The organism is Pseudomonas sp. Pseusp21 (assembly GCF_059492145.1).
Genome location: NZ_CP168520.1, coordinates 4450230 through 4507900, shown reverse-complemented (window position 1 = coordinate 4507900; position 57671 = coordinate 4450230). Strand labels below are relative to the sequence as shown.

The window sequence follows — 57671 nt, the reverse complement described above, 5'->3', positions numbered from 1 at the left end:
AGCACCACAGGCATGCCGTTTTTGCGGGCTTGTCGCTTGTACTGATGACGTAGTAGATCCTTGTCGGCAACGATATCGGCCCAGTGATAACGACAGGGGTTATGGACGCACAACAAAACCTGGCTGAAACGGGAAAGCCCGGCCAACGCTTCCAGTACTTGTGCGGGCAACGAGGAAATTCCAAAAACGATTACTCGCTGGGGAAGTCCGCTCGGTGCGCTTTCAAGACTGTTGATGCGTTCCATGAATCGCTGGTGCACGCCTGCCCGACTTTGGGCCATGCCTTGCTCGCCCACGTCGTCCAGCAGGGCGCGCCACAACTCTGCCTGCCAGCAACTGGTCGGAGGAAGCGGCTTCGCTTCACCCCTCACATTGCGTAGCTGATGATGCCCCTCTGCCCAATCCTCAAGCCAATCAGCGCGGTAAACCTGATATTGGTCAAAGAGGTCAGCCAAGCGTTCGGACAACTGGTAACGCTTGCGCAGATCGGTGTCATGGGTGAGGAAGCGTTGCAGCGGTTCGAAATGCGGAAGGTTGATAACCTGTGGCAACAGGCGCATCAGACGCCATGTCAACGGTGCCTTGTCGAGCAGCGACTTTGCCGGAATTTCCTCTCGGCCCAACACCATCCGGTAAAGCTGCCACATGAAACTGCCCGGCAGTTGCACATCAATTGCGGCGGCGATACCACAGCCGCCCAAGTCGTCTGCTTCAGGATCCTCAGCCAGTGCCAGCTTGAGCCATTGAGCGATGCCGTTGCTCTGTACGAGTGCAATTTCGTTCTCCAAGGGAGCCAGTGGATAACGCCGCATGATGCTGATCACAAGGCTGCGTAGTTCATCCAGGCTATTGCTCTGAACGACCATGAATGCAGCGTTGAGGGACTGGGTGTCCGGCATGAAGGCTTCCTTGGAAAAGTACAAAAGCTAGGGCTGAACCTTAGCATTGTCGGCCGGCGAGGACAGCCGCAAGGCGTCCGACAATGCTGTACGAACTTTCCTGCAGGCAAAACAAAACCCCAACTGCTTTCGCAATTGGGGTTTCGGAATTTGATCTTGACGATGACCTACTCTCACATGGGGAAACCCCACACTACCATCGGCGATGCATCGTTTCACTTCTGAGTTCGGGATGGGATCAGGTGGTTCCAACGCTCTATGGTCGTCAAGAAATTCGGGTACTGACTCGTGACCGGATGGCCTCGCTTCAGCAAATTGGGTATGTGACAGCTGTCGGTGTTTTGTGAGCGTCGAACTTTCGGTTCATTGCGTCTTCACACACCGCAATCTGGTCTCTTTCGAGTCTACAGATTGCTTGGGTGTTATATGGTCAAGCCTCACGGGCAATTAGTATTGGTTAGCTCAACGCCTCACAGCGCTTACACACCCAACCTATCAACGTCGTAGTCTTCGACGGCCCTTCAGGGAACTCAAGGTTCCAGTGAGATCTCATCTTGAGGCAAGTTTCCCGCTTAGATGCTTTCAGCGGTTATCTTTCCCGAACATAGCTACCCGGCAATGCCACTGGCGTGACAACCGGAACACCAGAGGTTCGTCCACTCCGGTCCTCTCGTACTAGGAGCAGCCCCTCTCAAATCTCAAACGTCCACGGCAGATAGGGACCGAACTGTCTCACGACGTTCTAAACCCAGCTCGCGTACCACTTTAAATGGCGAACAGCCATACCCTTGGGACCGGCTTCAGCCCCAGGATGTGATGAGCCGACATCGAGGTGCCAAACACCGCCGTCGATATGAACTCTTGGGCGGTATCAGCCTGTTATCCCCGGAGTACCTTTTATCCGTTGAGCGATGGCCCTTCCATACAGAACCACCGGATCACTAAGACCTACTTTCGTACCTGCTCGACGTGTCTGTCTCGCAGTCAAGCGCGCTTTTGCCTTTATACTCTACGACCGATTTCCGACCGGTCTGAGCGCACCTTCGTACTCCTCCGTTACTCTTTAGGAGGAGACCGCCCCAGTCAAACTACCCACCATACACTGTCCTCGATCCGGATAACGGACCTGAGTTAGAACCTCAAAGTTGCCAGGGTGGTATTTCAAGGATGGCTCCACGCGAACTGGCGTCCACGCTTCAAAGCCTCCCACCTATCCTACACAAGCAAATTCAAAGTCCAGTGCAAAGCTATAGTAAAGGTTCACGGGGTCTTTCCGTCTAGCCGCGGATACACTGCATCTTCACAGCGATTTCAATTTCACTGAGTCTCGGGTGGAGACAGCGCCGCCATCGTTACGCCATTCGTGCAGGTCGGAACTTACCCGACAAGGAATTTCGCTACCTTAGGACCGTTATAGTTACGGCCGCCGTTTACCGGGGCTTCGATCAAGAGCTTCGCGTTAGCTAACCCCATCAATTAACCTTCCGGCACCGGGCAGGCGTCACACCCTATACGTCCACTTTCGTGTTTGCAGAGTGCTGTGTTTTTAATAAACAGTCGCAGCGGCCTGGTATCTTCGACCGGCGTGGGCTTACGCAGCAAGTGCTTCACCCTCACCGGCGCACCTTCTCCCGAAGTTACGGTGCCATTTTGCCTAGTTCCTTCACCCGAGTTCTCTCAAGCGCCTTGGTATTCTCTACCCAACCACCTGTGTCGGTTTGGGGTACGGTTCCTGGTTATCTGAAGCTTAGAAGCTTTTCTTGGAAGCATGGCATCAACCACTTCGTCGCCTAAAGGCAACTCGTCATCAGCTCTCGGCCTTGAAACCCCGGATTTACCTAAGATTTCAGCCTACCACCTTAAACTTGGACAACCAACGCCAAGCTGGCCTAGCCTTCTCCGTCCCTCCATCGCAATAACCAGAAGTACAGGAATATTAACCTGTTTTCCATCGACTACGCTTTTCAGCCTCGCCTTAGGGACCGACTAACCCTGCGTCGATTAACGTTGCGCAGGAAACCTTGGTCTTTCGGCGTGGGTGTTTTTCACACCCATTGTCGTTACTCATGTCAGCATTCGCACTTCTGATACCTCCAGCAAGCTTCTCAACTCACCTTCACAGGCTTACAGAACGCTCCTCTACCGCATCACTTGCGTGATACCCGTAGCTTCGGTGTATGGTTTGAGCCCCGTTACATCTTCCGCGCAGGCCGACTCGACTAGTGAGCTATTACGCTTTCTTTAAAGGGTGGCTGCTTCTAAGCCAACCTCCTAGCTGTCTAAGCCTTCCCACATCGTTTCCCACTTAACCATAACTTTGGGACCTTAGCTGACGGTCTGGGTTGTTTCCCTTTTCACGACGGACGTTAGCACCCGCCGTGTGTCTCCCATGCTCGGCACTTGTAGGTATTCGGAGTTTGCATCGGTTTGGTAAGTCGGGATGACCCCCTAGCCGAAACAGTGCTCTACCCCCTACAGTGATACATGAGGCGCTACCTAAATAGCTTTCGAGGAGAACCAGCTATCTCCGAGCTTGATTAGCCTTTCACTCCGATCCACAGGTCATCCGCTAACTTTTCAACGGTAGTCGGTTCGGTCCTCCAGTCAGTGTTACCTAACCTTCAACCTGCCCATGGATAGATCGCCCGGTTTCGGGTCTATTCCCAGCGACTAGACGCCCTATTAAGACTCGCTTTCGCTACGCCTCCCCTATTCGGTTAAGCTCGCCACTGAAAATAAGTCGCTGACCCATTATACAAAAGGTACGCAGTCACAGAACAAAGTCTGCTCCCACTGCTTGTACGCATACGGTTTCAGGATCTATTTCACTCCCCTCTCCGGGGTTCTTTTCGCCTTTCCCTCACGGTACTAGTTCACTATCGGTCAGTCAGTAGTATTTAGCCTTGGAGGATGGTCCCCCCATATTCAGACAAAGTTTCTCGTGCTCCGTCCTACTCGATTTCATGACTAAGAGACTTTCGCGTACAGGGCTATCACCCACTATGGCCGCACTTTCCAGAGCGTTCCGCTAATCTCAAAGCCACTTAAGGGCTAGTCCCCGTTCGCTCGCCACTACTAAGGGAATCTCGGTTGATTTCTTTTCCTCAGGGTACTTAGATGTTTCAGTTCCCCTGGTTCGCCTCTTGCACCTATGTATTCAGTGCAAGATAACCATCTTGTGATGGCTGGGTTCCCCCATTCAGACATCTCCGGATCAAAGTCTGTTTGCCGACTCCCCGAAGCTTTTCGCAGGCTACCACGTCTTTCATCGCCTCTGACTGCCAAGGCATCCACCGTATGCGCTTCTTCACTTGACCATATAACCCCAAGCAATCTGGTTATACTGTGAAGACGACATTCGCCGAAAATTCGAATTTCTCAACTAAGAGAACTCACAAATTTTACCTTAGCCTGATCACCACCAGTGAAAGTGGCCATCAGTCTATCTTTCTATCACATACCCAAATTTTTAAAGAACGATCTAATCAAAAGACTAGAAATCAATATTCAACTCGAATATTCATTTCTAAACTCTCAAACTTTCGAAGCAGTTTATGGTGGAGCCAAGCGGGATCGAACCGCTGACCTCCTGCGTGCAAGGCAGGCGCTCTCCCAGCTGAGCTATGGCCCCATAACAAAATTGGTGGGTCTGGGCAGATTCGAACTGCCGACCTCACCCTTATCAGGGGTGCGCTCTAACCAACTGAGCTACAGACCCAATTTCGAGCTTGTAACTGCTAGCTGTGAGCTATCAGCTTGGAGCTTAAAGCTGCTTCTATCGTCTTCTTCAATGAATCAAGCAATTCGTGTGGGAACTTATGGAGCAGCTGATGTCGTCGATTAAGGAGGTGATCCAGCCGCAGGTTCCCCTACGGCTACCTTGTTACGACTTCACCCCAGTCATGAATCACACCGTGGTAACCGTCCTCCCGAAGGTTAGACTAGCTACTTCTGGTGCAACCCACTCCCATGGTGTGACGGGCGGTGTGTACAAGGCCCGGGAACGTATTCACCGCGACATTCTGATTCGCGATTACTAGCGATTCCGACTTCACGCAGTCGAGTTGCAGACTGCGATCCGGACTACGATCGGTTTTATGGGATTAGCTCCACCTCGCGGCTTGGCAACCCTTTGTACCGACCATTGTAGCACGTGTGTAGCCCAGGCCGTAAGGGCCATGATGACTTGACGTCATCCCCACCTTCCTCCGGTTTGTCACCGGCAGTCTCCTTAGAGTGCCCACCATAACGTGCTGGTAACTAAGGACAAGGGTTGCGCTCGTTACGGGACTTAACCCAACATCTCACGACACGAGCTGACGACAGCCATGCAGCACCTGTCTCAATGTTCCCGAAGGCACCAATCCATCTCTGGAAAGTTCATTGGATGTCAAGGCCTGGTAAGGTTCTTCGCGTTGCTTCGAATTAAACCACATGCTCCACCGCTTGTGCGGGCCCCCGTCAATTCATTTGAGTTTTAACCTTGCGGCCGTACTCCCCAGGCGGTCAACTTAATGCGTTAGCTGCGCCACTAAGAGCTCAAGGCTCCCAACGGCTAGTTGACATCGTTTACGGCGTGGACTACCAGGGTATCTAATCCTGTTTGCTCCCCACGCTTTCGCACCTCAGTGTCAGTATCAGTCCAGGTGGTCGCCTTCGCCACTGGTGTTCCTTCCTATATCTACGCATTTCACCGCTACACAGGAAATTCCACCACCCTCTACCATACTCTAGCTCGCCAGTTTTGGATGCAGTTCCCAGGTTGAGCCCGGGGATTTCACATCCAACTTAACGAACCACCTACGCGCGCTTTACGCCCAGTAATTCCGATTAACGCTTGCACCCTCTGTATTACCGCGGCTGCTGGCACAGAGTTAGCCGGTGCTTATTCTGTCGGTAACGTCAAAATTGCAGAGTATTAATCTACAACCCTTCCTCCCAACTTAAAGTGCTTTACAATCCGAAGACCTTCTTCACACACGCGGCATGGCTGGATCAGGCTTTCGCCCATTGTCCAATATTCCCCACTGCTGCCTCCCGTAGGAGTCTGGACCGTGTCTCAGTTCCAGTGTGACTGATCATCCTCTCAGACCAGTTACGGATCGTCGCCTTGGTGAGCCATTACCTCACCAACTAGCTAATCCGACCTAGGCTCATCTGATAGCGCAAGGCCCGAAGGTCCCCTGCTTTCTCCCGTAGGACGTATGCGGTATTAGCGTTCCTTTCGAAACGTTGTCCCCCACTACCAGGCAGATTCCTAGGCATTACTCACCCGTCCGCCGCTGAATTCAGGAGCAAGCTCCCTTCATCCGCTCGACTTGCATGTGTTAGGCCTGCCGCCAGCGTTCAATCTGAGCCATGATCAAACTCTTCAGTTCAAACATCTTTGGGTTTTTAAGAAACCCTAAACTTGGCTCAGCAATCGTTGGTTACATCTTTGATTTCTCGCGGAGTAACTTGTGATGCTGATAATCTTGTTGACTATCAGTCTGACTCCACAAGCACCCACACGAATTGCTTGATTCAGTTGTTAAAGAGCGGTTGGTTAAGATCTTTCGTCTCAACCGAGGCGCGCATTCTACAGCAGCCTCATTTGCTGTCAAGTGATTATTTTCAGAAGTTTTCGAAGATTTCTTCAACAACTTCAACCACTTGCGCTTCCGATCTCTCGTTAGCGGGAGGCGAATTCTACAGCGTTACACGCTGCTGTCAACACCTCTTTTTCTCCGCTTTCGACCGAGAAGATCGAACCGTTGAAAGCACCAGAAAACCGGTATTTCCAACTCCTTCCAGACTTCGATGAACTGAAGCGACCCACTATCGAAACTTACTTAACTCATTGAATCTCAAGGAGTTTTCCGTTTCGACTGCGCCGGAAGTGGGGCGAATTATAGACCTCTGGAATTCGCCGTCAACCCTTATTTTCATAAATCTGTCATATCGGTCAAAAAAGCCCTGAAACGCGAAGGCCGACCTTAAAAGGTCGGCCTTCTTTGCACTGCCCTACTACTTACAAGCTAGGGAATGCGAACTGCGACGCCTCATGGCTCGCGCGCTGCGGCCAGCGCTGAGTGATCGCCTTGCGACGGGTATAGAAGCGCACACCATCCGGACCGTAAGCATGCAGGTCGCCGAACAGCGAGCGCTTCCAGCCGCCGAAGCTGTGGTAAGCCACCGGCACCGGCAGTGGAACATTGACGCCGACCATGCCGACTTCGATCTCGTCGCAGAACAGACGTGCCGCTTCACCGTCACGAGTGAAGATGCAGGTGCCGTTGCCGTATTCGTGATCGTTGATCAGTTGCATCGCCTCTTCCAGGCTGTTCACCCGGACGACGCACAGCACCGGCCCGAAGATCTCTTCTTTATAGATGCGCATCTCAGGCGTGACGTTGTCGAACAGGCAGCCACCCAGGAAGAAACCTTCTTCATGACCGGCAACGCTCAGACCACGACCGTCGACCACCAGGGTCGCACCCGCCGCAACGCCGTCTTCGACATAACCGCTGACCTTGTCGCGCGCCTGACCGGTGACCAGCGGCCCCATGTCCAGACCACAAGAAGTGCCGGCACCGATTTTCAGCGCCTTGATCTGAGGAACCAGTTTGGCCACCAGTGCGTCGGCAACCTGGTCACCCACACACACGGCCACCGAGATCGCCATGCAGCGTTCGCCGCAGGAACCGTAAGCCGCACCCATCAGTGCGCTGACGGCATTGTCCAGATCCGCATCCGGCATCAGTACCGCGTGGTTCTTCGCGCCGCCCAGTGCCTGAACGCGTTTGCCGCGCTTGGTGCCTTCGGCATAGATGTATTCGGCAATCGGGGTCGAACCCACGAAGCTCAGCGCTTTGACTTCCGGCGCTTCGATCAGCGCGTCCACCGCAGTCTTGTCACCGTGCACTACGCTCAGCACGCCTTTTGGCAGGCCGGCTTCCAGCAACAGTTGCGCGATCAGCAGGGTCGAGCTTGGATCACGCTCGGACGGCTTGAGGATGAAGCAGTTACCGCAGACGATCGCCAGCGGATACATCCACAGCGGCACCATCGCCGGGAAGTTGAACGGCGTAATGCCGGCCACCACGCCCAGCGGCTGGAAGTCCGACCACGCATCGATGTTCGGGCCGACGTTGCGGCTGTACTCGCCCTTGAGGATTTCCGGCGCTGCGCAGGCGAACTCGACGTTCTCGATACCGCGCTTCAGTTCACCGGCAGCATCTTCCAGGGTCTTGCCGTGTTCTTCGCTGATCAACTGCGCGATGCGCGCTTCGTTCTGCTCCAGCAATTGCTTGAAACGGAACATCACCTGGGCACGTTTGGCCGGTGGCGTGTTGCGCCAAGCCGGGAATGCAGCCTTGGCGGCATCGATGGCGTGCTGGATGGTTTCGCGGCTGGCCAGCGGCAGCTTGTGGATAGCCTGACCGGTAGACGGGTTGAACACATCGACCGCGCGACCGTTCTCGGTCACCAGTTCGCCATTGATCAAATGCGGGATAACGCTCATCGGGGAACTCCTGAATTCTTGTGCGCAGACGCCCGCAAGGGGCGCCTGCCATTGGCGTATCTATATAGAAGGAAAAATCAGTCGAGCTTGTTCAGCACTTCGCCGACCGCGTCGAACAGACGATCAAGGTCTTGCGGCTTGCTGTTGAAGGTTGGGCCGAACTGCAGGGTGTCGCCACCGAAGCGCACGTAGAACCCGGCTTTCCACAACGCCATGCCGGCTTCGAACGGACGCACGATGGCGTCGCCGTCACGGCCCGCGATCTGGATCGCACCGGCCAGACCGAAGTTTCGAATGTCGATGACGTTCTTCGCGCCTTTCAGACCATGCAGGGCATTTTCGAAATGCGGCGCGACTTCGGCCACGCTCTGCACCAGATTTTCCTTTTGCAGCAGGTCGAGTGCCGCAAGACCTGCGGCGCAAGCCACCGGGTGCGCCGAGTAGGTGTAGCCGTGCGGGAATTCCACAGCGTATTCCGGGGTCGGCTGGTTCATGAAGGTCTGGTAGATCTCGGAGCTGGCAATCACCGCGCCCATCGGGATCGCGCCGTTGGTAACTTGCTTGGCGATGCACATCAGGTCCGGGGTCACGCCGAAAGTGGTGGCGCCGAACATGGTGCCGGTACGGCCGAAGCCGGTGATCACTTCGTCGAACACCAGCAGGATGTTGTGCTGATCGCAGATTTCACGCAGACGCTTGAGGTAGCCCTGTGGCGGAACCAGCACGCCAGCGGAGCCGGCCATCGGCTCAACGAACACCGCTGCGATGTTCGAAGCATCGTGCAGCTCGATCAGTTTCAGCAGCTCATCGGCCAGGGCGATACCACCCTGCTCCGGCATGCCACGGGAGAAAGCATTGCTCGCCAGCAAAGTGTGCGGCAGGTGATCGACATCCATCATCGCCTGACCGAACAGCTTGCGGTTGCCGTTGACGCCGCCAAGGCTGGTGCCGGCGATGTTCACACCGTGATAGCCACGGGCGCGGCCGATCATCTTGGTCTTGGTCGACTGGCCTTTCAGGCGCCAGTAGGCGCGGACCATTTTCACCGCGGTATCGGCGCATTCGGAACCGGAGTCAGTGAAGAACACGTGGTTCAGGTTACCCGGGGTCAGATCGGTGATTTTCTCCGCCAGCTGGAACGACAGCGGATGGCCGTACTGGAAGCCCGGCGAGTAATCGAGGGTGCCCAACTGCCTGGCCACCGCTTCCTGGATTTCCTTGCGGGTATGCCCGGCACCGCAGGTCCACAGACCGGACAGCGAGTCGTACACCTTGCGGCCCTTGTCGTCGATCAGCCAGCTGCCTTCGGCACCGACGATCAGACGCGGGTCGCGCTGGAAGTTGCGGTTGGCGGTGTACGGCATCCAGTGCGCGTCCAGCTTCAGTTGGCTGGCCAGTGGCGACGGCGCGTTTTCAGGCATGTTCATCGGGCAAAACCTCGCAGGGCAATAAGCTTCAGAGCGATAGAAAGCGTTGTTGCAGCTAAATTGCCACGGGGATAAAGTCGGTGAAATTCAACTCTTCTAACCTTCAGTTAGAACTCTGCTAAACAATGAGAACACCAGCATGAGCAGCCGCCGCCCCGATCCACTGGCCCAGGTCAGTGACTTTGACATTCGCCTGCTGCGGATTTTTCGCAGCGTGGTGGAGTGCGGTGGCTTCTCGGCGGCGGAAACCGTACTCGGCATCGGTCGCTCGGCGATCAGCCAACAGATGAGCGATCTGGAACAACGCCTCGGCCTGCGCCTTTGCCAACGCGGGCGCGCCGGTTTCTCCCTGACCGAAGAGGGTCGTGAGGTTTACCAGTCGGCGCTGCAGCTGTTGAGTGCACTGGAGAGTTTTCGCACCGAGGTCAACGGCCTGCACCAGCACTTGCGCGGCGAATTGATCATCGGCCTGACCGACAACCTCGTCACCCTGCCCCACATGCGCATCACCCACGCTCTCGCGCAGTTGAAGGAACGCGGGCCGGACGTGCAGATCCAGATCCGCATGATCGCCCCCAACGAAGTCGAACAAGGCGTGCTCGACGGACGCCTGCATGTCGGCGTGGTGCCGCAGGCCAGTGCGTTGTCGGGACTGGAATACCAGCCGTTGTACAGCGAGCGCTCGTTGCTCTACTGCGCGGTCGGCCATCCGCTGTTTTACGTCGATGACAAACAACTGGATGACGAACGCTTGAACAGTCAGGACGCCATCGCCCCGACCTTCCGTTTGCCGGCGGAGATCCAGGCGCACTATCAGGCGCTCAATTGCACCGCCAGCGCATCCGACCGTGAAGGCATGGCGTTCCTGATTCTGACCGGGCGTTACATCGGCTATTTGCCGGATCACTATGCCAGTCTCTGGGTTCAACAAGGTCGCTTGCGCGCGCTCAAGGCCAGTACCCGCTTCTATGATTTGAGCCTGGCCTCGGTCACCCGCAAGGGTCGCCGCCCTCATCTGGTACTGGAAAGCTTTCTCGAAAGCCTCGCCGCCACCCGCTGACGACCGGGGTTTTATTCGCCCGGGGCTTGTCCCGCGCCGGTGGTTGCGCTATCAACGCAACTGGTTGCACCCCACAGACAAACCCGGAAGTGCCTATGACCTTTGAAGTCCCAGCCCACGGCGGCAAACCCGCTAGCCGCATTCGTCAGAAGAACGAAGAGACCATCATCAAAGCCGCCGAAGACGAGTTCGCCCGTCACGGGTACAAAGGCACGAGCATGAACACCATCGCCACCAAGGCCGGGCTGCCCAAGGCGAACCTGCATTACTACTTCACCAACAAGCTAGGGTTGTACGTGGCGGTGCTGAGCAACATCCTTCAATTGTGGGACAGCACCTTCAACACCCTGACGGCCGAAGACGATCCGGCCGAAGCGCTGACCCGCTACATCCGCGCGAAAATGGAATTCTCCCGTCGCCAGCCGCAAGCGTCGCGGATCTTCGCGATGGAAGTGATCAGCGGCGGCGAATGCCTGACCGAATATTTCAATCAGGATTACCGCGCCTGGTTCCAGGGCCGCGCCGGCGTGTTCCAGGCCTGGATCGACGCGGGCAAGATGGACCCGGTCGACCCGGTGCACCTGATCTTCCTGTTGTGGGGTAGCACTCAGCATTACGCCGACTTCGCCACCCAGATCTGCCGGGTGACCGGTCGCAGCAAGTTGACCAAACAGGATATGGAAGACGCCGGCAACAACCTGATCCGCATCATCCTCAAAGGCTGCGGCCTCACTTCTTCTATATAAGTCGTTTTATGCCATTCACCCTCAGCGGCTTTTGCGAATTCCGCGAAGAGATTCGCAAAAGCCGCTTCATCACCTTCGCCGCGCCGATCGGCAGCCCCGCGGAGGCGCAAGCCTTCATCGAGCAGCACAGCGACTTGAACGCTTCGCATAATTGCTGGGCGTGGAAACTCGGCGACCAGTACCGCAGCAACGACGACGGCGAACCCGGCGGCACTGCCGGGCGGCCGATTCTCGCGGCCATCGAAGCGCAGGACTGCGATCAGGTCGCGGTGCTGGTGATCCGCTGGTACGGCGGCATTCAGCTGGGCACCGGCGGCCTGGCCCGGGCCTATGGCGGCGGCGCCAACAAGTGCCTGCAAGCCGCGCCGAAGATCGAGTTGATCAGCCGCGTGCCCGTGCATTGCGCCTGCGCCTTTGGCGAACTGGCGCTGGTAAAGCTGCGGGTCGCGGATCTGGGCGGATTGGTGGTCGAGGAAAACTTCACCGCCAATGGTGTCGAGTTGCAACTGGCCGTGGGCGAAGCGCACATTGAGTTGTTGCAAACTCAGTTGGCCGATCTGAGCCGTGGGCGAATCCTGCTACAGCGTTGAAGCCCGCCATGTTTTAGGGCACAAGCCGATGTGCTTAAACCCGCAACTTGCCCACATCCGCTGTGCACCCGGCTGTGGATAACCTGAGCACAGGAGGCTGTAACCCTTCTGTCACGTGGCTTTGCGGGATTTGCTCACTTTTCGTCCAATCGCCCATCGCAATGAACAATTTCACGTAAAAACAATTGCTTAGCGTTGTTTATCGCCTTTAGAAGAAAGCCCGGCAGTGCTTATGCCCGGGATTTTGTCTTGCGCACAAATACTGTGGAGCAACCTGTGGATAAGCCGTTCATGGCTGGCGCAGTCGCAGGTTCTGCATGGCTTCGGCGGGGTTGCTCGTTTTTTGATCAGCCAGTTGCGGGCAAAACTGGAGCCTGATCAAAGGCTTTGCCCTCAAGTGGTGCCGTGCAGGCAACCGAATTCGATTCACAGGCTCTGCGCCACAGGCTGGCAAACAGCAGCCACCTGCGTTCCTGACTCAATGGCCAGGAAATTGCTTTATCCACAGGCACAACTCCAAGCAACCCGAGCCTGTCATGCCAAACCCCACGTCCACACCGCGGCTGCAACTGCGCCATATCAGCAAACGTTATCCCGGATGCCTTGCCAATGACGCCATCGACCTGAGCATCGCCCCCGGTGAAATCCACGCGCTGCTCGGTGAAAACGGTGCAGGCAAAAGCACGTTGATGAAGATCATCTACGGCGTCACCCAGGCCGATTCGGGTGAGATGCTGTGGCAGGGTCAACCGGTGATCATGCGCAGCCCGGCCCAGGCGCGGCAGTTGGGCATCGGCATGGTGTTCCAGCATTTCTCGCTGTTCGAGACCATGAGCGTGGCGCAGAACATTGCATTGGCGATGGGTGCAGCGTCCGGTTCGCCGAAACAGCTTGAGGCGAAAATCCGTGAAGTGTCGCGCCGATATGGCATGGCGCTGGAACCCCAGCGACTTGTCCACAGCCTGTCGATCGGCGAGCGGCAACGGGTCGAGATCGTGCGTTGCCTGATGCAGGACATTCGCCTGCTGATTCTCGATGAGCCGACCTCGGTGCTCACGCCGCAGGAAGCCGACGAGTTGTTCATCACCCTGCGCCGGCTCGCGGCCGAGGGCTGCAGCATTCTGTTCATCAGCCACAAACTTGGTGAGGTGCGCGCCTTGTGTCACAGCGCCACGGTGTTGCGCGGCGGCCGGGTGGCCGGGCATTGCGTGCCGGCCGACTGCACCGACCGGCAACTGGCGCAATTGATGGTGGGCGACGCCGCGACCTTGATCGGCGAGTTCACGAAGGTCACCGGTGGCGCGGCGTTTTTGCAGGTCAGCGGTTTGAACTGGCACAACCCGGATCCGTTCGGTTGCTCCCTGAGCGACATCAATCTGCAGGTGCGCAGCGGTGAAATCGTCGGCATCGCCGGCGTGGCGGGCAACGGGCAGGACGAGCTTCTGGCATTGCTCAGCGGCGAGCAAACACTGCCCCGCGATGCAGCGCAAACCATCCGCTTCCGAGAACTCGCCGTCGCCGATCAGCGCCCGGATGCCCGACGCAAACTCGGCCTGGCGTTCGTCCCCGCCGAACGCCTCGGGCATGGCGCGGTGCCGGACATGAGCCTGGCGGACAACGCCCTGCTCACTGCCTTTCAACAAGGCCTGGTCAGCCATGGCTTGATCGAGCGCGGCAAGGTCGAAGCCCTCGCCCAAACGATCATCCAGCGCTTCGGCGTGAAAACCCCGGACACCCAGACCGCCGCCCGCAGCCTGTCCGGCGGCAACCTGCAGAAATTCATCCTCGGCCGGGAAATCCTCCAGCAACCGAAACTGCTGATCGCCGCGCACCCGACCTGGGGCGTGGATGTCGGCGCGGCGGCCACCATTCATCGGGCGCTGATTGCCCTGCGCGATGCCGGGGCGGCGATTCTGGTGATCTCCGAAGACCTCGACGAACTGTTCCAGATCAGCGACCGCCTCGGCGCGCTGTGCGGCGGGCGCCTGTCGGTGTTGCAGGACACGGCGCAAACCCGCCTCAGCGACGTCGGCGGCTGGATGGCCGGCCAGTTCGACACCCCTCAATCACAACCGGCCACGGTTTAACGGAGTTTTCCCATGTTGCTTTCCCTCGAACCCCGTGGCCGGCAATCGCGCCTGATGCTGTGGTGCTCGCCGGTGCTGGCGGCGGCGCTGACGCTGGTCTGCGGATCGTTGCTGTTCGTCGCCCTTGGCCATGATCCGCTGAAGACTTTGCACACCTTGTTGATCGCCCCGGTCAGCGACCTGTACGGCATCTGCGAACTGCTGGTCAAAACCCTGCCGATCCTGTTGTGTGCGTTGGGCCTTGCAGTGGCTTATCAGGCGCGGATCTGGAACATCGGCGCCGAAGGCCAGTTGCTGCTCGGCGCCCTGGCGGGCAGTGCGCTGGCGGTGAACATCATCGATCTGCAAAGCCGCTGGGCGCTGGTGCTGATCCTGCTCACCGGCACGTTCGCCGGCGCCGCGTGGGCCGGACTCACCGCCTGGTTGCGTACCCGCTTCAACGCCAACGAAATCCTCACCAGCATCATGCTCAATTACATCGCGCTGAACCTGTTGCTGTTTTGCGTGCACGGGCCGCTGAAAGATCCGGCCGGATTCAACTTTCCCGAGTCGGCAATGTTCAGCGACGCCAGCCGCCTGCCGCTGTTGATGGAGGACGGGCGGGCGCACATCGGCGTGTATTTCGCCTTGCTCGCGTTGGTCGCGGTGTGGGTGTTGTTGCAGAAAAGCTTCGTCGGTTTCCAGATCAAGGTGCTGGGCCTGGACAAGCGTGCGGCAGGGTTTGTCGGGTTTCGCGAGAAGCGTCTGATCTGGCTCGCACTGCTGATCAGCGGAGGATTGGCGGGACTGGCCGGTGTCTGCGAAGTCACCGGACCGATCGGCCAACTGGTGCCGCAGGTCTCACCGGGTTACGGCTATGCGGCGATCACCGTGACGTTTCTCGGCAGGCTCAATCCGATCGGCATTCTGTTTTCCAGCCTGTTGATGGCGCTGCTGTACATCGGTGGCGAGAGCGCGCAGATGACGCTGAATCTACCGCAGGCGATCACTCAGTTATTTCAGGGAATGATGCTGTTTTTCCTGCTGGCCTGTGACGTGCTGATCCTCTATCGGCCACGCCTGAACCTGCGCTGGGTGCGGCGCACTTCTACCACCGCCGTAACCGCCGGAGCGCTGTAATGGATATCGATCTGTTGAGCAATATTTTCTACGCCATGGTGCGCTGCGGCACGCCACTGCTGCTGGTGGCGTTGGGTGAATTGATCTGCGAGAAGAGCGGCGTACTCAACCTCGGTCAGGAAGGCATGATGCTGTTTGGCGCGGTGATCGGTTTCATCGTCGCGTTCAACAGCGGCAACCTGTGGCTCGGCGTGGTGTTGGCGATGCTCGCCGGGATGTTGCTGTCGTCGCTGTTTGCTCTGGTGGCGCTGGTGTTCAACGCCAATCAGGTGGCGACCGGGCTGGCGCTGACGATTTTTGGCGTCGGCCTGTCGACCTTTGTCGGCGCGGCGTGGGTCGGCAAACCGCTGGCGGGATTCGAGCCGCTGGCGATTCCTTACTTGAGCGAAATCCCACTGATTGGGCGGATGCTGTTTGCCCAGGATCTGTTGGTGTACCTGTCGTTCGCGCTGTTTGCGCTGGTGGCGTGGGTGATCGTGAAAAGCCGTGTCGGGCTGATCATTCAAGCGGTCGGCGAGAACCCGGATGCGGCCAGTGCCATGGGTTTGCCGGTGCTGACCGTGCGTACATTGGCGGTGCTGTTCGGCGGCGCGATGGCCGGACTGGCCGGCGCTTATCTGTCGCTGGCTTACACGCCGATGTGGGCCGAGAACATGACCGCCGGACGCGGCTGGATCGCGCTGGCGCTGGTGGTGTTCGCCAGTTGGCGGGTGTGGCGCTTGCTGCTCGGTGCGTATCTGTTCGGACTCGCCAGCATCCTGCACCTGGTGGCGCAGGGGTTGGGGCTGGCGATTCCTTCGAGTCTGCTGGCGATGCTGCCGTATGTCGCGACGATTCTGGTGCTGGTGTTGTTGTCGCGGGATGCGCTGCGTACACGGTTGTACGCGCCGGTATCACTGGGGCAGCCGTGGCAGGCCGGGCACTAAGCCGTTACGGCTCGCGACAGCGGCCGGACCGGCAACGCCTGAGCGATGCCCCACGCCACTTCGAGAACCAGGAAACCCACCACCAACGAACTGGCGCCGTGGGCCAGGGCATACGTCATCCACGCGGCGAACAGAAACCGCGTCACCGCGTCATAGCGCCCATAAACCGGCTGCGGATCACGAATCCGCAGCACTGCCCACATGCACACCACCGAACCGAACAAATTGGCGATCAACAGATGCGCAGGTTCGAACGGCGGCAGCTCGCCGGGCAGCTCCAGCGCCTGACTCAGCGCCGTCAGCAACCCGTGCAACACAGCAAAACTCCACGGTGTGACAAACGCCGCCGTCACGATCAAGTCATACCAGGCGCTGCCGCGCACCACCTGCCGATACTGCGTTGAAGTCCACATCATCCTTGCTCCGAAAATTCAGGGAGCAACCACGGTAAAGCCTGGAGTATGCTCCAGGGTCAAACACTTTCGAGACCTGCAAGATGCGCATCGGTGAGTTGGCCCACGCCTGCGATGTCAGCCGTGACACGCTGCGTTTTTACGAGGAGCGCGGATTGATCGCGGCGCAACGCAGCGCCAACGGTTATCGCGACTATCCGCCGGAGATGGTGCAATTGGTGCTCTACATCAAAACGGCGCAGCGTCTGGGCTTTACCCTCGGCGAGATCGGCAGCAGCGTTGGCGCGCTGTGGCAATCGCCAAATCCTGACACCACCGTCACGCAACTGCTGCAAGACAAACTCAAGCTGGTCGAAACCCGCATGGCCGAACTCGGTGAGTTGCGCCAGGAGTTGCAGCATCGGCTCGGTCAACGTTGTCCATTGAACCCGTGATCTTTCAACTTTCAAGGAAAGCCAATCATGTCCGCACTTAATCCTGCCAAGCACGCATTGATCATCGGCGCCTCCCGGGGGCTGGGCCTGGGACTGGTGAAAACCCTGCTGGCCGACGGCTGGCAAGTCACCGCCACGGTTCGCAATCCTTCCAATGCCGAGGCTCTCGAAGCTCTGGGCAACGTGCAGATCGAAAAACTCGACATGGACGACCAGCAAGCGGTGATCGCCCTGAGCCAGAAGCTCAAGGGCCAGACCTTCGACCTGCTGTTCGTCAACGCCGGGGTCAAAGGCCCCGAAGTGCAGACCCCGGGCGGCGCGACGCTGGCGGAAGTCGGTCAGTTGTTCTTCACCAACGCGGTGGCACCGATCAATCTGGCCCAGCGCTTTGTCGGGCAGATCCGCGACGGCAGTGGCGTGCTGGCGTTCATGAGTTCGGTGCTCGGCAGCGTGACCATGCCCGACGCGCCGGAACTGGCGCTGTACAAGGCCAGCAAAGCGGCGCTGAACTCGATGACCAACAGCTTCGTCACGCAGTTGGGCGAGCAGAAACTTACGGTGCTGTCGCTGCATCCGGGCTGGGTGAAAACCGACATGGGCGGTGAAGGTGCCGACATCGACGTGGAGACCAGCACCCGTGGCCTGGTGGATCAGGTGGATGCGTTCGCCGGCAAGGGCGGCCATCACTTCGTGAACTACAAGGGTGAAACCATTCCCTGGTAATCACTGGACCCTGTGGGGGCTCACCCCCACAGGGTTATCCCGGTGTCTGGTCGGGTCGGGCTTGCCCGTCGCAACATTTTGTTCGAAACTCCGCACCTCGCCCCTCGCGGCGACCCTGGATCAGCAGACAGGGCAACACTGAGCTGGCAACCCTGAACCCAACTTTCAGAGGAGCCGGCCACAATGCCTGCGACCCGTATCTGGTTAAAAAATCCCCTCGCTATTTTCACGGCCAACGGTCTCGATGCCCGTGGCGGTCTGGTCCTGCAAGACGGTGTGATCACCGAAGTGCTCGGCGCCGGTCAGCAGCCATCGACCCCATGCAATGAAGTGTTCGACGCCCGTGAACACGTGATCCTGCCGGGCCTGATCAACACCCATCACCACTTCTATCAGACCCTGACCCGCGCCTGGGCGCCGGTGGTCAATCAGCCGTTGTTCCCGTGGCTGAAAACCCTGTACCCGGTCTGGGCGCGCCTGACGCCTGAAAAACTCGCCCTCGCCAGCAAAGTCGCGCTGGCCGAGTTGCTGCTGTCGGGCTGCACCACCGCTGCCGATCACCATTACCTGTTCCCGGATGGCCTGGAAAACGCCATCGACGTGCAAGTCGAAACCGTGCGTGAACTGGGCATGCGCGCCATGCTCACCCGTGGTTCGATGAGCCTCGGCGAGAAGGACGGCGGTCTGCCGCCACAACAGACCGTGCAGGAAGGCCAAGTAATTCTCGACGACAGTCAGCGTCTGATTCACGAGTACCACGAACGTGGCGACGGCGCGCAGATCCAGATCGCTCTGGCGCCGTGCTCGCCGTTCTCGGTGACCCCGGAAATCATGTCCGCCAGCGCCGAACTGGCGAACAAACTCGATGTGCGCCTGCACACTCACCTCGCCGAAACCCTCGACGAAGAAGACTTCTGCCTGCAACGCTTCGGCCTGCGCACGGTGGATTATCTGGACAGCGTCGGCTGGCTCGGCCCGCGCACGTGGCTGGCCCACGGCATCCATTTCAACCCCGACGAAATCGCCCGTCTCGGCGCGGCGGGCACCGGTATCTGCCATTGCCCGAGCTCGAACATGCGTCTGGCGTCCGGCATCTGCCCGAGCATCGAACTGACCGATGCCGGCGCGTTGTTCGGTCTCGGCGTGGATGGCTCGGCGTCCAACGATGCGTCGAACATGATCCTCGAAGCGCGTCAGGCCCTGTACATCCAGCGCTTGCGTTACGGCGCCGAGAAGATCACTCCGGAACGTGTGCTGGGCTGGGCGACCAAGGGTTCGGCGAGCCTGCTGGGTCGCACCGACATCGGTGAACTGGCAGTCGGCAAGCAGGCGGATCTGGCGTTGTTCAAACTCGATGAACTGCGCTTCTCCGGTAGCCATGACCCGATCTCGGCGCTGCTGTTGTGCGGCGCGGACCGGGCGGATCGCGTGATGGTCGGCGGCAAATGGCGAGTGGTTGACGGGCAGGTTGAAGGACTGGATCTCAAAGGCCTGATTGCCGATCACAGCCAGGCGGCTCGGCAGTTGATTTCCGGTACCTGATCCAAGCGTAAGTCTCTGATCGTTCCCACGCTCTGCGTGGGAATGCAGCCATGGACGCTCTGCGTCCGACGTTGGGACGCAGAGCGTCCCGGTATGCATTCCCACGCGGAGCGTGGGAACGATCGGTCAGCGATGGTCGCCTTCAAAGGCCGAGCAGCGACAACATGATGAACGTCGCAAACAGCACAAAGTGGGTCATGCCCTCGATGGCATTGGTCTCCCCGTCATTGAGGTTGATCGCACTGACGATCAGCGTGATGAAGATCATCACCGTCTGCACTGGCGTCATCGCCATCTGAAACGGCTGCCCGGTGTAGAGCGCCATCGCCTCCATCACCGGCACCGTCAGGATCACCGTCGACAACGAAGCCCCCATCGCAATGTTGACCACCGACTGCATACGGTTGGCCAACGCCGCGCGCAACGCGGTCAGAATCTCCGGCGCCGCGGAAATCGCTGCCACCAGAATCGCCGTGATCACCGGTGGTGCGCCCGTCCCTTCCAGGCCCAGATCGAGGGTCTTGGACATCACCTCGGCCAGTGCGCCGATCACCACCACACCGAACACCAGAATGCCGATCGACAGCGCCAGGCTGACCGGTTTCGGCTCTTGTTCCACCGGCTCTTTCTTGCGGCGTTTGTCCGGGTAGCTGTAGCTGAAAAAGTAGCTGTGCGGCCCGACCTGCATGCGCAGGAACAACGCATAAAGCACCACCATCGCGCCGATGGTGAAGGCCGAATAGATTTTCCAGTTGGCCTCGGGAATGAACTCCGGCACCACCATCGACACGCCCATGGCGGTGAGAATCATCACGCTGTAACTGCGGGCCGAATCGTCGTTGTAGGACTGCTCGCCATGCTTGATCCCGCCCATCAGCGCGGCGAGGCCGAGGATGCCGTTGATGTCGAGCATCACCGCCGAATAGATCGTGTCGCGCACCAGTGTGGCCGAAGCTTCGTTGCTCATCATGATCGCCAGGATCACCACTTCCACCAGCACGGCGGCGAGGGTCAGGATCATCGTGCCGTACGGGTCGCCGACTTTTTCAGCGAGCAGTTCAGCCTGATGGGCAACGCGCATCGAGGCGGCGACGATGAAGGCGATCAGCACCAGCCCGGCCGTCAGCGCGACGATCTGGCCGCTATGCAGCAGCCAGTGCTCCAGCGGATACGCGACAAGGGCGGCGATCAGGGCCAGCAGCAGAAAGCTTTCTTGCTTGAGGATGGTGAACATGACGGGCCTTTTTGCCGAAGAGTGCGAATGAGCTACTGACTGCGGGGCGGCGCTAACGTTTCGTTACACCTTAGCGCACCAGTGGATGGCAGCTTTATCTACGCCTGCACTTTTATTGGACTTTACGGCCTCTTCGCGAGCAAGCCGGCTCCCACAGGGATCGCGGTGCTTTTGTGGGAGCGGGCTTGCCCGCGATGGGCGCGCCTCGGTTTCAAGCCAGATTGTTGTCCGCTTGGTCAGCCTTTTGCATTGCCCTCCCCACACACAACAAAAGGGAGTTCGCGTTCATGCAAAACCGTCCACTGCAAACACTGCTGTGCATCGCCATGGGCCTTGGCCTCAGCCTGAGCGCCAGTGCCGCCGATCCACTGAAAGTCGGCTTCGTCTACATCGGCCCCATCGGCGACCACGGCTGGACGTATCAGCATGAACAGGGGCGCAAGGCGCTGGCGGAAAAACTCGGCACGCAGATCACCACCAACTACGTGGAAAACGTCGCCGAAGGCGCCGATGCCGAGCGGGTGATCCGCAACATGGCCAAGGACAATTACGACCTGATCTTCACCACCTCCTTCGGCTACATGAACCCGACGGTGAAAGTCGCCAAACAGTTTCCCAAGGTGACCTTCGAACACGCCACCGGCTACAAGCAGGACAAGAACCTCGGCACCTACCTGGCGCGTACCTACGAGGGTCGTTACGTCGGTGGTTTCCTCGCGGCGAAGATGACCAAGAGCAAAAAAATCGGCTACGTCGCCTCGTTCCCGATCCCCGAAGTAATCCGCGACATCAACGCCATTCAACTGGCCTTGAACAAGTACAACCCCGGCACCGAAATCAAAGTGGTGTGGGTCAACTCGTGGTTCGATCCTGGCAAAGAGGCCGATGCCGCCAACGCGCTGATCGACCAGGGCGTGGACGTGGTGTTCCAGCACACCGACAGCCCGGCGCCGATTCAGGCCGCCGAGCGGCGTGGTGTGTATGCCGTGGGCTACGCTTCGGACATGGCGCACTTCGGCCCGAAAGCGGTGCTGACCTCGATCGTCAACGACTGGGCGCCGCACTACATTCAAGCGACCCAGAGCGTGATCGACCACAACTGGAAATCCCAGGACTACTGGGGCGGATTGAAGGAAGGCACGGTCGAACTGCCGATCAGCGACCTGGTGCCGGCACCGGTGAAGGCCGAAGCCGAGCAGATCATCGCCGACATCAAGAGCGGCGCTTTGCAACCGTTCACCGGGCCGATCAAGGATCAGGCCGGCGTCGAGAAAATCCCGGCGGGGGTCAGCGCCACCAACGCCGAACTGGCGTCGATGAACTACTACGTCGAAGGCATGAAGGCCGAGATGCCGAAGTAAATTCCAACATCTACCCGGTGATCGTTCCCACGCTCCGCGTGGGAATGCAGCCCGGGACGCTCCGCGTCCCTGCCGAACGCGGACGCGGAGCGTCCATTGAGGCATTCCCACGCAGACGGTTCGACGCCTCGACGTGGGAACGATCCCCCTTATACCTTTCAAGGATTGTGTATGGATCAGCTTCCGATCATCGACATCTCGCCGCTCTACTCCAACGACCAGAACGCCTGGCCCGCCGTCGCCGAACAGATCGACCACGCCTGCCGCGAATGGGGCTTCTTCTATATCAAGGGCCACCCGATTTCTGCGCAGCGCATCGAATCCCTGCTCGATCACGCACAGCGCTTCTTTGCGCAACCGGCAGAAGAAAAACTCAAGATCGACATCACCCAGACCGTCCATCATCGCGGCTACGGCGCCATCGCCACCGAACAGCTCGACCCGGACAAACCCAGCGATCTCAAGGAAACCTTCGACATGGGCCTGCACCTGCCGGCCGATCATCCCGAGGTGCTGGCAGGAAAACCCTTGCGTGGCCCCAACCGTCATCCGGCCATCCCTGGTTGGGAAGCGCTGATGGAGCAGCACTACCTCGACATGCAGGCGCTCGCGCAAACCCTGTTGCGGGCCATGGCGCTGGCGCTGGGCATCGAGCGCGACTTCTTCGATACACGCTTCAACGAACCGGTCAGCGTATTGCGAATGATCCATTACCCGCCGCGCCACACTGCCAGTTCCGCCGAACAGCAAGGTGCCGGCGCGCACACCGATTACGGCTGCATCACCCTGCTTTATCAGGACAGCGCCGGCGGCCTGCAGGTGAAGAACGTCAACGGCCAGTGGATCGACGCACCGCCCATCGACGGCACCTTCGTGGTCAACCTCGGCGACATGATGGCGCGCTGGAGCAATGACCGATATCGCTCGACCCCGCACCGGGTCATCAGCCCGCCCGGGGTGGATCGCTACTCGATGCCGTTCTTCGCCGAGCCGCATCCGGATACCCGTATCGAGTGCCTGCCCGGTTGCCAGGACGCACAGCATCCAGCGAAATATCCCACCACCACCTGCGCCGAATTCCTTCTGTCGCGCTTCGCCGATACCTACGCCTATCGACGGGAGCAGGAAGCGGTGTGATGGATCGGTTGGTCAGGTTTTGCCAATTGTTTCGGCGGGCATCTGTAGAATGCCCGCCATTGCACCTGATGAGAAAAGAATATGTACGACTGGCTCAACGCCCTGCCCAAGGCTGAACTGCACCTGCACCTCGAAGGCTCGCTGGAGCCCGAGCTGCTGTTCGCCCTGGCCGAACGCAACAAGATCGCCCTGCCTTGGAGCGACGTCGAAACCCTGCGCAAGGCTTACGCCTTCAACAATTTGCAGGAATTCCTCGACCTGTATTACCAGGGCGCCGACGTGCTGCGCACCTCCCAGGATTTCTACGACCTGACCTGGGCCTACCTGCTGCGCTGCAAAGAACAGAACGTGATTCACACCGAACCGTTCTTCGATCCGCAGACCCACACCGACCGTGGCATCCCGTTCGAAGTGGTGCTCAACGGCATCGCCGCCGCGCTGAAAGACGGCGAGCAGCAACTGGGTATCACCAGCGGTTTGATCCTGAGTTTCCTGCGCCACCTGAGCGAAGACGAAGCGCAGAAAACCCTCGACCAGGCGTTGCCGTTCCGTGATGCGTTCGTCGCGGTGGGTCTGGATAGTTCCGAGATGGGTCACCCGCCAAGCAAGTTCCAGCGCGTGTTCGACCGTGCCCGTCACGAAGGCTTCCTGACCGTCGCCCATGCCGGTGAAGAAGGCCCACCGGAATACATCTGGGAAGCCATCGACCTGCTGAAGATCCAGCGCATCGACCATGGCGTACGCGCCATCGAAGACGAGCGTCTGATGCAGCGGATCATCGACGAGCAGATCCCGCTGACCGTGTGCCCGCTGTCGAATACCAAGCTCTGCGTGTTCGATCACATGTCCCAGCACAACATCCTCGACATGCTCGAGCGTGGCGTGAAAGTCACGGTGAACTCCGATGACCCGGCGTACTTCGGTGGTTACGTGACCGAGAACTTCCATGCGCTGCACACCCACCTGGGCATGACTCAGGATCAGGCCAAGCGTCTGGCGCAGAACAGCCTGGATGCGCGCCTGGTAAAACCATAAGCAACAGCGCATAACCAATGTGGGCGAGCTTGCTCGCGAATAGGGCCTGTCATTCAACGAAGATGTTGATTGATACACCACTTTCGCGAGCAAGCTCGCTCCAACAGTTTGGGTCAGGGTTCAGCCAATCACTTCTGCTTCGGTCAATTCCTCCAAGGTTTTACCCCGCGTCTCCATCCCGAACAGCCACACCACCCCCGCCGCAATCGCAAAGCACAGCGCTCCCAGCGCAAATACCCCGCCCTGCCCGGTGATCGGGAACACCAGCCCGGTGACCAACGGCCCGAGCAGCGAACCCACGCGCCCGATAGCCGAGGCGAACCCCGAGCCCGTCGCCCGCGCCGAGGTCGGATACAGTTCCGGCGTGTAGGTGTAGAGCACCGCCCACATGCCGAACAGGAAAAACTGCATCAACAGCCCCGTGCCGATCAGCAGCGCCACGTTGCCGCCGAACACTGCGCTCTGCCCGTACAGAAACGCCATCACCCCGCCGCCGAGTAGCGTGACGATGCACACCGGCTTGCGTCCCCAGCGCTCCACCAGCCAGGCCGCCATCAGGAAACCGGGAATCCCGCCGAGGGAAATCAGCACCGTGTAATACACCGACTGGGTGACCGCAAACCCCGACTGTTGCAGCAGCGCGCTGAGCCAGGAGGTCAGGCCGTAGAAGCCGAGCAGCGCGAAGAACCAAAGGCTCCAGATCATCGTCGTGCGCTGGCGATACTGCGGAGACCAGATCTGTTTGAGCGCCGAAAGGAAATGGCCCGGCGGGGTCACACTACGTGGCAGACGAACCGGCGCCGGCAATGCAGCACCGCCCAGCGATGCCTGTACCCGCGCCTCGATGCCGCACAAAACCTTGTCCGCTGCGTCATGTTTGCCGGCCTGTTCCAGCCAGCGCGGCGACTCGGGAATGAAAAAGCGGATCGCCAGCACGAACACCGCCGGCACCGCCAACACCAGAAAGATGTCGCGCCAGCCAATCAACGGCAGCAGGAAATACGACAGCACGCCCGCCGCGACAAAACCCAGCGGCCAGAAGCCGTCCATCAAGGCGATATAGCGACCCCGACGCTGGGCAGGGATCAACTCCGACAACATCGACTGAGCAATCGGAAACTCCATGCCCATGCCGATTCCCAGCAGGATGCGAAACAGCGTCAGGCTTTCGACCGTCTGCGCCGTGGAGCACAGGTAACTGGCCAGCCCCCACAGGACGATGCTCCACTGGAACACCGGTTTTCGGCCGAATCGATCAGCCAGCATCCCGGACAGCGACGCCCCCAGCACCATGCCGAAAAAGCTCGAACTGGCCAGCAGACCAGCCTCGGCGCTGCTCAGGCCGAACTCGGCTTTGATCGAGCCGAGCAGGAAGGTCATCATCGCCAGATCCATGGAGTCGAAGAAAAACGCCAGGGCGATGATGATAAAGATGATCCGGTGATAACCGCTGACTGGCAGGCGCTCCAGTCGATCTGCCGCGCTGTAGTTTCCCGTGTCCATGCCACCTCCTCAATCCGAAAAGTCCCCGGATCGAGTGTGCGCGATAGCGGTTGCGCGCCTGTGCCAGATGCGACTTGTTCGCAGCCGTTGACGACGTTCAGGAGTACATCCGTGGAAGAAAGCGCTCTATAACGCCATTTCCAGCTCGGTTTCACAGGCAAATCGATGAATTTCCCGCTGGCCCGCCGCCGTCAGTTGCAAAGCACGGGAGTCCTTGGGCAGCACCAGCCAGCCCGACTGCATGAACAGCTGCAACAACGCCGCTCCCAGCGAGCCTCCCATGTGCGGACGACGCTCGCTCCAGTCCGGACAGGCACAAGCCACCTGGGCATTGCGATGGGCCAGCGCCTGGATGTAGACCCCGCGCCCGGCCAGTTGTGTCGAGCCTTTGTGCGTCACGACCACCCGGTTTTCAAGCTGCTCGATCCAGCCGGCGTCGAGCATCCGCTGGTACAGATCGGCGGCCAGCGTGCCCCCGAGATGGTCGTCGCAAAACCGCGCACGCAGCAGTGACGAAGGAGCGGCCTGGGGCCTGACGACCGGCGAGGCACGCTTGAACACGTCGGGGATTTCTCGCGGGGCGCTGGCCAGGGTGGCACTGGCCAGCGCTTCGATGGCCGCGCCGATTTCGGGAGCCGCCAGACGAAAGAAGCGTTTGCGTCCGCGCGCCTCGACCTTCAACAGCCCCCCAGCGGACAAGCGCCCCAGATGCGCGCTGGCTGACGAAGGCGAAAGCCCGGCCAGCAACGCCAGCTCCTCGGTCTGCCGCGCCGAGCCGTCCATCAACGCCCACATCATCGCGCTGCGTTTGGGATCGGCCAGCAACGTGGCGATCTGGCTGATGCAAGGTGCATGTTCCATGTATTCACTCCCTGTTGAATCGTATCGTCTACTGCTCATAGACATCTTGACCAGTAATCAGTCGTCAGCCAAGGCGCGCAAAACGCCTTGAGCCGAGGCAAGGCAGCGCGCCGCAGCAAGGAAACCGCAGTACTGTCGCGACCCTCGTTCCTGCCTCGCCGGTTCCGGTCTGATCGTTCTCTTGCCGGCCTGTCGGTGCGGGCTTCAGGCGGTCGCTAGTATAAGCGGGTTGCTCGCTGCGTCCTGCGCCTGAGTGGACGTGGTTGGTGATTGTTCCTGAGAGAAATTTCGCTATTTACCTGCGACTAATGGTCAGACTCCTGAAAAACGGGAAATCGGCTACTCAATTCGGCGCAACGGCTGGCGAGCATTTCCCTCAGAAGGTTCACCGGCTTACTCAATTGTGCGCGATGGGCGCACAGCAGATTCAGCGGAGCGCGTTCGCAGAGCAGCTCCGGCAACAACACTTTCAGCCGCCCCGCCAGCACATCACCGGCCACATCCAGCCACGACTTGTAGGCGATCCCGGCTCCCGCCACCGCCCACAGGCGCACCACATCGGCGTCGTCACTGAAGCGGTCGCCACTGACGGTCAGGCTGACCTCACGCTTGCCATCGTGGAAACTCCAGTGGTCATGCACCCGGCCACCGAGCATGTACAGCAGACAGTTGTGCTGCGCGAGCTGCTCCAGATGCAGCGGCTCGCCGTGCCTAGCCAGGTAGGCGGGCGATGCGCACAGCACACGTCGGTTGTGCGGGGCAATCGGCAACGCCACCAGACTGGAGTCTTCCGGCTCGCCGTAGCGCAAGGCGATGTCCACCGGCTGGCGAAACAGGTCGGCGATGCGATCGCCCAACAACAGGCGCACGGTCAGCTTCGGATGCTCGCGCTGAAAGTCATCGAGCCACGGCAACAGCAGGTTACGGCCAAAATCCGAAGGCGCCGACAGTTGCAGAATGCCGCTGACCTGGTCCTGCCCGCTGGCCAGCAGGCGGCGCCCCTCATCCAGGTTGCTCAACGCAGCGCGGGCGTACTCAAGAAACCCTTCACCTTCGGCCGTCAGCCGCAGACTGCGGGTGGAGCGTGCCAACAAACGCGCGCCCAGTTGCTGCTCGATCCGCTTGAGCGCGGCGCTGGCCACCGCGGCGGACAGGTCCATCACCCGCGCCGCAGCCGACAGACTGCCCAGATCCGCCGCCCGGACAAACAACTGCAAGTCATCGAAACGCAGCATCCTCAGCCTCGATTATCAAAAAAAAATTGAAAGAGACTGCTCTTTTAGCCGGTTTTATCTCGGGCAGAAATAGCCAATCATGCCTTCCATCGAATTCATCCCGTCCCGGAGTCGAACATGTCCCAGCCTTTCACCGCCATTGCCACCTTGATCGCCCGACCTGGCCAGCAGGACGCTCTCGAACAGCACCTGCGCGCCCTGATCGAACCGACCCGCGCCGAAGCGGGTTGCGGTCAGTACGAACTGCATCAGGACCTGGCCAATCCACTGGCCTTCTACATGATCGAACAGTGGGCCAGCGACGAAGCCCTGCAAGCCCACGATGCCAGCGCGCATATCCAGCATTTCCGCAGCCAGGCCGAGGCGTTCCTCGAACACTTCGAACTCAAGCGCCTGCGCGTCATCGCCTGAAACCTTCCTTTATTCACTTTCGGAGTTCTCCATGAAAGCCATCGCCTATTACGCCTCGCTCCCGATCAGCGACGAAAAATCCCTGCAAGACATCGAACTGCCAGAACCGGTAGCCGGCCCCCGCGACCTGCTGGTGGAAGTCAAAGCGATTTCGGTCAACCCGGTCGACACCAAGGTTCGCCAGAACGTCGCACCGGAAGGCGGCGCCGCCAAGGTACTGGGCTGGGACGTGGCCGGTGTGGTCAAGGCCGTCGGTAGTGAAGTGACCCTGTTCAAGGCCGGCGACAAGGTGTTCTACGCCGGCTCCATTGCCCGGGCCGGTGGCAACAGCGAATTGCACGTGGTGGATGAGCGGATTGTCGGCCACATGCCGAAAACCCTCGGCTTCGCCGAAGCTGCCGCCTTGCCGCTGACCGCCATTACGGCGTGGGAATTGTTGTTCGAACGCCTGCAGATTCGCGAAGGCAACACTGACGAAGGCCAGAGCCTGCTGATCGTCGGCGCGGCCGGCGGCGTCGGTTCGATCCTCACCCAACTGGCCAGCCAGTTGACCGGACTCAAGGTGATCGGCACCGCCTCCCGCCCTGAGACCCGCGACTGGGTGACTGAGCTGGGCGCTGACCTGGTGATCGATCACAGCCAGCCGTTGAGCGAAGAACTGAAACGCGCCGGTGTGGCCCACGTGACCCACGTCGCCAGCCTGACCCAGACCGAACAGCACCTGGACCAACTGGTCGAGGCTCTGGCGCCGCAAGGCAAACTGGCGCTGATCGACGATCCGAAAGCGCTGGACGTGACCAAACTCAAGCGCAAGAGCCTGTCGCTGCACTGGGAGTTCATGTACACCCGCTCGCTGTTCGAAACGCCGGACATGATCGAGCAGCACAAACTGCTCAATCGAGTGGCCGGGCTGATCGACAGCGGCACCTTGAAAACCACGGTCGGCGAGCACTTCGGCACGATCAACGCGAGCAACCTGCGCCGCGCCCATGAATTGCTGGAAAGCGGCAAGGCCAAGGGGAAAATTGTTTTAGAAGGTTTCTAAAACCCGCAAGACCGCAGCCTTCGCCAGCACCAAAAATGTCTGGCTCGGGGGCTGCGGCGCTTTTTTGCCGTCAGTCAGATGCTTGACCCTTGTCACAATTGCGATCGTATTCAGGACTACAATCGAGTCCTCTGCGATGCAATCTTTTACGTACGGGAGGTCAGCAATGAAGATCCTGATAAAAGAAGTGGCAAAGTCCCAGTGGCAAGTTCGTCTTGACCAGCACGCCGTGACCTTCCGCAGTGAGGCCGAAGCGCTGGCCTTCACACGCACCCTCGAAGCGCGTCTGCACGCGCCCCATCAGATTCCCGACCCCGGCCAGCAACGCGCTGTCGGCTGAGGCTTTCGTTTCAGATTTCAGCCTGCGCCTTTGCCAGCGCCCGGGCATTCTGTATGCGCCGGGTGAGCATCGCTGCGCACACCACCAGCAATCCACACAGGCTGATGACGATGGCCATCGGCACGGCGGTGCCATCGTGCAGGATCCCCACCAGCGCCGAAGCCCCGGCGGCAACGCTGAACTGCAGGCTACCGAGCAACGCTGAAGCACTGCCGGCGCGACCGCCCTGCCCGTTCATCGCACACGCCGCCGCATTGGGGCTGATGCAGCCAAGACTGGCCACGCAGATGAACAATGGAATCAGCAATGGCCACAGCGCCTCGGTGTGCAAGGCGCTGACCGCAAGCAGCGTCAGCCCGGCGCCCAGGTAAACCCAGACCGCCCGCGACAGCAGGAACGCCGGACCACGTTTGGCCAACAGTCGCGCATTGACCTGTGCCACCAGAATGAACCCGGCCGCATTGGTGCCGAACAGCCAGCCGAAATGTTCGGCCGGCACGCCGTACAGTTTGATGAATATGAAAGGGGAGCCGGCGATGTAGGCAAACATCCCGGCGATGGCGATGCCGCCGGTCAGAGCATGGCCCATGTAGACCGGATCCGCCAGCAGCCGGCCGTACTGACGCAAAGCACCGGACAACGGCTGGCGCGGAACATGCGCCGGCAGACTTTCCGGCAGGCCGAGGGCCACCGCCAGCCCGGCCAAGGCACTGAAACCGGTCAGCACCAGGAAGATCGACTGCCACCCCGTGGTGTTGACCAGCAGGCCGCCGAGCATCGGCGCCAGTATCGGTGCCAGCCCCATCACCAGCATCAGCTGCGAAAAGACTTTCGCCGAACCCACCGCATCGCACTTGTCGCTGACCACCGCCCGGGCAATCACCATCCCCGCACAACCGCCCAGCGCCTGCACCAGCCGTGCGCCGATCAGCCAATCCAGATTCGGCGCATAGGCGCAGGCCACTGACGCCAACGTGAACAGCGTCAGACCGATCAGCAACGGAATCCGCCGGCCGAAGCGATCCGCCAACGGCCCGTAAGCCAGTTGGCCAATGGACAGGCCGAAGAAATAGGCCGACAGCGTCAGCTGGACGTGTTTCTCGTCGGTGCCGAACGCCAGCGCCATAGTGGGAAACGCGGGTAGATAGAAGTCGATCGCCAACGGACCGAAGGCGGTCAGGGCACCGAGAATCAGAAGGGTACGGAAGTTCATCAGGCGTCCAGGTCGGGCGGGCAGTTGAGTTGAGTGCAGCCCGACAGTCTAGCCGCGCGAGGACGCCTTGAACATTCCGGTAGCTCGCTAACTATTAAAAAGATCAGGCGAGCTTGATGGCGTAGCCCTCTTCGCTGATCGCCTCGATAACCTGCTCGGCGCTCAGCGCACTTTCGACGCCGACTTCCTTCGCCGCCAGATCGACCCGCACGCTGGCGGCCGGATCCTTGCTCTGCACCGCCAGGGTGACGGCTTTGACACAGTGACCGCAGGACATGCCTTCAACAGTGAACACTTGCATGGAATGACTCCTTTGAGTGAGGTTGCCGGCAGTTTCAGGCTTGCCACGATGGCAAGGTCAAGTTCTGCAAAAAACTGCCGGGCTGGCAATCGGCGCCGCGCTCGGCCAAGCTGCACGCATCAATGACATGAATTCAGGAGATTCAGCCATGCGCTGGTCAGCTTTCAGCCTGTTTGGCTTACTCAGCCTCTTTGCCGCGATCCCTTCGGTGCATGCCGCCGGGGAAGATTACGGGGTGCTGATCATTTCCCGCGAGCGCCTGGAAGTGGCGACCTCCTGCGAAATTGGCGTGTATATCCAGGATCAGCTGTCGGCGCGCCTGTTTCAGGAGCAAAGCACATCGTTCAACCTGCCGCCGGGCAATGTCTCGCTGCGCCTGAAACTGCTGCCGGGACAAATGCCGGGCTGCAACCCAGGCATGCTCGCGCCGGGCTCGCAGGAGATCAAACTGCACGCCGGCGACATCCTGAAATTCCGCATCGCGATGAACCAGGAAGGCATGTACCTCAAGCCCACCGGCCTCGGTTACTAAGGCCTGCCGCTCGTTCCCACGCTCTGCGTGGGAATGCCTCTTGTGACGCTCTGCGTCACGCTTTGGGACGCAGAGCGTCCCCGGCTGCATTCCCACGCGGAGCGTGGGAACGATCAGGCGAACAAGCGAGCAGCCGGTAGCGGAAACTGGCGCTTGACCTTGCCAGCATGGCAAGGTTGATCCTGTAGACATCCACTACAGGGAGTACGACCGATGTCCGATTCCATCACCTTCGATCTGCCCATCAGTGGCATGACCTGCGCCAGTTGCGCCGGCCGTGTCGAGCGGGCGTTGAGCAAAGTCAGCGGTGCCAGTGCCGTCAGCGTCAACCTCGCCACCGAACAGGCCCGGGTGCAGGCACCCGGCGACAGCCTGCCGGCGCTGATGGAAGCGGTTGAGCGCGCCGGTTACAGCGTGCCGCAGCAAACCGTGGAATTGAACATCGACGGCATGACCTGCGCTTCGTGCGTCGGTCGCGTCGAACGCGCACTGAACAAAGTACCGGGGGTGAAGAGCGTCAGCGTCAACCTCGCCAATGAACGCGCCCACCTCGAATTGCTCGGCGCGGTCGACCCGCAAACCCTGATCGCCGCCGTGAGCAAGGCCGGTTATTCGGCCAGCCTCTTCGAACTCGAACATCCACAATCCGACAATCGCCAGCAACGCCTGAACCATGAACGCTGGGCGTTGATCTGTGCGATCGCCCTCGCCTTGCCGCTGGTGTTGCCGATGCTGCTGCAACCGTTCGGCATTCACTGGATGCTCCCAGCCTGGGCGCAGTTCGCCCTCGCCACCCCGGTGCAATTCATTTTCGGCGCGCGGTTTTATGTGGCCGCGTGGAAAGCCGTGCGCGCCGGCGCCGGCAACATGGACTTGCTGGTAGCGCTGGGCACGAGCGCCGGATATGGCCTGAGTCTCTACGAATGGGCCACCGCCGACGGGCGCATGCCGCATCTGTATTTCGAAGCGTCGGCGGTAGTCATCGCTCTGGTGCTGCTCGGCAAATACCTCGAAAGCCGCGCCAAACGCCAGACCGCCAGCGCCATTCGCGCACTGGAAGCCCTGCGGCCGGAGCGGGCGATTCAAGTCATCGATGGTCGCGAACAGGACGTCGCGATCAACACCCTTCGCCTTGGCGATCGGGTATTGGTCAAACCCGGTGAACGCTTCCCGGTGGACGGCGAGGTGCTGGAGGGCCAGAGCCATGCCGACGAAGCGCTGATCAGCGGCGAAAGCCTGCCGGTGCCTAAACAGCCGGGCGACAAGGTCACCGGCGGTGCGATCAATGGCGAAGGCCGCTTGCTGGTGAGCACCACGGCGCTCGGTGCGGAAAGCGTGCTGGCGCGGATCATCCGTCTGGTGGAGGACGCCCAGGCTGCGAAAGCACCGATCCAGAAACTGGTGGATAAGGTCAGTCAGGTGTTCGTACCGACCGTGTTGCTGCTGGCCCTGGCCACGCTGATCGGATGGTGGCTGTACGGCGCGCCGCTGGAAACCGCGTTGATCAACGCCGTCGCGGTGCTGGTGATCGCCTGCCCGTGTGCCCTCGGTCTGGCGACACCTACCGCGATCATGGCCGGTACTGGAGTGGCCGCCCGTCACGGGATTTTGATTAAGGACGCCGAGGCACTGGAACGTGCCCATGAAGTCAGCGCCGTGGTATTCGACAAGACTGGCACCCTGACCTCCGGCACGCCGCGCATCGCGCATTTCAGCGCAATCGACGGTGATGAAAACGCCCTGCTGACAGCGGCCGGCGCACTGCAACGCGGCAGCGAACATCCGCTGGCCAAAGCGGTGCTGGACGCCTGTACCGAACGCGATCTGAGCGTACCGGATGTCAGCGACAGCCAGTCCCTGACCGGGCGCGGCATCGCCGGCAGCCTCGACGGTCGGCGCCTGGCGCTGGGCAACCGGCGCTTGCTGGAAGAAAGCGGTCTGAACGCCGGAAACTTGAGCGAATCCGCCAAGGCCTGGGAAACCGAAGGTCGAACGCTGTCCTGGCTGATCGAGCAAAATCCGGCGCCCCGCGTACTCGGCCTGTTCGCCTTCGGCGACACCCTCAAGCCCGGCGCGCTGCACGCGGTGCAACAACTGGCGGCCCAGCACATCCACAGCCACCTGCTGACCGGCGACAACCGCGGCAGCGCCCGGGTGGTGGCCGAAGCGCTGGGCATCGAAAATGTCCACGCCGAAGTGCTGCCGGCGGAAAAAGCCGCCAGTGTCGCCGAGCTGAAGAAAACCGGGGTCGTGGCCATGGTCGGCGACGGCATCAACGACGCACCGGCGCTGGCGGCGGCCGACATCGGCATCGCCATGGGCGGCGGCACCGACGTGGCCATGCACGCCGCCGGCATCACCCTGATGCGCGGCGACCCAAGGCTGGTGCCGGCCGCGCTGGAGATCAGCCGCAAGACCTACGCGAAGATCCGCCAGAACCTGTTCTGGGCCTTCGTCTACAACCTGATCGGCATTCCGCTGGCGGCGTTCGGCTTTCTCAATCCGGTGCTGGCCGGCGCGGCAATGGCCTTATCGAGCGTCAGCGTGGTGAGCAATGCGCTACTGTTGAAAACCTGGAAACCCGAGGATCTGGAGGACAACCGATGAACATCGGCCAAGCGGCCCGCCACAGTGGCCTGAGCGCAAAGATGATCCGTTATTACGAGTCGATCGGTCTGCTCAAGGCTGCTCATCGCACCGACAGCGGCTATCGCGTCTACGGCGACGATGACCTGCACACGCTGGCATTCATCAAGCGTTCGCGGGACCTGGGCTTTTCGCTGGAGGAAGTCGGCAAACTGCTGACGCTCTGGCAGGATCGCCAGCGCGCCAGCGCCGATGTGAAGGCCCTGGCCCGCCAGCACATCGACGAGCTGAATCAGAAGATCCGCGAACTCGGCGAACTGCGCGACACCCTGCAGGATCTGGTCGAGCACTGCCACGGCGACCATCGCCCGGACTGCCCGATCCTCAAGGAACTGGCGTCGGGCTGCTGCGCGCAACCCGCGCGCGCCTGAGCAGCAGGATTTTCATCGACAGCACTGTGGCGAGGGGAATGCCGTGGAACAACAACACCACGGCGCCCGGCGCCCACCACTCATAAAACGGTGCGGCGATCAGCATGCCGACGCCGAACCCGGTCATCTGCAACAGCGTCAGGAAACTGAAAATCGGCAGGCGCAGGGGCTCCGGTTCCCGTTGCAGCCGTGACATCAGGCCGACTTCCGAGAACCCGTCGCCCAGTCCGGCCGGCAGCGAAAACAGCAACAGACCGACGACGCTGTGCTGCTGGAACATCAGGATGAAGCCGCAGGACATCAGCAGCACGCCGCCGAAGTAGCGGCGCTCCAGATGAATGTTTTCCGAGCCGTTGAGGCGACTGGCGATCCGCGCACCGAGCAGTTTGCCGGCGGCCCACACTGCGAGCATCAGGCCCAGCGTGGTGCTCGCCGAGTCCGGTGTCAGCAGTTTGGAAATGATCGGAAAACCGACGTTGTGCGCAGCGCTGCCAAGGGTGTCGGCCATGGTCACCGCCAGCATCGCCGCAACTACCGGAGCGCTGCGCAAGCCCTGGACCAAGGCTGACCATTCGCTGCGCTCAGCGCTGGATTCGTTGACGGGCTCCGGTGCGCTGAAGCGCAACGGCGCGATCAACAGCGCCGCCAGCAGATAGGTCAGCGCATTCAGCACAAACACCGTTTCAAAACCAAACCCCGCGACCAGCAACCCGGACACCAGACTGCCGCCGACCATCGCCATGGACGAGGCGGACGTAATCCACGCATTGGTCTTGAGCAACTGCGCCGGCTCGATCAATCGCGGCAACTGACTGTTGAGACCGATGGCGAACATCGAATTGCCAAAGCCCAATCCGAACGCAATCAGCGGCAGCAACAGCGCCTGCTGACTGACCGGCAAGATGAGCAACAGCCCGAGCACAGCGGCGCGCAGCAGATCGAAGGCAATCAACGGCAGACGGCCACTGCATCGACGATAAAACGCCGTGCCGATCAGGCTGGCGAAAATTCCGCCGCCCACCCGACTGGCGAGAAAAATCCCCACGCTCATCGCGCTGTTGCTCAGCAGGTAGACATAAGTGGCCAGCGCAACCATGTTGAGGAACGCGCCGAAATCGGAGATCAGCCGCGCCGTGATGATCAGCCGGGCATTGCGGGAAGTGGTGGTCACAATCAATCCTTGAATGTGTAAAACCCGGCCGAAGCCGGGTTTTCCTTTTCAGATGCTCACTGCATCCACGGTGGCGGAGGCGGTTCGTCGGACTTGCCCTTGGGTTCGTCGTCCGCCGCACGGATGGCTTGCTTGCGCTCCTCATCCAGACGCGCCGCTTCGATCTCGCGCAACACCCCGCCGACATCGGCCAGGTCCTCGGGATCGTCGAACTCGCCGGTCAGCACGCTGGCCGGGTGCAACGTACCCGCTTCGTACAACGCCCACATTTCCTTGGCGTATTTGGTCTTCTTCAACTCCGGGGCGAACCGGCCGAAGTACGACGCCATGTTGCCGACGTCACGCTCGAGCATGCTGAACGCGTGGTTGTTGCCGGCGGCGTCCACCGCTTGCGGCAGGTCGATGATGACCGGCCCCGTCGGCGTCAGCAGCACGTTGAACTCCGAGAGGTCACCGTGCACCAGACCGGTACACAACATCAGCACGATCTGCGAAATCAGGAACGCGTGATATTCGCGGGCCTGATCCGGCTCCAGCACCACGTCGTTCAGACGCGGCGCGGCATCGCCGTATTCGTCGGCCACCAGTTCCATCAGCAGCACGCCTTCGAGGAAGTCGTACGGCTTGGGCACGCGCACCCCGGCGTTGGCCAGGCGGAACAGCGCCGCGACTTCGGCGTTCTGCCAGGCGTCTTCGGCTTCCTTGCGCCCGAACTTGGAACCCTTGGCCATCGCCCGGGCCTGTCGGCTGTTACGAACCTTGCGGCCTTCCTGATACTCGGCCGCCTGGCGGAAACTGCGTTTGTTCGCCTCCTTGTAGACCTTTGCGCAACGTAACTGATTGCCGCAGCGCACCACATAAACAGCTGCTTCTTTGCCACTCATGAGTGGACGCAGCACTTCGTCGACCAGACCGTCCTCGATCAGGGGTTCAATGCGTTTTGGAGTCTTCATCAGCTTTTATTGTGGGTCCTTTATTACCAAACACGCGAATGTCATTCGTTATACGGCAATCCTCGCATCACGGGGAGGGGTTGCCGACCTGTGAACCTGTGGATGCACACACTGTGCCGGATAAACCGGGCCGATCCGCCGCTTTATCGACCGCTGCGAATCATAGCCGAGGCTGTCGAAGTTGTTGGCGACAGGACTTGAGGGCATTTGCGACAGAATCTGACATCCCGCCGCATACAGCTCGTAAGAATTTTCTCTTCCGGCCTCAATTTCCCTCTTCATCAGCCGAATTCCTCTGAGACAGAGGAACTTGTCCGACAATCGTTCCAAAAAATCTTCGATGTCGCACCCAGGGAAACGGGTGAGAAATAGGTTTTTCGGCTGCCAATAACCGCGAGTCATCTGCACTGCGTGGGCCTACAAGAAAATCTGGAGCGCGGATGAACATCAAACAGAAGTTGACCTGGGCGTTTGCAATCATCGCCTGCTTGCCCGTGGTGCTGGTCGCCACGCTGGTGGTACTGAACCTGCGCAGCGATGCCCGGGACGATTTTGTCGACAGCAGCGGGCGCGAGATCCGTCAGGTCAGCAATGCCATGCAGCTGTTTTTCGACGGCATCAGCCAGAACGTCGATTACCTGGCGGCGCAGCCGTTGGTGAAGAACGCGGACGGCAGCGTTCGCAGCCGCATGAGCGCCAACGCCGCCGATACCTCCGATGGCGAGATCGACAAGCAACTGTTTGCACTGTTCGAGGGGCTGGCCAAATCCCACCCGGCCTACTCCTACGTCTCCTATGGATTGAACAGCGGCGGCTATGCCTTCTGGCCGGGCGATCCGAAGATGGCCAACTACGACCCGCGCACCCGCCCCTGGTACAAGACGGCCATGGCCAACCCGGGCAAGACCCTGCGCACCGAGGCCTATTACTGGGCTGGCGACGACGCGGTTCTGGTCAGCACCGTGCGCGCGGTCACCAACCAGTTGGGTGCCCAGGGTGGCGTGGTCAACATTGACGTGTCGCTCAAGCAACTGACTGAGATCGTCAAACAGATCAAGCTCGGTGAAAGCGGTTACCTGATGCTGATGGAAAACACCGGCACGGTGCTGGTCGATCCGAAGCAACCGGAGCACAACTTCAAACGACTCGACAGCCTCGGCGACGGCTACGCGCAACTGGCCAAGGCCGGCAAAGGCCTGGTTGACATCGAGATCAACGGCGAGCGCTACATGGCCAATGTCTGGCCCTCGGAGCAACTGGGCTGGACCTTCATCGGCCTGATCAAACAGAACGAAGTGATGAGTTCGGCCACTCAACTGACCTGGCTGATCGCAATCATTGCGGCCGTGCTGGCGGTGTTTTTCGCGGTGGTCGGCGCCAGTTTCGCCAGCCTGATCGTGCGGCCGATCCGCAGTGTGGCCAGTGGCCTGGAAGGCATCGCCCAAGGCGAAGGCGACCTGACCAAGAGCCTCGACATCCGTGGCAGCGACGAAACTGCGCAACTGGCCAACTGGTTCAACCAGTTCCTCACCGCGATCCGCAGCCTGATCCAGCATATCGGCGGCGCGGCCGGGAAAATCCTCGCCACTTCGCAGAGCTCGACCCGGGTCTCCGGCGACATGGCCGAAGCCGCCGGACGCCAGCGCGAAGCGGTGGACATGGTCTCGACCGCGTTCCACGAAATGGTCGCCACCGCTAACGAAGTCGCCCGCTCTTGCAGCCAGGCGGCGGAGTCGGCCGACAGCGGCCAGCGCCAGGCCCGCGAAGGTCAGCAGCAGATCGATGCGGCGGTGCACAGTGTCGATCAACTGAGCCAGGAACTGGAGCAGTCCGCGCAGTCGATGCAGCAACTGGAACGCGACAGCAACGACATCCAGTCGATCCTCGGCACCATCCGCTCCATCGCCGAACAGACCAATCTGCTGGCACTCAACGCGGCTATCGAAGCAGCGCGGGCCGGTGAGCAAGGACGTGGTTTTGCGGTGGTGGCCGATGAGGTTCGCGCACTGGCCAAACGCACGGCGGATTCGACGGCGGAAATCGACGGCCTGTTGGGCAACCTGGCCAAACGCACCAGCGCGGTGACCCAGCAGATGCGCGCCAGTCTCGACGTGTCGCAGCAATCGGTGGCACGCATCGGTGAGGCGCGGGAGAGCTTTGGGCAGATCCGTGAGTCGGTGGATGTGATTCGCGACATGAACACGCAGATCGCGACCGCAGCGGAAGAGCAGCATCAGGTGGCGGAGGACATCAATCGGCATATCAGCCAGATTCATGGTGATGCGCAGTTGGTGGCGGAGCTGGCGAATTCGGCGCGGCTGGATTCGCAGAGTCTGGCGGGGTTGTCGAATGAGCTGGATGGGTTGGTGCGCAGGTTCCGGACTTGAGATTGGGGGGCAACCTTAAAAGCCCCCTCACCCCAGCCCTCCCGAAACGTCGGACCGCCCGGGGGGAGAGGGAGCCGAATCGGGGATGCTTTAGAAATCCGCCGACATGAAAGAACGTTGTTGAATCCATAATCGACACCGATCTTTCAGGTCGATGTATAACGCCAGACACCTCGGTCAGTCCCCTCTCCCTCCGGGCGGTCCGACGTTTCGGGAGGGTTAGGGTGAGGGCAAGCTTTTGCTCCTCTAGCGCTCGATGATCGCCGTCACACCCTGCCCCCCCGCCGCACAAATCGAAATCAACCCCCGCCCCTGCCCCGCCGCATCCAGCAACTTCGCCAGGTTCGCCACAATTCTCCCGCCCGTCGCGGCAAACGGATGCCCCGCCGCCAGCGAGCTGCCCTTGACGTTCAAACGGCTGCGATCAATCGAGCCCAGCGGCGCGTCCAGCCCGAGCCGGGTCTTGCAGTATTCCGGATCCTCCCAGGCCTTCAACGTGCACAACACTTGCGCGGCAAAGGCCTCGTGGATTTCGTAGTAGTCGAAGTCCTGCAAGGTCAAACCATTGCGCGCCAGCAAGCGTGGCACCGCGTACACCGGCGCCATCAAAAGTCCTTCGGCACCGTTGACGAAATCCACCGCCGCCGCTTCGCCGTCGCGCAAGTAAGCGAGGATCGGCAGACCACGTTCCTTCGCCCACTCCTCGCTGCCCAACAGCACCACCGACGCGCCATCGGTCAGCGGCGTCGAGTTGCCGGCGGTCAGGGTGCCCTTGGCGCTTTTCTCGAAGGCCGGTTTCAGGGTCGCGAGTTTTTCCAGGGTCAGGTCCGGGCGCAGGTTGTTGTCGCGGGTCAGGCCGAGGAACGGGGTCATCAGGTCGTTGTGCCAGCCTTCGCTGTAGGACGCCGCCAGTTTGTGGTGACTTTCGAAGGCCAATTGATCCTGTTCCTCGCGGGGGATGTTCCAGGTCTGCGCCATCAACTCGCAGTGCTCGCCCATCGACAGACCGGTGCGCGGTTCGCCGTTGCGCGGGAATTCGGGGATCAGGTGTTTAGGGCGCAATTGCAGAAAGGTCTTGAGCTTGTCGCCGGTGGTCTTGGCGCGGTTGGCTTGCAGAAGGATCTTGCGCAGGCCTTCGCTGACGCTGATCGGCGCGTCCGATGTGGTGTCGACACCGCCGGCAATACCGCAATCGATCTGGCCGAGGGCGATCTTGTTCGCCACCAGCAGCGCCGCTTCCAGGCCAGTGCCGCAGGCCTGCTGAATGTCGTAGGCCGGGGTCGCCGGCGACAACCGCGAACCGAGCACGCATTCGCGGGTCAGGTTCATATCCCGTGACAATTTCAGCACCGCCCCCGCGACCACTTCGCCGATGCGCTGGCCGTGCAGGTTGTAGCGTTCGATCAGGCCTTCGAGAGCGGCGGTGAGCATCACCTGATTGCTGGCGGTGGCGTAGGGCCCGTTGGAGCGGGCGAACGGAATGCGGTTGCCACCAATGATCGCGACGCGGCGCAGCTGACTCATGAAATGCTCCTTGTGAAATATCCGGTCTGAAAATCGAGCGCTGAAAACCCGGTCGGGCCACAAAAGCGCCGAGGGCAAACTACTCTGCTGTTCTAGCGTAGGCCTTATTGCGTGGATCGAACGATTGATTGCCCTTCGCAGTCCACACTTTGAACCCCATCTTCTGGAGAGCGTTCCATGTCTGACCGCTATATCGACTTCGCCAACTCGTCCATCGGCCACCGTCTGGTCGGAGCCCTGGGCCTGCCGTCGCCGGTGCGGCTGGAACGCTGGCAGGCCGGGCGCCTGCGGCCGGTGGACGGTGCGCTGCTGATCGGCGGTGGTCCGCTGGCCGAGCGGGTCAGCACCTTCGCCAATCGCCTGACCGACGCGATCTACCGCTACGGCGACCAGCCGGCGACCGCCACCCAATGGATTCCCGGCCATGGCCCGAAACTCAAGGCCGTGGTGTTCGACGCCAGCGATTTGCAGCACACCGACCAGCTCAAGCAACTGCGCGAGTTCTTCCAGCCGTTGATGAAAAACCTCGACAGCAGCGCGCACCTGGTGATTCTCGGCCGCGCCCCGGAAACCCTGCGTGAACCGTTTGCCGCCAGCGCACAGCGAGCGCTTGAAGGCTTCTCTCGCTCGCTGGCCAAGGAACTGCGCAGCGGTGGCACGCTGCAACTGATCTACGTCGGCGAAGGTGCCGAGGATCAGCTCGAAGGGCCGCTGCGGTTTTTCCTCTCGCCGAAAAGCGCGTTCGTCTCCGGGCAAGTGATCCGTCTGACGGCCTGCGCCACCCAGGTCACCGACTGGACGCGCCCGTTGGCCGGACGTATAGCACTGGTCACCGGCGCGGCGCGCGGCATCGGCGCCTCCATCGCCGAAACCCTGGCCCGTGACGGCGCCGAAGTGATCCTGCTCGACGTGCCGCCGGCCAAGACCGATCTCGAAGCCCTCGCCGCACGTCTCGGCGGACGCGCCATCACCCTCGACATCTGCGCCGAAGATGCTGCCGCGCAACTGATCGAACAGCTGCCGGACGGCCTCGACATTCTGGTGCACAACGCCGGCATCACCCGTGACAAGACCCTGGCCAACATGACGCCGGAATTCTGGGACGCGGTGTTGGCGGTCAACCTCAACGCACCGCAAGTGCTGACCAAAGCCCTGCTCGACAGCGGCACTCTGCGCGATAACGCCCGGGTCATTCTGCTGGCCTCGATCAGCGGCATCGCCGGCAATCGCGGGCAGACCAACTACGCGGCAAGCAAAGCCGGGCTGATCGGACTGGCCCAGGCCTGGGCGCCGACCCTGCTGGAACGCGGTATCAGCATCAACGCCGTGGCGCCGGGGTTCATCGAGACCCAGATGACCGCGCACATCCCGTTCGGCCTGCGTGAAGCCGGGCGGCGCATGAGTTCGCTGGGCCAGGGCGGCCTGCCGCAGGACGTCGCCGAAGCCGTGGCCTGGCTGGCCCAGCCGGGCACCGGCGCGTTCACCGGGCAAGCGCTGCGGGTGTGCGGCCAAAGCGTTCTGGGGGCCTGAACATGAGCATCGAATGGCAAACGCTGCACCAGGAACCGAGCCTGCCGGGGCTGTATGCCCGGGCGGCGACCCGACGCAAAATCACCGGCACCACCCTGCCCGACAGCGGTTTGCGCTGCGCCGTCGAGGTGGATGGCAAACGTCTGGCGGCGTATCGCAAGGTCTGCGGTTTCGCCGATGACGGCCTGCTGCCGCCGACCTATCCGCATATCCTGGCGTTCGCCCTGCAGATGCAATTGCTGACGGCCAAGGAGTTTCCGTTCCCGCTGCTGGGGCTGATTCATCTGAGCAATCGCATCCGCGTATTGCGGCCGATGGGCGGGATCAGTCGTGCGCAAGTCAGCGTCCGGGTGCATAACCTGCAACCCCATCCCAAAGGCGCGACCTTCGATCTGCTGACCACCCTCGACGATCAACTCGGCCCGTTGTGGGAAGCCGAAAGCCGGATGCTCTGTCGTGGCGTGAAGCTTGAAGGCGAACCGGTCGAACAGGCCTGGGAGCCGGCGCTGCCGCTGATGCAAGTGGCGCAATGGAAGGCCCCGGCGGACATCGGCCGGCAGTACGCGAAAGTCTCCGGCGACTACAACCCGATCCACCTGAGTGCCGCCAGTGCCAAGCTGTTCGGTTTCCCCACGGCCATCGCCCACGGGTTATGGAACAAGGCCCGCACACTGGCAGCTCTGGCAGATCATCTGCCCAAGGCCAACCTTGAGGTCACCGTGCACTTTCGCAAACCGGTGCGCCTGCCGAGCGAGGTGAGCCTGTTCGCCAGCGCTGCCGGTTCCAGCGGTGAGTTACGCCTGATCGGCGCCGGGGATCTGGAGCACATGGTGGGCAACTGGCAGCCGGTAGCCTGACATCGAGGCCGGGAAAACCTGCTCAATTGTGTATATATCACTTAAGTTTTCCCGCGCCGCACAAACATCCCTCGCCGAAACCCAGCCTTGATTTTCAAGGCTTTTTTTTGCGCGCCTATATCCTCGGTATTAGTCGTTAGGCCGCACTCGCAGCCCCCTGCATAAAGGCGTTAATACCAACTTGAGAATGGCGTGGATCCGGCCTTGCGACTGATATGAGCACAACGGACGAAGGCACTGCCGGCAACAGAATCGGCGGGCCATCGAAAACAACAAACGTTGTGACAGGTGCAAGGAATAACGCTCATGAAAACTCAGATGAAAGCTCAGGCGGCGTGGTGCAAATCGGCAACGGCACTGGCCCTCATTCTCTCCCTCGGTCTGGCCGGTTGCAGCAGTGGCGGCGGCGGTCATCACAGCAGTTCCGGCAGTTCTTCCCCCGACAGCTCGACTGCAGGTACTGGCGGCACCGGTGGCACGGGTGGAGCCGGAGACACCGCGGGCACTGGCGGCACTGGCGGCACCGGTGGTACTGGTGGAACGGGAGGGACAACGGATCCGACCAATCCGACCAATCCCACCGACCCGACGGATCCGACCAACCCAACCAACCCGAGTACACCGACACCTCTGGTTACCACCACCCTGGTGCAGGACGTCGGCAATACCGTCAGCGGCGTCGGCGATGGTGTCAGCCAGGTCGGTGACTCCCTGAGCGGCGTGCCTGTCGTTGGCGGCGTGGTGCAAAGCGCGGCCCGGACTGCCGGCAACGTAGTGACCACGCTGGGTGACGGCGTAGCCAACGGCATCGGCAAACTGGCGACCACCGACAATGGTCTGGGCGTTACCGCTTCGGCGGTCGGCGGCGTGGTGCAGGATGTGGGTAACGGCGTGTCCGACCTGAGCGGCAAACTGGCCACTGCCACGGGCAGCGTCCCCGTGGTTGGCGGTGTGGTAACCAAGGTCGCCCCAGTGCTCAACGGGGTCGGCGAAAAGGTCACCATGCTCGGCGACACCCTCAGCACCGCCACCACCACCGGCCCGCTCGGCTCGGTTACCAAAGAAGTCGGCAGCAAACTGGTGCCGGTGATTGCCATGGTCGAAAGCACCACGGACAAACTCGGTACGGCTACAGGGCTGGGCGCGCCGTTGAACGGTTTGGTCCAGAAGGTCGGCAGCACGGTTGACGGCGTGGGTGACAAGGTCACTGTCGCCGGCAACGGCAACGCCCTGACCAACACCGTCGGCGGTGCCCTGAGCAATGTCGGCACTGCGGTCGGCAAGGCCGGCGGGCTGGTAGACAACGGCACCGGTTCGGGAACGGGCGTCGGTGGCGGTCTGGGCAGCAATGGCTTGCTGCAAACCGTCGGCGGCGCAGTCGTGAACGTCGGCGCCGGGTTGAGCAGCGGCAATGGCAGCCTCGCCGCACCGGGTGGTGTTCTGGCAGCGGCCGGCAACACCGTGGCCTCGCTCAACACCGTGCTCGGCGGTTCGGGCTCGCCGATCACCAGCCCGACCACTCCCCTGGCAACCCTGGGCAACAACGTGGGTGCCGGACTTGCGCCAGTCACCACCGCGGTCACCAGCCTGACCCAGAACGTCGGCGCCGCCACCGGGCTCGGCACTCCGGTCGCGGGTCTCACCAGCCAGGTTGGCGGCGCCGTCGGCAATCTGGGCAACGCGATCGCCGGCACCAACAGCAACCCGGTCGTGGCGGCGGTCGGCAACACTGTCACCACGGTGGGCAACACCGTCACTGCGGTCGGCGGACTGGTCAACGGTGGCACTGCCACCGGGACTGGCGGCGGACTGGGTGGCGTCCTCGGCGGCCTGACCGGCGCGTTGGGAGGGAACAATCGCTGATTTGCACCTGGCCGATTCGACGGCCGAACCTACAGCGCCTACGCTTGGTTGAGGGCGGAAGATTCCCACGAGTCTTCCGCTTTTTTCTTAGGAGAAAACCCGCCCGGTGCTGGGGTTTGAACATGGAGTGTCCTATGCGCGTTATGGCATCCCTGCTGTTTCTCAGTCTCAGTTGCACAACCCTCGCCGACACCCTGCCCAGCTTTCTCAACAGCAACGAAACCATTCGCAACCTGCCGGTGCCGAACCTGCCCGCCGACGCCTACCGGCCGAACGCGGCGCCGCTGCAAGTGCCGGAGCCCGGTGCCACGGCCGCCCAGCCGTTGCTGATGGGCACGAAGATTAACCTCAGGACTGTGCAGATCGAAGGCGGCACGCTCTACCCGCTGAACGAACTGGCCGAAATCTACAAACCGCTGATCGGCCGCGAGAGCAGCCTCGCCGACCTGATCGAAGCCACCCGCAACATCACCCGTCGCTACCAGCAGGACGGTTATCTGCTGTCATACGCCTTCCTGCCACAACAGACCTTCGACGACGGCGTGGCGCGCGTCGTGCTGGTGGAAGGCTACGTGCGGGACGTGCAGATCGCGGGCGACGTCGGGCGGGTCAAAGCCCTGCTCGACCGATTGGCCGCCAAGCTCCAGGCCGAACGCCCGCTGACGCGCAAGACGTTCGAGCGCTACACCACACTGATGACCCGCATTCCCGGCGTGACGATCCAGGCCCAGGTGCCGCCGCCCGGCACCACCGACGGTGCAACCACGCTGGTGGCCCAAGCCAGCCGCAAACCGTTCACCAGCACCCTGAGCACCACCGAAGACAACCGCAACGGCACTCAGGCCCTGCTCGGTATCAGCAGCAATTCACAAACCTCGATGGGCGAACAGTTGAGCCTCAGCGGCCTGTTTCCACCGGGAGATGATCACGAGCATTACTACCGGCTGGACTACAACCAGTTCATCAACGACGAAGGCGCGCAACTGAGCCTGTCGGCCTCGCGCTACCGGGCCGATCCCGGCACCAATGTGCTGTTGAACAACGGACTGGAACTCAAGCCACACCGCGAAAACGACCGTTATTCGCTCGGTTTCACCTTGCCGCTGATTGCCGCCTCGGATGAACTGCTGACTGCCGGATCACGCCTGTACGCCGTCAATGACAAGACCCGCTACAACGTGATCGGCTACCCGCTGAGCGTCGAAGAACGCACCGACATCCGCGCCCTCGCCTTCGAAAGCGACTGGCGCAAGGCCGATGCCCGGCAACTGCGCATTCTCAGCGGCGGCGTGTACCAGGGCTTCGACAGCCTGGGCGCGCACACCAACAACAGCGCCATCGACCTGGATTTTTTCCGGGTGCGTCTGTCGGGGGTGCAGAGCGACAAGTTCTTTGATAACTGGCAAGGCGTACTGTCAGCCGCGTTGTACTGGAGCGACGACACCCTGCCCGACAGTGAGCGTGCGGTGTTCGGCGGGCAGAATTTCGGCCGTGGTTATCCCGATGATCAGGCGTCCGGCGACAAGGGCTGGGGCGTGGCTTACGAAATCAACTACAGCTTCAACCGCGACGGCAATTGGGTGCGCATCCTGCAACCGTACTTCGTGCTCGATCGCTCGCGCAGCTGGTTCAATGAATTGCCGGTACAGGCCAACAACCTGTCATCGGCGGCGCTCGGCCTGAGATTCGGCGATGCGAAGTACTACAACATCGCCCTGGAAGCCGCCAAGGCGATGTCGGATGAAGCGCTGGATACGTTCAATCGCCGGCCACGTTACAGCATCAGCTTCAGTTATCAGCTGTAGCACGACCGACCACTGAATCAGAAGGCGTAGCGCACTTTCGCCGTGAAACCGTCAGCGTCAAAACCGCTGGCGGTCACGTAGTTGTAAGACCCGCCGACGCTCCACGCGCCCATCCGATAGTTGGCGCCCAGACCCAGTTCATAACTGTCACGAACCGGGGTGGTGCCACGGCTGGTGAACGAATCACCACCCAGCACGAACGACGACGTGGTGCCGGTCTTGTCGCCAATGACGTCGTGCCAGGCCATCAGCTTCGCTTCGGGTTCGAGGCTGCCGGTGCCCACATCGAATGCCGCCGCCAGACGCGCGCCGACACCCATCTCGCCCACCTCATAGCGCTGACTGCCGACATTCAGCGAAGCCGAACTGCCCTTCTCGCGATAGCTGTCCATGCCCACATTGGCGTAACGCGCCCCGACCTGCGGCTCCAGCACCACATCCGGCATCAGGCGCACGGTGTACCCGGCCAGCGCGCTGACGCCGAATACGTTGCTGTCGTAATCACCCTTGGCGCGGGTACCGGCGATGTAGCGGCGCGACTCGTTGTCGTTCCAGCCATACATCAGCGACGAATCAACGAACCAGTTGTCGTGCGTCCAGTTGCCGTACAGGGTCAGCGCATGGCCGGTGACCTGGGTCTTGTTGCCACGATCGGATTTCACATCGGTGTCGAGGTAGCTGTACGCCAGACCGACCGCCAGATCAGCATTCAACTGGCCATCGGCACCCACGGCGATGCCGTGGCTGTCGGCATCGTAACCACTGACACCACGACGCTCATCCTGGTTGGCGTCGCTGCTCAAGGCTTGCAGCCAGACACCTTTGTCCGTGGCAGCGCCACTGGTACGGGCACGGCTGGAGCGATCATTGATGACGCCCGACACCAGCGTCTGACTGTTGGTGGCCCCGTGAAGCACCCCACGGCTGACATCCGGGCTGAGGGTTTCGGACAACCGCGCCAATTGCGCATCGGTGCTGGCGTTGGCGAACGCCTGGAACACCGGATCCTGCTCATCGAGCCGCGACAACAGACTCGACACGCGGCCCACAACCGTTGCGGCATTGCGACTGCCACCCGCCACAAGGGTGTTTTGCGCCAACACCTCTTCGGACTTGTTGGTCACCACTGACGTGATGTCGCTGCCCACAACCCCAAAACTCTTCACATCCAGCAAAGCAGAGGAAGAGGTCACGGTGAGGTTATTGCCGCCGACCAGACTGCCCGAGCTGATCAGGGTGTACTTCGTACCACCCTGTGTCACACGGAAATCACTGGAGCGCGCCAAAAGACGCAACGTCGCACCCGGCGCGATATCGGTAGTGCCCGTGACCTTCAACACCGGCAACGCCGGATTGGTGTCATTGCCCAGGTACATTTCCAGCACCGAGTCGGACTCTTCCATATCGAAGTCACCGATGATCGTGGTGTGTGGTTTCACCAGCGTCAGCGTCCCGTCCTCGATGGTCACGTAACCGGATTTGATGGTCGAACCGTCGAAAACAGCATCGCCGTCGATGATCACGCCGGACAGACCGATCAGATCCCCTTTGACCGTACCGCCAAAAAAGTCGAAATAGCTTTCGCCGTCATCGACCTGGATTGCCGACGTCCCACCCTCGATCGAACCGGTCAGTTGATAAATGGTAAACGGCAACGCATTGAGAGCCTGACCGCTGACATGCACACCAATCGACTCGCCGTAGATCGTCCCGGAGTTGAACAGATTGAAACCACCCGTCCCCGCCGAAGTATTGAAGTTAACGCCTTCGAAAGTGACGGCTTCGGCGTTTGCTCCGGTGGCGCGAATGGTGCCCGTGTTGTTCACGATGCTTTTGAGAGTGGCACCGTCGAGGAACAGACCCAATGCATCAGGGCCGGCAACATTGATTGTGCCGTTGTTGGTGACTCCAGCCAGCTGGGTATGTACCAACATCACGCCGCCGGCAGTCGCCCCACTGACATCGATCAGCCCGTCGTTGGAAAGCGAGCCGTTGAATGTGCTGCCGATGTCGGAAAAACCGGTTGAGCTGCCGGACCCCGCCAGGCCGTGAACAATAATGGAACCCTTGTTGATCACACTGTAGGCGACAGTGGTTGGCGTCGCACCGGCGGCTCCCAGATTGATACCGATGCCATGATTGGCCCCGTCAATCCGGATAGTGCCGTTATTGCGCAACTGGTCAGCCGCCAGCCCCATGAACTGGGCGCCGTAGGTCAAGGTCGACGGCGAGCCGGGAGTAATGATCCCGTTGCCGTTCAGATCGACAAGACCGTAGTTCTGCAGATTGCTGTTCAATGGCCCACCGCTCAGGTCATAACTCAGACTGGCACCGGCAGCGGAAACAACGCAGGCGTGCAGCGAAGCCACAGCGATGGACAACGCCAGAAGCGAGTGGCGCAAACGATCAGTATTCAAACGAGATTCCCTTCCAAAACATGAAAAACAGTTTCAGCAGGGGTATCGAATTCACTCAGGCATCCCTACCGAACCCACCAGGTCGTCCGGTTTGGGCGCGGGGAATGTACATGAGCCATCATTTCGACACCATCAAAATGTCAAACGAATGGCGTCAATTTCAAGATCGGCGTATTCGAAGTAGAAGCTGCATGAGCACTCAGGAGACATTGACCTTTGGCTTGGGAAACAGATTGTCCAGGGTCTCCAGCAGCCGCACGTGATAGATCGGCTTGCGGAACAGGTCGAGCACCTGCAACCGCAGCATGTCGCTCACATCCTCCATGTCCGCGTGCCCCGACGTCACGATCACCGGCAGATGCTGGCGCGAGGTGTGCTCGCGCAGGCGCTTGATCAGCGACATGCCGCTTTCCTCCGGCATGCGCAGATCGGTGATTACCAGAGCGATATCGGGATGGCGGGTCAGGTGATGCAGGGCGAGTTTGACCGAGGTGGCGGTATGACAGACGAAGCCTTCGCCTTCCAGCAACTCCGCCAGCTCCAGCAACGCGTCCTCTTCGTCGTCAACCAGAAGCAACTGTTGGCGTGAGGAAGAAGACACGTTCATGGGCAGTACCTGAAAGCTGAATGGTAGATCGAGTGTAGCCCGACATCAGCAAGGTGCTGGCGCAACCATGCTGTGGCTTATGGCGTTGGCCGGGTTTGCGTCGTGCCGCCCAGTGACACCAGAACGTTGTTGAAGATCGCCAGCATCCGATCACCCAGCGGAGTGACGAAAACGACCACCACCACGGCGACCATGGCCACGACGATGGCGTATTCAATTGCCGACGCACCGTCTTCATGTTTGTAGAGCAGCAAAGCTCTGGCCATTAAATAATCAACGATCATTCGAAACATATGCCCACTCCTTTGCGCTCCTGGCGCCGATGTCACAGCAGCGACAAAGCGTTCGCCGTGCCATTTGAGCATTGTCAACAAACCCCCACCCAACAACTGTAAGAACGGATTAGTCATAAAGGATTAGTCGTTTCGTCAAACTCGGCATTTCGACTGCTGATTGGCCAACACCCATACTTTCGTGGGTTATTTGTCTGTCACTAATGGCGTTTTGGCTTGTTTCAGCTAGCGTGGAAATAGCGAAATAGTTGGATGTTCATAGCTGCCTGATTGCGATGTTCCCTTGGTAGGAAGTGCGGGCTGGTAGTGCAGCAGGAAAGGGAGAGCCGTCATGAACAGTCGTGTGACCATTGGCCTTGCAGCGGCGCTTTTACTGGGGGCCATCATTGTCGGATATTGGGGGCTGGTGCTCAGCCGGCAACCTGCTCCGGTTGCCGAGCCCCCCGCGCCGACGGTGGTCACCGTCGAAAAAACCGTCGCTGCCGCCGAAGACCAGACCCGCCAGCCGGTCGTGGTCCTGGTGCGTGACGTCCCGCCCTTCACCCCCCTCACTGCCGCCGATCTGGCCGTTGAAAAACTGCGCAGCGCCCCCGCCGGCAGCCTCGGCACCATCGAGCAGGCAGTGGGTCGCACTCCGTGGCGTCACCTGAGCGCCGGCACCTGGCTCAACGAAGAAAGCTTCGAGGCCGGCGGCACACTGGCGCGCATGATCCACAAAGATGAGCGCGCGCTGGCCGTGTCAGTTGATGAAGTGATCGGCGCGGCCGGGCAGTTGATCCCCGGGGATTACGTCGACGTGCTGTTGTTCCTGCGCCAGGACGCCAGCAACCCGCAGCAGTCGGCACAGATTGTGGTGCCGGCCATGCGCGTGCTCGGTGTCGGCGAACAATACGGCCTGACCAACGACGGTCAACCGTCCGCTCCCGCCATGAGTGCCGACGACAAGATCAAACAGGACCAGCGCCGGCTCACCGCGCGCACCGTGGTGCTGGCGGTGCCTGAACAGTTGTTGAGTCGAATGATGCTCGCCACCCAGGTCGGGACGTTGCGCCTGGCCGTGCGCAGCAGCGAAGAACAGCGCCTGGCCAGGTATTGGGCCGGCGAACGTCAGGCGCCGGACAAACTGGTGGCCGCCAACAGCCAACTCTTCCAGTTCACTCAGTTGGCGCTGGGGACCGCGCCGAAAACCGCGCCCGGCAGCGACCACAGCGGTGCGATACGGCCCGCGGTGGAAGTGATTCGCGGCAATCAGACCAACCCACAAAACCCATGACTGAGCAAGGATCCAAGTGCATGCAGAGTCGTTCCTGGCCGATCGTCAATCCCGTGCTCCGGGCCATGCTGCTGATGGGACTGTCAATCAATGCCGCGCAGGCGGCCACCGGCAACTGCGCGGCCCTCGGGCGCTTGCCGCCAGTGATCGAAATCAACGAAGGCTGGCAGCAGGACATGCAATCACCGGTGGCGATCACGCGCCTGGCCATCGGCGATCCGAAAATCGCCGACGTGCATGCCAATGGCAACTCATCGTTTCTGCTTACCGCCGTGGCGCCGGGCGCTACCAGTCTGATGGTCTGGACCGGCTGCTCCAGCGAGCCGCGCCAGAGCATGGTGTTCGTCAAGGGCGCCGCCACCTCGGCCCTCACCAACACCGGTGCGCTGCCGTCGGATGATGCGCTGTTGCCGTCCCAGGTGCAGACCGACATTCGTTTTGTCGAAGTCAGCCGCACCAAGCTCAAGCAGGCCTCGGCTTCGCTGATCGGCACCCGCGGTAATTTCCTGTTCGGTTCTCCCGGCACGTTGCCGCCCATCGACGGCGTCCCGCAACCGCGACTGCCGGTGGACAACTCGCTGTTCAACTTCTCGTGGATCGGCGGCAAGACCATGGCGATCATCAATGCCCTTGAGGGCAGCGGCTTCGCCTATACCCTGGCGCGGCCAAGCCTGGTGGCCCTCAACGGGCAGAGTGCGAGTTTCCTCGCAGGCGGGCAGATTCCGATTCCGGTGCCCAGCTCCGGCAGCGACAACGTGTCGATCGAATACAAGGAGTTCGGCATCCGCCTGACCCTGACGCCCACCATCATCAGCCACGATCGCATCGCCCTGAAAGTGGCGCCGGAAGTCAGCGAACTGGACCTCAGCAACGCGGTGAACATCGCCGGCACCACCGTGCCCGCCCTGACCATCCGCCGCACCGACACCAGCATTTCCCTCGCCGATGGTGAGAGTTTTGTCATCAGCGGTTTGATCAGTACCAGCAACAGTTCCCAGGTCGACAAGTTTCCGGGGCTGGGCGATATCCCGGTGCTCGGGGCTTTTTTCAAGAGCTCGCAGATCAAGCGCGAAGAGCGAGAGCTGCTGATGATCGTCACCCCGCACCTGGTGCGTCCGCTCTCGGCGGAGGCGCAACTGCCGTCGTTGCCGGGTGAAAAACTGCGCAACTACGACCCGAATTTCTACCGCATGTTTTTCCTGGAAAACGGTAACTTCGACAAGCGCAGCGGGTTGTCCCAATGAGCCAGAGCCTGAGTCAGACCTTCCTCGCCATCACCCGCAACAACACCGACCTGGAGTGGCTGCAAAGCGCGCTTGCGCCGTTGGGCCAGGTGGTCAGTGCCGGTGGCGGCAGCCTCGACGAATTGCTCGCGCTGGTGGACGTCACCTTCGCCAGCCTGGTGTTCGTCGGCCTCGACCGTGAACACGTGGTGGCCCAGAGCGCGCTGATCGAAGGCGCGCTGGAGGCCAAGCCGATGCTGGCGATCGTTGCCCTTGGCGACGGCATGGACAATCAGCTTGTACTCAATGCGATGCGCGCCGGGGCCCGGGATTTCGTCGCCTATGGCTCGCGCTCCAGTGAAGTGGCCGGGCTGGTGCGCCGCTTGAGCAAACGCCTGCCGCCGGTGACCCACAACGCGCAACTGGGCGGCCTGACGGTGTTGTACGGCGTACAGAGCAGTTCCGACGGCGCGCTGCTGGCCAACCATATGGCACTGGTGGTGCAAAAGAGCGGGCAGCAGACGCTGCTGCTGGACCTCGGGCTGCCCCGTGGCGACAGCCTGGCGTTGCTGGGGCTGGAGAGTTCGTTTCACTTCGGCGATGCCTTGCGCCACCTGCGCAGGCTCGACGCCACGTTGATCGACAGCGCGTTCACCAGCGCCGAAGCGGGGCTGCGGATTCTGGCGTACGCCGACAATGACGCCCCCCTGGAAAGCACCAGCGCCGCCGAGCTGTTCATGCTGCTCAGCGCCTTGCGCCAGCACTTCCAGCACATCGTCGTGAACCTCACCGGCCAGCCTGACAGCGAGGCTCTGCGGACCTTTGTCAGCCATTGCGACAAGCTGATCTGGTACACCGACCAGAGCGTGCTCGATTGCCGGCGCAATCTGGCGGTGTTCAATCTGTGGCGGGAAAAAGGCATGAAGCTCGATCACGGACGGCTGCTGGTCGACCGTTATCTGAGCAACGTTGCGCCAGATGCGGACACCCTCGGCAAGACCTTCAACCTGGAAGTGATCGCGGTATTGGCCTTGAGTCCGGAGCTGCGCATGAACGCGAAGAACCAGGGCGTCAGCCTGTTTGAACTGGCGCCCAGGGAAAAACTCACCCAGAGCCTGCGGGTACTCGGCGAACGGCTGGCCAAGCGCTCCGAAGGTCTTGCCAAACCCAAGGTCACCTGGTTCGACCGGTTGCGAGGCACCTCATGAGCCCGGAAAAACTCTTCGGTGCGCCGGCGCGAGGCCAGTCGGGCAATGTTGACCACGAAGGCCTGAAACTGGTGCTGCATCGCTACATCATCGATGCCATCGAGGAGTCCGGGAAAAACCTGCTGGAAGGCTCGCGGCAGTTGCTGGCGCAATTTGTGACCGACAAGGTCGCCGAATACATCGCCCGTCTGCACCTGGCGATTTCCCGTTACGAGATGGAGCGGCTGGGGGAAGAAATCGTCGATGAGCTGACCGGCTTCGGTCCGCTGGAAGTCTTGCTGCGCGACACCGCCGTCACCGAAATTCTGGTCAACGGCCCGCACCGGGTATTCGTCGAGCGCGACGGCGTACTGCATCAGAGTGACCTGCGCTTCATCGATGCGCACCACGTCGAACGGGTCATGCAGCGCATTCTTGCGCCGCTCGGTCGGCGGCTGGACGAGTCTTCGCCGATGGTCGATGCACGCCTGCCGGACGGTAGTCGGGTCAACGCGATCATCCCGCCGATCGCCCTCGACGGCCCGTGCCTGTCGATTCGAAAATTCCGCAAGGACATGCTCAAGAGCAGCGACCTGATCGCCATGCAGACCATCGACCTGCCGATTTTCGAGTGTTTCCAGGAGGCCGTGGGCAAGCGCTGCAATATCCTGATCAGCGGCGGCACGGGCACCGGCAAGACCACGCTGCTGAATATCCTCAGCCAGCTGATCAACCCCCATGAACGACTGGTGACCATCGAAGACGTCGCCGAACTGCAACTCGGCCATCCCCACGTGGTGCGTCTGGAAACCCGGCCGCCGAATGCCGAGGGCCATGGCGAGGTCAAGGCCAGCGACCTGATCCGCAACGCCCTGCGGATGCGTCCGGACCGGATCATTCTCGGCGAGATCCGTGGCGTTGAAGTGCTCGATGTGCTCACGGCGATGAACACCGGTCACGACGGTTCGATGAGCACGGTCCACGCCAACAATGCCCAGGATGCGTTGCTGCGCCTGGAAACCCTGGTCGGCCTGACCGGCCGCACGGTGGCCGAACGCACCCTGCGGCAGATGATCTGCGCAGCACTCGACGTGATCATTCAGTTGACCCGCATGCCCGACGGTCGCCGCTGTGTCAGTGAAGTGGTGGAAGTGGTCGGCGTGCGTGAAGACGTGTACGTCACCAACACCCTGTTCCGTCTGGATCGACGCACCGGTTTCGGCTTCCTGCGCGAAGCGGTCAACCCGGCCGGCGACAAGTTGCGGCACGAGTCGAGTCTGGGCTGAACGCATGGAGCCTTCGTCATGATCGGACCGGTGATCCTGATTGTCCTTTGCCTGTTGCTGCTGGGGTTGTCGATTCGCCTGTTCCTGCAGGGCGTGCGCAAGACTGCCAACGAACGGGTGCTCTCTCGCCTCGCCGTCGGACAACCGCAAGCAACGGCCGAAAAAAACTCGTGGACCGGTCTGGAGCGGATGTTCCTGCGGGCAGGCCTTGGCCGGCCGAGCGAGCACTTCGGGCTTTGGCTGTCGTTGTGGGTCGTGGGCATGATGCTGGGTTATCTGCTGGCCGACTGGATCGGTCTGTTGCTGCTGATACTGGCGCCGCCGCTGATTTTGCGCTTGTACATCGCCTGGCTGTATCGACGCCGTCTCAATCGGATGATCGAACAGTTGCCGCAGTTGCTCGACCACACCGTGCGCAGCCTCAAGTCCGGCCGGACCCTGAGCGATGCAGTGATGGGCGGCATCGAAACCAGTGAGGACCCGTTGAAAGCCGCGATGGGCCGGGTGCAGCGCAACGTGCAGCTGGGAGTGAACCTGCCGGACGCGGTCAGCGATTTCGCCGAGCTCTACGAGCAGGACGAACTGCGCATGTTCGCCCTGGGCCTGAAGGTCAACCATCGCTACGGCGGCAATGCCAGCGAGTTGCTGGAGAACCTGATCAAACTGATTCGCGAACGTGACCAGGGTGCCCGGCAATTGCGCGCGCTGACCGGCGAAACGCGGATGACCGCGTGGGTACTCGGATCGCTGCCGGTGATTCTCGTCACTTACTTCATGCTGACCAATCCCGGCTACATGCTCGGCATGTGGAACGACTCGGGCGGTCGAACCATGCTGATTGTCGCGGTGGTGTTGCAGGTCTCCGGTTGCCTGGCGCTGTGGCGCATGCTGAGGAGTGTCTGACATGCTGATGCTGGCCAGTCTCATGCTGTTGCTCGGGGCGTTGTTGCTGGTCGGCAACCACCTGCTGACCGAGCGGCGTCGAGTGCGTCAGGTCAACCAGCGTCTGCAGGGCCACCTGGTGCGCGAGAACCGTTTCGGCAACTGGCTGCGGGCACTGGGCAGCAGCCGGTTCGGCCAGCGCTCGGTGAGCATCGACAGTGAAACCCAGACCCTGCTCAGCCGGCTCGGCTGGCGCCGGGCCAGCGAGCGCTCGCTGTTTGCCGCCTGCCAGATCGGCACGCCGCTGCTGACGCTGGGGCTGGGCGTGTTTCTGAAAGAGGTGTTTTTCCCCCTCGCACCCAACGGCTGGCTGGTGCCGATGATCGCCACCGGCGTTGGCTATCTGCTGCCCAAACGCCTGCTGGCGTATGCCGCTGCCCGGCGGCAGAAAATCATTGCGGTGGAAGTGTCGACGTTTATTCCCCTGCTGCGAATCCTGTTCGAGTCCGGCATGGCCGTCGAGCAGGCCCTGCGTGTACTCAGCAGCGAGGGGCAAAAACTGCTGCCGGAACTGACCGGCGAACTGCGTCTGATCCTGGCCCGTGTCGACTCGGGCCTGGAACTCGGACAAGAGTTGAACAAGGCGGCCGCGATGCTGGCGGTGGATGAGTTCACCGACACCTGCGTGATCCTGCAACAACTGATTCAACAGGGCGGCGGCGCGATGAAATCGTTGCTGACGCTCAAGCAACTGCTGGATGACCGACGCCTGACACGCTTGCAGGAATACATCTCGAAGATGTCGGCGAAGATGTCGGTGGTCATGATGCTGTTGCTGTTCCCGGCCTTGCTGATCGTTTTGGCGGGACCCGGTTTTACCGCAATCACCCGGGCGTTTGCGTCCTGACAATGAAAATGACAATGGCGATGGAGAGCGATTTGATGAAAGCACTGATGGTCATGGCTAGCCTGTTGCTGCTCGGCGGTTGCGCAACCGACGGTCAGGCACCGTGGACGACGATGCTGGCGCCGGCCAGCTGCAGCAAGTTGAGCTCCGAACAGGAGCTGTCGCTGAACCTCGCCGATGATCTGGTCAACGACGGCAAGCTGCACGCCAGCCTGGCCAATCTGCAGAGTCTGCCCGACAACCTCGTCGAGGTGCGGCTGCGCAAGGCCAAGGTCTATCGTCTGCTGGGACGCAGTGAAGCCGAGCCGTTGTATCGCAGTCTGCTGGGCACATGCCTTAACGCCGACGCCGAACATGGCCTGGGCCAGTTGTACGCCGCCCGTGGTGACAACGGCCAGGCGCAGGCCCACCTGCAACGGGCGGCGCGGCTGGCGCCGACCAATGAAAACATCCGCAATGATCTGGGCGTGGTGTACCTCAATCAGCTGCGGCTCGAGGACGCTCGTTTCGAGTTCCTGACCGCCATCGAGCTGAAGCAGAACAATCAGTTGGCGACGCTGAATCTGGTGACCCTGCTGCTCTACCAGAACAACTGGCAGCAAGCCGCCGAAGTGGTCAGCCGCGCGCACCTGACCCCGGAGCAGTTCAGCGATGCCCAGGAGCGTGCGGAGAAACTCAAGTCGCCGGTCAGAGCCAGACCCGTCGCTGGCAATCAGGTCGCGGTGGCGATTGATCCGCAACCGGCGATCAAGTGAGCCTCAAGGAGATGCCATGAACACGTTCAAGACCCTGTGTTGCCTGAGCCTGTTGA

The 57671-nt window shown here is 60.9% G+C and carries 47 protein-coding genes, 2 tRNA genes, 3 rRNA genes and 1 pseudogene (2 of these 53 cut by a window edge); 32 read left to right on the top strand and 21 right to left on the bottom strand.

All coding sequences use genetic code 11. The annotated features are described in order from the left end of the window. The 8 genes from recC to aptA all read right to left on the bottom strand — a co-directional run. Window positions 1–899: the start of an exodeoxyribonuclease V subunit gamma gene (gene recC / locus ACEN93_RS20430; RefSeq protein WP_210710971.1), read on the bottom strand. Its footprint begins 2554 nt before the window's first position; only the first 899 of its 3453 coding nucleotides appear in the window; the start codon lies at window positions 897–899; its stop codon lies off the left edge, out of view. Window positions 900–1053: 154 nt separating this feature from the next. Beyond that, a 5S ribosomal RNA gene (gene rrf, locus ACEN93_RS20425) occupies window positions 1054–1169 on the bottom strand. Between the two features lie 156 nt (window positions 1170–1325). Then, window positions 1326–4216, bottom strand: a 23S ribosomal RNA gene (locus tag ACEN93_RS20420). A 238-nt stretch (window positions 4217–4454) separates the two neighbouring features. Beyond that, window positions 4455–4530, bottom strand: a tRNA-Ala gene (locus ACEN93_RS20415). Between the two features lie 10 nt (window positions 4531–4540). After that, window positions 4541–4617: transfer RNA gene (locus tag ACEN93_RS20410), tRNA-Ile, on the bottom strand. Window positions 4618–4740: 123 nt separating this feature from the next. Further along, window positions 4741–6277, bottom strand: a 16S ribosomal RNA gene (locus ACEN93_RS20405). The 16S, 23S and 5S rRNA genes sit together here with 2 tRNA genes alongside, the layout of an rRNA operon. Before the next feature lie 632 nt (window positions 6278–6909). Then, window positions 6910–8403 carry a CoA-acylating methylmalonate-semialdehyde dehydrogenase gene (locus ACEN93_RS20400; RefSeq protein WP_011332326.1) on the bottom strand — a complete coding sequence of 498 codons (1494 nt, stop codon included), beginning with the start codon at window positions 8401–8403 and terminating at the stop codon, window positions 6910–6912. A 77-nt stretch (window positions 8404–8480) separates the two neighbouring features. Further along, window positions 8481–9830 carry an omega-aminotransferase AptA gene (gene aptA / locus ACEN93_RS20395; RefSeq protein WP_039773205.1) on the bottom strand — a complete coding sequence of 450 codons (1350 nt, stop codon included), beginning with the start codon at window positions 9828–9830 and terminating at the stop codon, window positions 8481–8483. A 139-nt stretch (window positions 9831–9969) separates the two neighbouring features. Between aptA and ACEN93_RS20390 the strand changes: the two genes are divergently transcribed. The 6 genes from ACEN93_RS20390 to ACEN93_RS20365 all read left to right on the top strand — a co-directional run bounded on the left by ACEN93_RS20390 (window position 9970) and on the right by ACEN93_RS20365 (window position 16358). Then, window positions 9970–10890 carry a LysR family transcriptional regulator gene (locus ACEN93_RS20390; protein ID WP_007958517.1) on the top strand — a complete coding sequence of 307 codons (921 nt, stop codon included), beginning with the start codon at window positions 9970–9972 and terminating at the stop codon, window positions 10888–10890. A 95-nt stretch (window positions 10891–10985) separates the two neighbouring features. Further along, entirely contained in the window at window positions 10986–11636 is a 651-nt protein-coding gene (locus tag ACEN93_RS20385; protein ID WP_011332324.1) for a TetR/AcrR family transcriptional regulator, read from the top strand. An 8-nt stretch (window positions 11637–11644) separates the two neighbouring features. Continuing rightward, entirely contained in the window at window positions 11645–12226 is a 582-nt protein-coding gene (locus ACEN93_RS20380) for an IMPACT family protein (protein WP_134333950.1), read from the top strand. A gap of 536 nt (window positions 12227–12762) precedes the next feature. After that, window positions 12763–14313, top strand: coding sequence for an ABC transporter ATP-binding protein (locus tag ACEN93_RS20375; RefSeq protein ID WP_495610439.1), 1551 nt, complete (start codon window positions 12763–12765; stop codon window positions 14311–14313). Between the two features lie 12 nt (window positions 14314–14325). Continuing rightward, the gene (locus ACEN93_RS20370; RefSeq protein ID WP_495610438.1) at window positions 14326–15432 is read left to right on the top strand and encodes an ABC transporter permease; all 1107 of its coding nucleotides are present in this window, start codon (window positions 14326–14328) and stop codon (window positions 15430–15432) included. After that, window positions 15432–16358 carry an ABC transporter permease gene (locus ACEN93_RS20365; protein ID WP_039773215.1) on the top strand — a complete coding sequence of 309 codons (927 nt, stop codon included), beginning with the start codon at window positions 15432–15434 and terminating at the stop codon, window positions 16356–16358. Before ACEN93_RS20370 ends, ACEN93_RS20365 begins: the two co-directional genes overlap by 1 nt. Here the strand turns inward: ACEN93_RS20365 and ACEN93_RS20360 are convergent. Next, entirely contained in the window at window positions 16355–16771 is a 417-nt protein-coding gene (locus ACEN93_RS20360) for a hypothetical protein (RefSeq protein ID WP_074689713.1), read from the bottom strand. The two genes, ACEN93_RS20365 and ACEN93_RS20360, sit on opposite strands and share 4 nt — an antisense overlap. An 83-nt stretch (window positions 16772–16854) precedes the next feature. Here ACEN93_RS20360 and ACEN93_RS20355 point away from each other — a divergent pair, with 83 nt between their 5' ends. The 3 genes from ACEN93_RS20355 (at window position 16855) to ACEN93_RS20345 (ending at window position 19470) form a co-directional block, all read left to right on the top strand. Further along, window positions 16855–17205 (top strand): MerR family transcriptional regulator, encoded by a 351-nt coding sequence (locus tag ACEN93_RS20355; protein WP_495610437.1) that lies wholly within the window; start codon window positions 16855–16857, stop codon window positions 17203–17205. Window positions 17206–17232: 27 nt separating this feature from the next. Further along, the gene (locus ACEN93_RS20350; RefSeq protein WP_074689711.1) at window positions 17233–17928 is read left to right on the top strand and encodes an SDR family oxidoreductase; all 696 of its coding nucleotides are present in this window, start codon (window positions 17233–17235) and stop codon (window positions 17926–17928) included. A gap of 183 nt (window positions 17929–18111) precedes the next feature. Then, window positions 18112–19470, top strand: coding sequence for an 8-oxoguanine deaminase (locus ACEN93_RS20345; RefSeq protein WP_085667775.1), 1359 nt, complete (start codon window positions 18112–18114; stop codon window positions 19468–19470). Between the two features lie 142 nt (window positions 19471–19612). Here ACEN93_RS20345 and ACEN93_RS20340 read toward each other — a convergent pair whose 3' ends face one another. After that, entirely contained in the window at window positions 19613–20704 is a 1092-nt protein-coding gene (locus tag ACEN93_RS20340; protein WP_074689709.1) for a calcium:cation antiporter, read from the bottom strand. Window positions 20705–20991: 287 nt separating this feature from the next. On the opposite strand from ACEN93_RS20340, the gene ACEN93_RS20335 reads away from it, so the two are divergent. From ACEN93_RS20335 to ACEN93_RS20325, 3 genes are all read left to right on the top strand, one after another. Further along, entirely contained in the window at window positions 20992–22065 is a 1074-nt protein-coding gene (locus tag ACEN93_RS20335; protein WP_039773225.1) for a BMP family ABC transporter substrate-binding protein, read from the top strand. A 171-nt stretch (window positions 22066–22236) separates the two neighbouring features. Then, window positions 22237–23202 (top strand): isopenicillin N synthase family dioxygenase, encoded by a 966-nt coding sequence (locus ACEN93_RS20330; RefSeq protein ID WP_495610436.1) that lies wholly within the window; start codon window positions 22237–22239, stop codon window positions 23200–23202. 81 nt (window positions 23203–23283) lie between these two features. Further along, complete coding sequence (locus ACEN93_RS20325; RefSeq protein WP_007958502.1) at window positions 23284–24237, top strand: adenosine deaminase; 954 nt, start codon at window positions 23284–23286, stop codon at window positions 24235–24237. A 120-nt stretch (window positions 24238–24357) separates the two neighbouring features. Here ACEN93_RS20325 and ACEN93_RS20320 read toward each other — a convergent pair whose 3' ends face one another. The 3 genes from ACEN93_RS20320 to vimR all read right to left on the bottom strand — a co-directional run bounded on the left by ACEN93_RS20320 (window position 24358) and on the right by vimR (window position 27836). Further along, complete coding sequence (locus ACEN93_RS20320; RefSeq protein ID WP_039773228.1) at window positions 24358–25740, bottom strand: MFS transporter; 1383 nt, start codon at window positions 25738–25740, stop codon at window positions 24358–24360. 126 nt (window positions 25741–25866) lie between these two features. Next, complete coding sequence (locus tag ACEN93_RS20315; protein WP_039773229.1) at window positions 25867–26601, bottom strand: ArsR/SmtB family transcription factor; 735 nt, start codon at window positions 26599–26601, stop codon at window positions 25867–25869. 305 nt (window positions 26602–26906) lie between these two features. Next, window positions 26907–27836, bottom strand: a complete 930-nt coding sequence (gene vimR, locus ACEN93_RS20310; RefSeq protein WP_490841778.1) for a transcription regulator VimR — start codon at window positions 27834–27836, stop codon at window positions 26907–26909. A gap of 117 nt (window positions 27837–27953) precedes the next feature. On the opposite strand from vimR, the gene ACEN93_RS20305 reads away from it, so the two are divergent. The 3 genes from ACEN93_RS20305 to ACEN93_RS20295 all read left to right on the top strand — a co-directional run bounded on the left by ACEN93_RS20305 (window position 27954) and on the right by ACEN93_RS20295 (window position 29632). After that, the gene (locus ACEN93_RS20305; protein ID WP_011332308.1) at window positions 27954–28247 is read left to right on the top strand and encodes a putative quinol monooxygenase; all 294 of its coding nucleotides are present in this window, start codon (window positions 27954–27956) and stop codon (window positions 28245–28247) included. A gap of 31 nt (window positions 28248–28278) precedes the next feature. Continuing rightward, window positions 28279–29292: a zinc-binding alcohol dehydrogenase family protein gene (locus tag ACEN93_RS20300; protein WP_039773233.1), complete on the top strand. Its 1014-nt coding sequence runs from the start codon at window positions 28279–28281 to the stop codon at window positions 29290–29292. 166 nt (window positions 29293–29458) lie between these two features. Then, on the top strand, window positions 29459–29632 hold the full coding sequence (locus tag ACEN93_RS20295) for a hypothetical protein (RefSeq protein ID WP_166742328.1): 174 nt from the start codon (window positions 29459–29461) through the stop codon (window positions 29630–29632). A 10-nt stretch (window positions 29633–29642) separates the two neighbouring features. Here ACEN93_RS20295 and ACEN93_RS20290 read toward each other — a convergent pair whose 3' ends face one another. Continuing rightward, complete coding sequence (locus ACEN93_RS20290; RefSeq protein ID WP_074689707.1) at window positions 29643–30845, bottom strand: multidrug effflux MFS transporter; 1203 nt, start codon at window positions 30843–30845, stop codon at window positions 29643–29645. 103 nt (window positions 30846–30948) lie between these two features. Next, window positions 30949–31146, bottom strand: coding sequence for a cation transporter (locus ACEN93_RS20285; RefSeq protein ID WP_074689706.1), 198 nt, complete (start codon window positions 31144–31146; stop codon window positions 30949–30951). Window positions 31147–31294: 148 nt separating this feature from the next. Between ACEN93_RS20285 and ACEN93_RS20280 the strand changes: the two genes are divergently transcribed. The 3 genes from ACEN93_RS20280 (at window position 31295) to cueR (ending at window position 34695) form a co-directional block, all read left to right on the top strand. Next, entirely contained in the window at window positions 31295–31678 is a 384-nt protein-coding gene (locus tag ACEN93_RS20280) for a hypothetical protein (RefSeq protein ID WP_039773239.1), read from the top strand. A 213-nt stretch (window positions 31679–31891) separates the two neighbouring features. Next, a complete protein-coding gene (locus ACEN93_RS20275) occupies window positions 31892–34285 on the top strand; it encodes a heavy metal translocating P-type ATPase (protein WP_495610435.1) in 2394 nt (797 codons plus the stop codon). Continuing rightward, window positions 34282–34695, top strand: coding sequence for a Cu(I)-responsive transcriptional regulator (gene cueR, locus ACEN93_RS20270; protein WP_007958485.1), 414 nt, complete (start codon window positions 34282–34284; stop codon window positions 34693–34695). The genes ACEN93_RS20275 and cueR overlap by 4 nt, the downstream gene beginning before the upstream one ends. Here the strand turns inward: cueR and ACEN93_RS20265 are convergent. Continuing rightward, entirely contained in the window at window positions 34649–35866 is a 1218-nt protein-coding gene (locus tag ACEN93_RS20265) for an MFS transporter (RefSeq protein ID WP_039773243.1), read from the bottom strand. The genes cueR and ACEN93_RS20265 overlap by 47 nt on opposite strands. Before the next feature lie 56 nt (window positions 35867–35922). Beyond that, window positions 35923–36819, bottom strand: a complete 897-nt coding sequence (locus ACEN93_RS20260) for a PA4780 family RIO1-like protein kinase (protein ID WP_011332300.1) — start codon at window positions 36817–36819, stop codon at window positions 35923–35925. A gap of 440 nt (window positions 36820–37259) precedes the next feature. Between ACEN93_RS20260 and ACEN93_RS20255 the strand changes: the two are divergent. Then, a pseudogene (locus ACEN93_RS20255) lies at window positions 37260–38348 on the top strand (cache domain-containing protein); the annotation flags it as partial. Between the two features lie 90 nt (window positions 38349–38438). Further along, entirely contained in the window at window positions 38439–39206 is a 768-nt protein-coding gene (locus ACEN93_RS20250; RefSeq protein WP_371850984.1) for a methyl-accepting chemotaxis protein, read from the top strand. Window positions 39207–39452: 246 nt separating this feature from the next. Here the strand turns inward: ACEN93_RS20250 and ACEN93_RS20245 are convergent, their stop codons facing one another. Next, window positions 39453–40730 (bottom strand): acetyl-CoA C-acetyltransferase, encoded by a 1278-nt coding sequence (locus tag ACEN93_RS20245; protein WP_064379268.1) that lies wholly within the window; start codon window positions 40728–40730, stop codon window positions 39453–39455. 177 nt (window positions 40731–40907) lie between these two features. Between ACEN93_RS20245 and ACEN93_RS20240 the strand changes: the two genes are divergently transcribed. The 4 genes from ACEN93_RS20240 (at window position 40908) to ACEN93_RS20225 (ending at window position 46785) form a co-directional block, all read left to right on the top strand. Next, window positions 40908–42260, top strand: coding sequence for a 3-oxoacyl-ACP reductase (locus ACEN93_RS20240; RefSeq protein ID WP_039772471.1), 1353 nt, complete (start codon window positions 40908–40910; stop codon window positions 42258–42260). Between the two features lie 2 nt (window positions 42261–42262). Then, the gene (locus ACEN93_RS20235; RefSeq protein WP_495610434.1) at window positions 42263–43117 is read left to right on the top strand and encodes a MaoC family dehydratase; all 855 of its coding nucleotides are present in this window, start codon (window positions 42263–42265) and stop codon (window positions 43115–43117) included. Window positions 43118–43423: 306 nt separating this feature from the next. Next, entirely contained in the window at window positions 43424–44980 is a 1557-nt protein-coding gene (locus ACEN93_RS20230; RefSeq protein ID WP_495610433.1) for a collagen-like triple helix repeat-containing protein, read from the top strand. A gap of 134 nt (window positions 44981–45114) precedes the next feature. After that, the gene (locus ACEN93_RS20225; RefSeq protein ID WP_163973953.1) at window positions 45115–46785 is read left to right on the top strand and encodes a ShlB/FhaC/HecB family hemolysin secretion/activation protein; all 1671 of its coding nucleotides are present in this window, start codon (window positions 45115–45117) and stop codon (window positions 46783–46785) included. A gap of 17 nt (window positions 46786–46802) precedes the next feature. Here ACEN93_RS20225 and ACEN93_RS20220 read toward each other — a convergent pair whose 3' ends face one another. The 3 genes from ACEN93_RS20220 to ACEN93_RS20210 form a co-directional block, all read right to left on the bottom strand. After that, window positions 46803–49202, bottom strand: coding sequence for an autotransporter family protein (locus tag ACEN93_RS20220; RefSeq protein WP_495610432.1), 2400 nt, complete (start codon window positions 49200–49202; stop codon window positions 46803–46805). Between the two features lie 199 nt (window positions 49203–49401). After that, window positions 49402–49809 carry a response regulator gene (locus tag ACEN93_RS20215; RefSeq protein WP_039772480.1) on the bottom strand — a complete coding sequence of 136 codons (408 nt, stop codon included), beginning with the start codon at window positions 49807–49809 and terminating at the stop codon, window positions 49402–49404. A 77-nt stretch (window positions 49810–49886) separates the two neighbouring features. Next, a complete protein-coding gene (locus ACEN93_RS20210; RefSeq protein WP_092163870.1) occupies window positions 49887–50102 on the bottom strand; it encodes a Flp family type IVb pilin in 216 nt (71 codons plus the stop codon). Between the two features lie 331 nt (window positions 50103–50433). Here ACEN93_RS20210 and cpaB point away from each other — a divergent pair, with 331 nt between their 5' ends. The 8 genes in view from cpaB to ACEN93_RS20170 are tightly spaced (at most 35 nt apart) and all read left to right on the top strand, a layout consistent with a single transcriptional unit that may run on beyond the window. Further along, the gene (gene cpaB / locus ACEN93_RS20205) at window positions 50434–51375 is read left to right on the top strand and encodes a Flp pilus assembly protein CpaB (RefSeq protein ID WP_495610431.1); all 942 of its coding nucleotides are present in this window, start codon (window positions 50434–50436) and stop codon (window positions 51373–51375) included. 20 nt (window positions 51376–51395) lie between these two features. Beyond that, entirely contained in the window at window positions 51396–52619 is a 1224-nt protein-coding gene (locus ACEN93_RS20200; RefSeq protein WP_039772485.1) for a type II and III secretion system protein family protein, read from the top strand. Next, on the top strand, window positions 52616–53806 hold the full coding sequence (locus ACEN93_RS20195) for a CpaE/TadZ family protein (RefSeq protein ID WP_039772487.1): 1191 nt from the start codon (window positions 52616–52618) through the stop codon (window positions 53804–53806). The genes ACEN93_RS20200 and ACEN93_RS20195 overlap by 4 nt, the downstream gene beginning before the upstream one ends. Further along, window positions 53803–55071 carry a TadA family conjugal transfer-associated ATPase gene (locus ACEN93_RS20190; RefSeq protein WP_039772489.1) on the top strand — a complete coding sequence of 423 codons (1269 nt, stop codon included), beginning with the start codon at window positions 53803–53805 and terminating at the stop codon, window positions 55069–55071. The genes ACEN93_RS20195 and ACEN93_RS20190 overlap by 4 nt, the downstream gene beginning before the upstream one ends. An 18-nt stretch (window positions 55072–55089) precedes the next feature. Further along, a complete protein-coding gene (locus ACEN93_RS20185; RefSeq protein WP_495610430.1) occupies window positions 55090–55974 on the top strand; it encodes a type II secretion system F family protein in 885 nt (294 codons plus the stop codon). 1 nt (window position 55975) lies between these two features. Continuing rightward, a complete protein-coding gene (locus ACEN93_RS20180; protein ID WP_039772493.1) occupies window positions 55976–56860 on the top strand; it encodes a type II secretion system F family protein in 885 nt (294 codons plus the stop codon). Window positions 56861–56895: 35 nt separating this feature from the next. Next, window positions 56896–57615 (top strand): tetratricopeptide repeat protein, encoded by a 720-nt coding sequence (locus tag ACEN93_RS20175; RefSeq protein ID WP_103387225.1) that lies wholly within the window; start codon window positions 56896–56898, stop codon window positions 57613–57615. 16 nt (window positions 57616–57631) lie between these two features. Then, window positions 57632–57671, top strand: the 5' portion of a protein-coding gene (locus ACEN93_RS20170; protein WP_039772498.1) for a DUF3613 domain-containing protein. 233 nt of this gene lie beyond the right edge of the window; 40 of the gene's 273 nt are visible here — the first part of the coding sequence; it begins with the start codon at window positions 57632–57634; the stop codon falls past the right edge of the window.

What these genes read in the sequence shown, in the direction of transcription:
- ACEN93_RS20290 (WP_074689707.1), bottom strand. Translation starts at nt 30,845, where the DNA reads ATGAACTTCCGTACCCTTCTGATTCTCGGTGCCCTGACCGCCTTCGGT.
- ACEN93_RS20300 (WP_039773233.1), top strand. Translation starts at nt 28,279, where the DNA reads ATGAAAGCCATCGCCTATTACGCCTCGCTCCCGATCAGCGACGAAAAA.
- ACEN93_RS20235 (WP_495610434.1), top strand. Translation starts at nt 42,263, where the DNA reads ATGAGCATCGAATGGCAAACGCTGCACCAGGAACCGAGCCTGCCGGGG.
- ACEN93_RS20380 (WP_134333950.1), top strand. Translation starts at nt 11,645, where the DNA reads ATGCCATTCACCCTCAGCGGCTTTTGCGAATTCCGCGAAGAGATTCGC.
- cueR (WP_007958485.1), top strand. Translation starts at nt 34,282, where the DNA reads ATGAACATCGGCCAAGCGGCCCGCCACAGTGGCCTGAGCGCAAAGATG.
- ACEN93_RS20360 (WP_074689713.1), bottom strand. Translation starts at nt 16,771, where the DNA reads ATGTGGACTTCAACGCAGTATCGGCAGGTGGTGCGCGGCAGCGCCTGG.
- ACEN93_RS20200 (WP_039772485.1), top strand. Translation starts at nt 51,396, where the DNA reads ATGCAGAGTCGTTCCTGGCCGATCGTCAATCCCGTGCTCCGGGCCATG.
- ACEN93_RS20345 (WP_085667775.1), top strand. Translation starts at nt 18,112, where the DNA reads ATGCCTGCGACCCGTATCTGGTTAAAAAATCCCCTCGCTATTTTCACG.
- ACEN93_RS20285 (WP_074689706.1), bottom strand. Translation starts at nt 31,146, where the DNA reads ATGCAAGTGTTCACTGTTGAAGGCATGTCCTGCGGTCACTGTGTCAAA.
- ACEN93_RS20375 (WP_495610439.1), top strand. Translation starts at nt 12,763, where the DNA reads ATGCCAAACCCCACGTCCACACCGCGGCTGCAACTGCGCCATATCAGC.
- cpaB (WP_495610431.1), top strand. Translation starts at nt 50,434, where the DNA reads ATGAACAGTCGTGTGACCATTGGCCTTGCAGCGGCGCTTTTACTGGGG.
- ACEN93_RS20240 (WP_039772471.1), top strand. Translation starts at nt 40,908, where the DNA reads ATGTCTGACCGCTATATCGACTTCGCCAACTCGTCCATCGGCCACCGT.
- ACEN93_RS20295 (WP_166742328.1), top strand. Translation starts at nt 29,459, where the DNA reads ATGAAGATCCTGATAAAAGAAGTGGCAAAGTCCCAGTGGCAAGTTCGT.
- ACEN93_RS20225 (WP_163973953.1), top strand. Translation starts at nt 45,115, where the DNA reads ATGCGCGTTATGGCATCCCTGCTGTTTCTCAGTCTCAGTTGCACAACC.
- ACEN93_RS20245 (WP_064379268.1), bottom strand. Translation starts at nt 40,730, where the DNA reads ATGAGTCAGCTGCGCCGCGTCGCGATCATTGGTGGCAACCGCATTCCG.
- ACEN93_RS20185 (WP_495610430.1), top strand. Translation starts at nt 55,090, where the DNA reads ATGATCGGACCGGTGATCCTGATTGTCCTTTGCCTGTTGCTGCTGGGG.
- aptA (WP_039773205.1), bottom strand. Translation starts at nt 9,830, where the DNA reads ATGAACATGCCTGAAAACGCGCCGTCGCCACTGGCCAGCCAACTGAAG.
- ACEN93_RS20275 (WP_495610435.1), top strand. Translation starts at nt 31,892, where the DNA reads ATGTCCGATTCCATCACCTTCGATCTGCCCATCAGTGGCATGACCTGC.
- ACEN93_RS20370 (WP_495610438.1), top strand. Translation starts at nt 14,326, where the DNA reads ATGTTGCTTTCCCTCGAACCCCGTGGCCGGCAATCGCGCCTGATGCTG.
- ACEN93_RS20260 (WP_011332300.1), bottom strand. Translation starts at nt 36,819, where the DNA reads ATGAAGACTCCAAAACGCATTGAACCCCTGATCGAGGACGGTCTGGTC.
- ACEN93_RS20400 (WP_011332326.1), bottom strand. Translation starts at nt 8,403, where the DNA reads ATGAGCGTTATCCCGCATTTGATCAATGGCGAACTGGTGACCGAGAAC.
- ACEN93_RS20180 (WP_039772493.1), top strand. Translation starts at nt 55,976, where the DNA reads ATGCTGATGCTGGCCAGTCTCATGCTGTTGCTCGGGGCGTTGTTGCTG.
- ACEN93_RS20210 (WP_092163870.1), bottom strand. Translation starts at nt 50,102, where the DNA reads ATGTTTCGAATGATCGTTGATTATTTAATGGCCAGAGCTTTGCTGCTC.
- ACEN93_RS20330 (WP_495610436.1), top strand. Translation starts at nt 22,237, where the DNA reads ATGGATCAGCTTCCGATCATCGACATCTCGCCGCTCTACTCCAACGAC.
- ACEN93_RS20350 (WP_074689711.1), top strand. Translation starts at nt 17,233, where the DNA reads ATGTCCGCACTTAATCCTGCCAAGCACGCATTGATCATCGGCGCCTCC.
- ACEN93_RS20190 (WP_039772489.1), top strand. Translation starts at nt 53,803, where the DNA reads ATGAGCCCGGAAAAACTCTTCGGTGCGCCGGCGCGAGGCCAGTCGGGC.
- ACEN93_RS20340 (WP_074689709.1), bottom strand. Translation starts at nt 20,704, where the DNA reads ATGTTCACCATCCTCAAGCAAGAAAGCTTTCTGCTGCTGGCCCTGATC.
- ACEN93_RS20325 (WP_007958502.1), top strand. Translation starts at nt 23,284, where the DNA reads ATGTACGACTGGCTCAACGCCCTGCCCAAGGCTGAACTGCACCTGCAC.
- ACEN93_RS20355 (WP_495610437.1), top strand. Translation starts at nt 16,855, where the DNA reads ATGCGCATCGGTGAGTTGGCCCACGCCTGCGATGTCAGCCGTGACACG.
- ACEN93_RS20175 (WP_103387225.1), top strand. Translation starts at nt 56,896, where the DNA reads ATGAAAGCACTGATGGTCATGGCTAGCCTGTTGCTGCTCGGCGGTTGC.
- ACEN93_RS20320 (WP_039773228.1), bottom strand. Translation starts at nt 25,740, where the DNA reads ATGGACACGGGAAACTACAGCGCGGCAGATCGACTGGAGCGCCTGCCA.
- ACEN93_RS20335 (WP_039773225.1), top strand. Translation starts at nt 20,992, where the DNA reads ATGCAAAACCGTCCACTGCAAACACTGCTGTGCATCGCCATGGGCCTT.
- ACEN93_RS20390 (WP_007958517.1), top strand. Translation starts at nt 9,970, where the DNA reads ATGAGCAGCCGCCGCCCCGATCCACTGGCCCAGGTCAGTGACTTTGAC.
- vimR (WP_490841778.1), bottom strand. Translation starts at nt 27,836, where the DNA reads ATGCTGCGTTTCGATGACTTGCAGTTGTTTGTCCGGGCGGCGGATCTG.
- ACEN93_RS20250 (WP_371850984.1), top strand. Translation starts at nt 38,439, where the DNA reads ATGGCCGAAGCCGCCGGACGCCAGCGCGAAGCGGTGGACATGGTCTCG.
- ACEN93_RS20385 (WP_011332324.1), top strand. Translation starts at nt 10,986, where the DNA reads ATGACCTTTGAAGTCCCAGCCCACGGCGGCAAACCCGCTAGCCGCATT.
- ACEN93_RS20305 (WP_011332308.1), top strand. Translation starts at nt 27,954, where the DNA reads ATGTCCCAGCCTTTCACCGCCATTGCCACCTTGATCGCCCGACCTGGC.
- ACEN93_RS20280 (WP_039773239.1), top strand. Translation starts at nt 31,295, where the DNA reads ATGCGCTGGTCAGCTTTCAGCCTGTTTGGCTTACTCAGCCTCTTTGCC.
- ACEN93_RS20230 (WP_495610433.1), top strand. Translation starts at nt 43,424, where the DNA reads ATGAAAACTCAGATGAAAGCTCAGGCGGCGTGGTGCAAATCGGCAACG.
- ACEN93_RS20315 (WP_039773229.1), bottom strand. Translation starts at nt 26,601, where the DNA reads ATGGAACATGCACCTTGCATCAGCCAGATCGCCACGTTGCTGGCCGAT.
- ACEN93_RS20215 (WP_039772480.1), bottom strand. Translation starts at nt 49,809, where the DNA reads ATGAACGTGTCTTCTTCCTCACGCCAACAGTTGCTTCTGGTTGACGAC.
- ACEN93_RS20195 (WP_039772487.1), top strand. Translation starts at nt 52,616, where the DNA reads ATGAGCCAGAGCCTGAGTCAGACCTTCCTCGCCATCACCCGCAACAAC.
- ACEN93_RS20365 (WP_039773215.1), top strand. Translation starts at nt 15,432, where the DNA reads ATGGATATCGATCTGTTGAGCAATATTTTCTACGCCATGGTGCGCTGC.